At 46.9% G+C, this 57,671-nt stretch carries 55 protein-coding genes, 2 pseudogenes and 1 riboswitch (2 of these 58 running past the window's edge); of the genes and pseudogenes, 25 read left to right on the top strand and 32 right to left on the bottom strand.

Features of this window, described 5'->3' with window-relative positions; genetic code table 11:
* Together BFW96_RS07300 and BFW96_RS07295 are read left to right on the top strand one after the other, a co-directional pair.
* Positions 1-820, top strand: the 3' portion of a protein-coding gene (locus tag BFW96_RS07300) for a monooxygenase (RefSeq protein WP_083252822.1). The gene continues 680 nt to the left of window position 1, outside the view; only the last 820 of its 1,500 coding nucleotides appear in the window; its start codon lies beyond the left edge, outside the window; the stop codon is at positions 818-820.
* A 76-nt stretch (positions 821-896) separates the two neighbouring features.
* Positions 897-1,424: a MarR family transcriptional regulator gene (locus BFW96_RS07295; RefSeq protein ID WP_069839061.1), complete on the top strand. Its 528-nt coding sequence runs from the start codon at positions 897-899 to the stop codon at positions 1,422-1,424.
* Positions 1,425-1,450: 26 nt separating this feature from the next.
* On the opposite strand, the gene BFW96_RS07290 is transcribed toward BFW96_RS07295, so the two are convergent.
* The 3 genes from BFW96_RS07290 to BFW96_RS07280 all read right to left on the bottom strand — a co-directional run bounded on the left by BFW96_RS07290 (position 1,451) and on the right by BFW96_RS07280 (position 4,136).
* Complete coding sequence (locus BFW96_RS07290) at positions 1,451-1,678, bottom strand: hypothetical protein (RefSeq protein WP_069149321.1); 228 nt, start codon at positions 1,676-1,678, stop codon at positions 1,451-1,453.
* Positions 1,679-2,827, bottom strand: a complete 1,149-nt coding sequence (locus tag BFW96_RS07285) for an AbrB family transcriptional regulator (RefSeq protein ID WP_069839060.1) — start codon at positions 2,825-2,827, stop codon at positions 1,679-1,681.
* Between the two features lie 106 nt (positions 2,828-2,933).
* A complete protein-coding gene (locus BFW96_RS07280; RefSeq protein WP_069839059.1) occupies positions 2,934-4,136 on the bottom strand; it encodes an MDR family MFS transporter in 1,203 nt (400 codons plus the stop codon).
* Positions 4,137-4,249: 113 nt separating this feature from the next.
* Here BFW96_RS07280 and BFW96_RS07275 point away from each other — a divergent pair, with 113 nt between their 5' ends.
* On the top strand, positions 4,250-5,977 hold the full coding sequence (locus BFW96_RS07275; protein WP_069839058.1) for an SgrR family transcriptional regulator: 1,728 nt from the start codon (positions 4,250-4,252) through the stop codon (positions 5,975-5,977).
* Between the two features lie 35 nt (positions 5,978-6,012).
* Here BFW96_RS07275 and BFW96_RS07270 read toward each other — a convergent pair whose 3' ends face one another.
* Entirely contained in the window at positions 6,013-6,342 is a 330-nt protein-coding gene (locus tag BFW96_RS07270; RefSeq protein WP_069839057.1) for a four-helix bundle copper-binding protein, read from the bottom strand.
* 118 nt (positions 6,343-6,460) lie between these two features.
* Complete coding sequence (locus tag BFW96_RS07265) at positions 6,461-6,898, bottom strand: ferritin family protein (protein WP_040083516.1); 438 nt, start codon at positions 6,896-6,898, stop codon at positions 6,461-6,463.
* Between the two features lie 183 nt (positions 6,899-7,081).
* On the opposite strand from BFW96_RS07265, the gene addB reads away from it, so the two are divergent.
* The 5 genes from addB (at position 7,082) to hlpB (ending at position 19,225) form a co-directional block, all read left to right on the top strand.
* Positions 7,082-10,582 carry a helicase-exonuclease AddAB subunit AddB gene (gene addB / locus BFW96_RS07260; protein ID WP_069839056.1) on the top strand — a complete coding sequence of 1,167 codons (3,501 nt, stop codon included), beginning with the start codon at positions 7,082-7,084 and terminating at the stop codon, positions 10,580-10,582.
* A complete protein-coding gene (gene addA / locus BFW96_RS07255; protein ID WP_069839055.1) occupies positions 10,569-14,273 on the top strand; it encodes a helicase-exonuclease AddAB subunit AddA in 3,705 nt (1,234 codons plus the stop codon). The genes addB and addA overlap by 14 nt, the downstream gene beginning before the upstream one ends.
* A gap of 71 nt (positions 14,274-14,344) precedes the next feature.
* Positions 14,345-15,520 (top strand): exonuclease subunit SbcD, encoded by a 1,176-nt coding sequence (sbcD, locus tag BFW96_RS07250; protein ID WP_069839054.1) that lies wholly within the window; start codon positions 14,345-14,347, stop codon positions 15,518-15,520.
* A complete protein-coding gene (sbcC, locus tag BFW96_RS07245; RefSeq protein WP_069839053.1) occupies positions 15,517-18,909 on the top strand; it encodes an exonuclease subunit SbcC in 3,393 nt (1,130 codons plus the stop codon). The genes sbcD and sbcC overlap by 4 nt, the downstream gene beginning before the upstream one ends.
* A 13-nt stretch (positions 18,910-18,922) precedes the next feature.
* Entirely contained in the window at positions 18,923-19,225 is a 303-nt protein-coding gene (gene hlpB / locus BFW96_RS07240) for an HNH nuclease-like protein HlpB (RefSeq protein ID WP_014663462.1), read from the top strand.
* 36 nt (positions 19,226-19,261) lie between these two features.
* On the opposite strand, the gene BFW96_RS07235 is transcribed toward hlpB, so the two are convergent.
* From BFW96_RS07235 to BFW96_RS07195, 8 genes are all read right to left on the bottom strand, one after another.
* Positions 19,262-19,480 (bottom strand): spore germination protein, encoded by a 219-nt coding sequence (locus BFW96_RS07235; protein ID WP_003233096.1) that lies wholly within the window; start codon positions 19,478-19,480, stop codon positions 19,262-19,264.
* A gap of 31 nt (positions 19,481-19,511) precedes the next feature.
* On the bottom strand, positions 19,512-19,913 hold the full coding sequence (locus BFW96_RS07230; protein WP_069839052.1) for a spore germination protein GerPE: 402 nt from the start codon (positions 19,911-19,913) through the stop codon (positions 19,512-19,514).
* Complete coding sequence (gene gerPD, locus BFW96_RS07225) at positions 19,913-20,089, bottom strand: spore germination protein GerPD (protein ID WP_003233093.1); 177 nt, start codon at positions 20,087-20,089, stop codon at positions 19,913-19,915. The genes BFW96_RS07230 and gerPD overlap by 1 nt, the downstream gene beginning before the upstream one ends.
* A complete protein-coding gene (gerPC, locus tag BFW96_RS07220) occupies positions 20,086-20,703 on the bottom strand; it encodes a spore germination protein GerPC (protein ID WP_040083509.1) in 618 nt (205 codons plus the stop codon). Before gerPC ends, gerPD begins: the two co-directional genes overlap by 4 nt.
* A gap of 22 nt (positions 20,704-20,725) precedes the next feature.
* Positions 20,726-20,959 carry a spore germination protein GerPB gene (gerPB, locus tag BFW96_RS07215; RefSeq protein WP_014663465.1) on the bottom strand — a complete coding sequence of 78 codons (234 nt, stop codon included), beginning with the start codon at positions 20,957-20,959 and terminating at the stop codon, positions 20,726-20,728.
* 14 nt (positions 20,960-20,973) lie between these two features.
* Positions 20,974-21,195: a spore germination protein gene (locus BFW96_RS07210; protein ID WP_003233088.1), complete on the bottom strand. Its 222-nt coding sequence runs from the start codon at positions 21,193-21,195 to the stop codon at positions 20,974-20,976.
* Positions 21,196-21,597: 402 nt separating this feature from the next.
* Complete coding sequence (locus BFW96_RS07200) at positions 21,598-21,768, bottom strand: aspartyl-phosphate phosphatase Spo0E family protein (RefSeq protein ID WP_014663466.1); 171 nt, start codon at positions 21,766-21,768, stop codon at positions 21,598-21,600.
* Between the two features lie 144 nt (positions 21,769-21,912).
* Complete coding sequence (locus BFW96_RS07195; protein WP_069839051.1) at positions 21,913-22,836, bottom strand: CotH kinase family protein; 924 nt, start codon at positions 22,834-22,836, stop codon at positions 21,913-21,915.
* 154 nt (positions 22,837-22,990) lie between these two features.
* Here BFW96_RS07195 and BFW96_RS07190 point away from each other — a divergent pair, with 154 nt between their 5' ends.
* The 3 genes from BFW96_RS07190 to wprA all read left to right on the top strand — a co-directional run bounded on the left by BFW96_RS07190 (position 22,991) and on the right by wprA (position 27,220).
* Positions 22,991-23,896, top strand: coding sequence for a fumarylacetoacetate hydrolase family protein (locus BFW96_RS07190; RefSeq protein WP_040083505.1), 906 nt, complete (start codon positions 22,991-22,993; stop codon positions 23,894-23,896).
* Positions 23,897-24,011: 115 nt separating this feature from the next.
* On the top strand, positions 24,012-24,368 hold the full coding sequence (locus BFW96_RS07185) for a YisL family protein (RefSeq protein ID WP_014663470.1): 357 nt from the start codon (positions 24,012-24,014) through the stop codon (positions 24,366-24,368).
* A 167-nt stretch (positions 24,369-24,535) separates the two neighbouring features.
* The gene (wprA, locus tag BFW96_RS07180) at positions 24,536-27,220 is read left to right on the top strand and encodes a cell wall-associated protease WprA (RefSeq protein WP_069839050.1); all 2,685 of its coding nucleotides are present in this window, start codon (positions 24,536-24,538) and stop codon (positions 27,218-27,220) included.
* Between the two features lie 31 nt (positions 27,221-27,251).
* Here wprA and BFW96_RS07175 read toward each other — a convergent pair whose 3' ends face one another.
* The gene (locus BFW96_RS07175; protein ID WP_080487964.1) at positions 27,252-27,833 is read right to left on the bottom strand and encodes a DUF2777 domain-containing protein; all 582 of its coding nucleotides are present in this window, start codon (positions 27,831-27,833) and stop codon (positions 27,252-27,254) included.
* A 145-nt stretch (positions 27,834-27,978) separates the two neighbouring features.
* Here BFW96_RS07175 and asnB point away from each other — a divergent pair, with 145 nt between their 5' ends.
* Entirely contained in the window at positions 27,979-29,823 is a 1,845-nt protein-coding gene (asnB, locus tag BFW96_RS07170; protein ID WP_069839048.1) for an asparagine synthase (glutamine-hydrolyzing), read from the top strand.
* A gap of 81 nt (positions 29,824-29,904) precedes the next feature.
* A pseudogene (locus BFW96_RS07165) lies at positions 29,905-30,734 on the top strand (phytoene/squalene synthase family protein).
* 29 nt (positions 30,735-30,763) lie between these two features.
* Here BFW96_RS07165 and BFW96_RS07160 read toward each other — a convergent pair.
* Positions 30,764-32,131: an MATE family efflux transporter gene (locus tag BFW96_RS07160; RefSeq protein ID WP_069839046.1), complete on the bottom strand. Its 1,368-nt coding sequence runs from the start codon at positions 32,129-32,131 to the stop codon at positions 30,764-30,766.
* Positions 32,132-32,254: 123 nt separating this feature from the next.
* Here BFW96_RS07160 and BFW96_RS07155 point away from each other — a divergent pair, with 123 nt between their 5' ends.
* The 3 genes from BFW96_RS07155 to iolX all read left to right on the top strand — a co-directional run bounded on the left by BFW96_RS07155 (position 32,255) and on the right by iolX (position 35,369).
* Positions 32,255-33,118, top strand: a complete 864-nt coding sequence (locus tag BFW96_RS07155) for an AraC family transcriptional regulator (protein WP_069149336.1) — start codon at positions 32,255-32,257, stop codon at positions 33,116-33,118.
* 17 nt (positions 33,119-33,135) lie between these two features.
* On the top strand, positions 33,136-34,149 hold the full coding sequence (gene degA, locus BFW96_RS07150; protein ID WP_069839045.1) for a transcriptional regulator DegA: 1,014 nt from the start codon (positions 33,136-33,138) through the stop codon (positions 34,147-34,149).
* 191 nt (positions 34,150-34,340) lie between these two features.
* Positions 34,341-35,369, top strand: a complete 1,029-nt coding sequence (gene iolX / locus BFW96_RS07145; RefSeq protein WP_069839044.1) for a scyllo-inositol 2-dehydrogenase — start codon at positions 34,341-34,343, stop codon at positions 35,367-35,369.
* 49 nt (positions 35,370-35,418) lie between these two features.
* Here iolX and BFW96_RS07140 read toward each other — a convergent pair whose 3' ends face one another.
* Complete coding sequence (locus BFW96_RS07140; protein WP_069150761.1) at positions 35,419-35,928, bottom strand: DinB family protein; 510 nt, start codon at positions 35,926-35,928, stop codon at positions 35,419-35,421.
* 50 nt (positions 35,929-35,978) lie between these two features.
* Positions 35,979-36,628: pseudogene (locus tag BFW96_RS07135) on the bottom strand (LysE family transporter).
* Between the two features lie 79 nt (positions 36,629-36,707).
* On the opposite strand from BFW96_RS07135, the gene BFW96_RS07130 reads away from it, so the two are divergent.
* A complete protein-coding gene (locus tag BFW96_RS07130; protein WP_083252821.1) occupies positions 36,708-38,162 on the top strand; it encodes an aminotransferase-like domain-containing protein in 1,455 nt (484 codons plus the stop codon).
* A 7-nt stretch (positions 38,163-38,169) separates the two neighbouring features.
* Here the strand turns inward: BFW96_RS07130 and BFW96_RS07125 are convergent, their stop codons facing one another.
* Positions 38,170-38,808 carry a pentapeptide repeat-containing protein gene (locus tag BFW96_RS07125; RefSeq protein ID WP_014663482.1) on the bottom strand — a complete coding sequence of 213 codons (639 nt, stop codon included), beginning with the start codon at positions 38,806-38,808 and terminating at the stop codon, positions 38,170-38,172.
* 204 nt (positions 38,809-39,012) lie between these two features.
* Here BFW96_RS07125 and BFW96_RS07120 point away from each other — a divergent pair, with 204 nt between their 5' ends.
* Positions 39,013-39,819, top strand: a complete 807-nt coding sequence (locus BFW96_RS07120) for an alpha/beta fold hydrolase (protein ID WP_069149341.1) — start codon at positions 39,013-39,015, stop codon at positions 39,817-39,819.
* A gap of 26 nt (positions 39,820-39,845) precedes the next feature.
* On the opposite strand, the gene cysC is transcribed toward BFW96_RS07120, so the two are convergent.
* The 3 genes from cysC to BFW96_RS07105 all read right to left on the bottom strand — a co-directional run bounded on the left by cysC (position 39,846) and on the right by BFW96_RS07105 (position 42,434).
* Positions 39,846-40,445 (bottom strand): adenylyl-sulfate kinase, encoded by a 600-nt coding sequence (gene cysC / locus BFW96_RS07115; protein WP_040083486.1) that lies wholly within the window; start codon positions 40,443-40,445, stop codon positions 39,846-39,848.
* On the bottom strand, positions 40,442-41,611 hold the full coding sequence (sat, locus tag BFW96_RS07110) for a sulfate adenylyltransferase (RefSeq protein WP_069839041.1): 1,170 nt from the start codon (positions 41,609-41,611) through the stop codon (positions 40,442-40,444). Before sat ends, cysC begins: the two co-directional genes overlap by 4 nt.
* 112 nt (positions 41,612-41,723) lie before the next feature.
* The gene (locus BFW96_RS07105; protein WP_083252820.1) at positions 41,724-42,434 is read right to left on the bottom strand and encodes a phosphoadenylyl-sulfate reductase; all 711 of its coding nucleotides are present in this window, start codon (positions 42,432-42,434) and stop codon (positions 41,724-41,726) included.
* A gap of 185 nt (positions 42,435-42,619) precedes the next feature.
* Between BFW96_RS07105 and BFW96_RS07100 the strand changes: the two genes are divergently transcribed.
* Together BFW96_RS07100 and BFW96_RS07095 are read left to right on the top strand one after the other, a co-directional pair.
* On the top strand, positions 42,620-43,306 hold the full coding sequence (locus BFW96_RS07100; protein ID WP_069839040.1) for a 2-phosphosulfolactate phosphatase: 687 nt from the start codon (positions 42,620-42,622) through the stop codon (positions 43,304-43,306).
* Positions 43,303-44,061 carry a phosphosulfolactate synthase gene (locus tag BFW96_RS07095; RefSeq protein ID WP_014663488.1) on the top strand — a complete coding sequence of 253 codons (759 nt, stop codon included), beginning with the start codon at positions 43,303-43,305 and terminating at the stop codon, positions 44,059-44,061. Before BFW96_RS07100 ends, BFW96_RS07095 begins: the two co-directional genes overlap by 4 nt.
* 44 nt (positions 44,062-44,105) lie before the next feature.
* On the opposite strand, the gene BFW96_RS07090 is transcribed toward BFW96_RS07095, so the two are convergent.
* From BFW96_RS07090 to BFW96_RS07060, 7 genes are all read right to left on the bottom strand, one after another.
* Positions 44,106-44,735, bottom strand: a complete 630-nt coding sequence (locus BFW96_RS07090; RefSeq protein ID WP_009966972.1) for a YitT family protein — start codon at positions 44,733-44,735, stop codon at positions 44,106-44,108.
* 95 nt (positions 44,736-44,830) lie between these two features.
* A complete protein-coding gene (locus BFW96_RS07085; RefSeq protein WP_069839039.1) occupies positions 44,831-45,946 on the bottom strand; it encodes a mandelate racemase/muconate lactonizing enzyme family protein in 1,116 nt (371 codons plus the stop codon).
* 8 nt (positions 45,947-45,954) lie between these two features.
* The gene (locus tag BFW96_RS07080) at positions 45,955-47,223 is read right to left on the bottom strand and encodes an MFS transporter (RefSeq protein WP_069839038.1); all 1,269 of its coding nucleotides are present in this window, start codon (positions 47,221-47,223) and stop codon (positions 45,955-45,957) included.
* A gap of 111 nt (positions 47,224-47,334) precedes the next feature.
* Positions 47,335-48,183, bottom strand: a complete 849-nt coding sequence (locus BFW96_RS07075) for a GNAT family N-acetyltransferase (protein ID WP_069839037.1) — start codon at positions 48,181-48,183, stop codon at positions 47,335-47,337.
* Between the two features lie 4 nt (positions 48,184-48,187).
* The gene (locus tag BFW96_RS07070; protein WP_069839036.1) at positions 48,188-48,637 is read right to left on the bottom strand and encodes a GNAT family N-acetyltransferase; all 450 of its coding nucleotides are present in this window, start codon (positions 48,635-48,637) and stop codon (positions 48,188-48,190) included.
* Positions 48,638-48,726: 89 nt separating this feature from the next.
* Positions 48,727-50,565 carry a bifunctional homocysteine S-methyltransferase/methylenetetrahydrofolate reductase gene (locus tag BFW96_RS07065; RefSeq protein WP_069839035.1) on the bottom strand — a complete coding sequence of 613 codons (1,839 nt, stop codon included), beginning with the start codon at positions 50,563-50,565 and terminating at the stop codon, positions 48,727-48,729.
* Between the two features lie 89 nt (positions 50,566-50,654).
* A riboswitch (SAM riboswitch) is annotated at positions 50,655-50,772 on the bottom strand.
* Positions 50,773-50,878: 106 nt separating this feature from the next.
* The gene (locus tag BFW96_RS07060) at positions 50,879-51,370 is read right to left on the bottom strand and encodes a YajQ family cyclic di-GMP-binding protein (RefSeq protein ID WP_014663495.1); all 492 of its coding nucleotides are present in this window, start codon (positions 51,368-51,370) and stop codon (positions 50,879-50,881) included.
* A gap of 146 nt (positions 51,371-51,516) precedes the next feature.
* Here BFW96_RS07060 and BFW96_RS07055 point away from each other — a divergent pair, with 146 nt between their 5' ends.
* Positions 51,517-52,365 carry a CvfB family protein gene (locus BFW96_RS07055; RefSeq protein ID WP_069839034.1) on the top strand — a complete coding sequence of 283 codons (849 nt, stop codon included), beginning with the start codon at positions 51,517-51,519 and terminating at the stop codon, positions 52,363-52,365.
* Positions 52,366-52,417: 52 nt separating this feature from the next.
* On the opposite strand, the gene BFW96_RS07050 is transcribed toward BFW96_RS07055, so the two are convergent.
* The 3 genes from BFW96_RS07050 to BFW96_RS07040 are packed head-to-tail and all read right to left on the bottom strand — an operon-like array spanning position 52,418 to position 54,449.
* Positions 52,418-53,002 carry a sporulation delaying protein family toxin gene (locus tag BFW96_RS07050; RefSeq protein WP_069839033.1) on the bottom strand — a complete coding sequence of 195 codons (585 nt, stop codon included), beginning with the start codon at positions 53,000-53,002 and terminating at the stop codon, positions 52,418-52,420.
* Positions 52,999-53,928, bottom strand: coding sequence for a sporulation-delaying protein SdpB family protein (locus BFW96_RS07045; protein ID WP_069839032.1), 930 nt, complete (start codon positions 53,926-53,928; stop codon positions 52,999-53,001). Before BFW96_RS07045 ends, BFW96_RS07050 begins: the two co-directional genes overlap by 4 nt.
* Positions 53,913-54,449 carry an SdpA family antimicrobial peptide system protein gene (locus BFW96_RS07040; RefSeq protein ID WP_040083475.1) on the bottom strand — a complete coding sequence of 179 codons (537 nt, stop codon included), beginning with the start codon at positions 54,447-54,449 and terminating at the stop codon, positions 53,913-53,915. Before BFW96_RS07040 ends, BFW96_RS07045 begins: the two co-directional genes overlap by 16 nt.
* A gap of 177 nt (positions 54,450-54,626) precedes the next feature.
* Here BFW96_RS07040 and BFW96_RS07035 point away from each other — a divergent pair, with 177 nt between their 5' ends.
* From BFW96_RS07035 to nprB, 4 genes are all read left to right on the top strand, one after another.
* A complete protein-coding gene (locus BFW96_RS07035) occupies positions 54,627-54,974 on the top strand; it encodes a PadR family transcriptional regulator (protein WP_003245674.1) in 348 nt (115 codons plus the stop codon).
* The gene (locus BFW96_RS07030; protein WP_069839031.1) at positions 54,971-55,558 is read left to right on the top strand and encodes an HAAS signaling domain-containing protein; all 588 of its coding nucleotides are present in this window, start codon (positions 54,971-54,973) and stop codon (positions 55,556-55,558) included. Before BFW96_RS07035 ends, BFW96_RS07030 begins: the two co-directional genes overlap by 4 nt.
* Positions 55,559-55,576: 18 nt before the next feature.
* Complete coding sequence (locus BFW96_RS07025; protein WP_003233021.1) at positions 55,577-55,870, top strand: DUF3784 domain-containing protein; 294 nt, start codon at positions 55,577-55,579, stop codon at positions 55,868-55,870.
* A 136-nt stretch (positions 55,871-56,006) separates the two neighbouring features.
* Positions 56,007-57,623: a neutral protease NprB gene (gene nprB / locus BFW96_RS07020; protein ID WP_069839030.1), complete on the top strand. Its 1,617-nt coding sequence runs from the start codon at positions 56,007-56,009 to the stop codon at positions 57,621-57,623.
* Between the two features lie 46 nt (positions 57,624-57,669).
* On the opposite strand, the gene BFW96_RS07015 is transcribed toward nprB, so the two are convergent.
* Positions 57,670-57,671, bottom strand: a 2-nt sliver of a protein-coding gene (locus BFW96_RS07015; protein WP_014663501.1) for a DegV family protein. 850 nt of this gene lie beyond the right edge of the window; only 2 of the gene's 852 nt are visible here; its start codon lies off the right edge, out of view; the stop codon is cut by the window's right edge — 2 of its three bases fall inside, at positions 57,670-57,671.

The following is a 57,671-nucleotide window of genomic DNA, read 5'->3' as shown; positions in this document are numbered from 1 at the left end:
AACGCCGAAAGATGTGCCGGTGACTGAGGAAGAGCTGAAAGCTGACCTTCTGCGAATTTGCGGGACTGACTTCGGTATAACCGACCCTTCGTGGATGTCGCGGTTCGGAAACGCCGCGCGCCAAGCAAAACGGTATCGGAACGGCAGAATCTTTCTAGCAGGTGATGCCGCACATATTCATTTTCCAGCGGGCGGGCAAGGATTGAATGTCGGCCTTCAGGATGCGATGAACCTTGGGTGGAAGCTTGCAGCGGCGATCAAGGGCTCTGCGCCTTCATGGCTTTTGGACAGCTACCATGACGAGCGGCACCCGGCAGCTGAAGGGCTCTTGAGGAACACGGAGGCACAGACAAGGCTGATCGATTTTACTCAAGCAGGCCTCCATTTGCGGGGGATGATGTCGGAGCTGCTGGCCTTCCCTGATGTGAATCGATATGTAGCGGGGCAAATTTCTGCGCTCGATGTCAGATATGAAGCTGATCTCATCATGCCGCCGCATCGTTTGAACGGGGCAAGGCTCCCTGATATGGAGCTAATTCTTTCCGACGCCAGTTCGGAAGGGCTGTACAGCCTTCTCCGAAACGGGACATTCGTTTTGCTGTCGTTGATGCAGGAAGCTGATGATCATATCAATGTGAAAGGCTTACGAACGGTAAACGCCTCGCTTGCAGAACCGAATGAAAAGTTGCGGGATGTGCATACCATATTGATTCGTCCTGATGGACATGTAGCCTGGGCGGTAGATGCATCAGCGCCCGATTGTGCCGAGGTGATTCAAAAAGGGATCAGCCGCTGGTTTTCCGTCCCCAGCCGAGTATAATTCAATTCGATTGTTTCATCTGTAACAAAACGGTATGATAGAAGAAACAATCGAATGAAAAAGGATGGAAAACCCGATGAACACAGATCATACGAAACGCAATCTTTTTGAATTGTATGCGGAGCTCATTCATCAGCAGGAGAAATGGGAGGTGCTTATTAAAGCTTTTTTATCCGACGAATTGAGGAAGCTGGATGTAGAGCACGAGAGTAAATCTCAATTGACGATGACAGAAATTCATGTTCTGTCCTGTGTCGGGGACAATGAACCAATCAATGTCACGTCGATAGCAGAAAAAATGAATACGACAAAAGCGACTGTATCACGCATCAGCACAAAATTGCTCGGCGCAGGCTTCCTGCACAGAACACAGCTCAGCGATAATAAAAAGGAGGTCTACTTCCGATTGACGCCTGCTGGAAAAAAGCTGCACAATTTGCACAAATATTATCATCAGAAGGCTGAACAGCGTTTTCTGTCATTTTTTGACCGCTATACCGAGGAGGAAATTCTTTTTGCGGAACGGCTGTTTCGTGATCTGGTGACAAAATGGTATCCGACGTCAGAAGAAATTGAAGGAGGCCTTCCCGGCATTTTTAAATAAAAAACACGCACTGCGGTGCGTGTTTTTTACGTTTTTTCTTTCTTTTTCAGGATGATGAGGTAAATCAAATTTCCTCCGACTAAAATCGTAAGCGGCAGTCCGGGGGAGCCGGTTGCCACCAAATTATAAATCAGCCAGATTCCTAAGCATATGCCATAATATAAGTGCATTGCCTTCTCTGGATTGTCGCGCAGCAAAAGAGTCACTCCTTCCCCATCTGCTATAAGTGTATCATGGAAGGATTTTGTTTCCAATTATGCATTGCTGCTGATCGAGCCCTCTTTTCCTTTTTTTTCACCATGGAGATGGTGAAGCAGACGATAAAACGGCGGCAGCAGGGCAATGACAAGGATGACGCGGATGACCTGAACCGCAACGACAAAGGTGGAATCAGCATGTAATGTAACTGACGTCGTCGCCATCTCTGCAATCCCGCCGGGCGCAAATGCCAGAACAGAGGTGATGAGCGAGATTCCTGTCAGTTCGGATACGATCACGGCGCTCAAAAACATAGCTGCGATTAAACCGACGGACGAGACAAACCCGACGATGATAATGCGGGTGACGCCGGCAAACATGCTTTTGTACATTTTAGAGCCGATCGTTGCCCCGAGAAATACTTGTGATACATGGTTCGCTTGTGACGGCCACCATGCCGTCATGTCGTGCCCTATCGCCGCAGCTCCGCCAACATGTACAATTGCTACACCGAGCATGCTGCCAAGCAGCCATGGAGCCGGAAACTTTAAACATTTCGCCGCTTTACAGGCTCCCCAGGCAGCGAGAATCAGAATGACGGTCCACAAAACGGGAGCGAGCCTAAAATCTGTCGTTGCTGAAGAAAGCCCTGCCGCAGCACTTGTGGAACTGTCTTGTTTTGTATAGATCATGATAACCAAAAACGGAATGGAAAGGACCACGAGCAGCACCCGCATCATTTGCACGAGGCTGACAATGGCGGTGTTGGCGCCGACCTCCTGTGCGATGCTCGGCATGGCGGAAAGCCCGCCGGGAGCTGTGCCGACAAAGCTAGTCATCATATCCGTTTTGCTGAAACGCCAAAGCACATATCCTGACAGCATGGCCAGCAGGATAGACAATATCAGCATAACGCCGACTGAAAACCAATGGTCTTTGAGAACAGAGAGAACGGATAAATTCAGCTTTTGGCCCAATTCGATGCCGAGGATCATCTGCCCGAGGGCGAGCCATCGTCGGTTAATTCCTTTTTGGTCTGGTGCCATCATCAGCCATGCCGGCCGTATCATGGCGAGGCAGCAGGCGACAATCAGCGTTCCGATCATCCATCCAATTGATATTCCGGTTAATGAAAGAATAAACCCCCCGGCTGCACTGATTGCGATAAACCATAGATCTTTGAGGAGATTTTCGTCTTTCTTCAATGTAAACCCTTCTTCCTTTTCGCTAACACTCCAATTGTTCACGTAGTGAATGTATTTATAACTATAGTATATTTTTGTTGATAAAGAAATTATGAATTATTTTCTATTAGTGATTCACTTTTCTTATGACATTATGTTCGAGCTTCTCTATTGTGTAAGTCAGGCATAAACCTGCTGCCAGCAGACACACGGCAAGGGCGTAAAATATCACTTCTCCGCCAAACGATGTCAGGATCAGCCCGCCCGCGAGCGGTCCGATTGAGCGGGATATATCCCAATGCAGACCATAGACAGCATAGAACCGGCCAAGCAAATGAGACGGTGCCAATTTTGAGATGAAGGTCTGGATGTGAGTTAATCCGATGCTTTCGCCAACCGTCATCACCGCTGCCGTCACTAAAAGCATTGTCGGGGATGTTGAGCATGCAAAGCCGGCAGCCGCAAGGGAGTAGCAGATATAAGTAATGAAAAGAATCGTTTTCATTGTAAGCTTTTCAGTCCCTTTGACAAGAGGAACCTGGAGAACAAAGCTGAATAAAGCCTTTGCTGCTGAGTAGATGGTCAGCATGGACAGATAATCAGAAAACATATTTTTGCTGAACAGTCGGTATGTTGTTTCTGTTTGCGCATATAACATGCTGATGGGGAGAGAAAGCAGCAAAAGAAGCAGGACGGGCCTGTATATCGTAAAGCTCGCAGACTCTTCCTGTGTCACCGCTGTGTTTTGCGGCTTTGTCTCAGGAAGTTTCCATGCAGCTGCCAGAAAGTAGATGAACAAGGCTGCGGCATCTAAAGCGAATATCCATTCAGGATTTTGTGTGTACAGGAGCATTCCGAGCAGCGGCCCTGCCGTCAGGCCGGCTGAATAGATCGCGTTGATGACCGCAAATACTTCCGAACGTCTGCTTTCTGGCGTGCTTTCGGCGATTTGGGCGCGGGAAGCGGGAATGTATAACGATCTTCCGATGCCATTCACGACATAAAGAATGGCGAAAACATACGCATGCTCAGCAAATACAAATCCTGTCATTGCAGATGATTGCAGAAGCAATGCGATCAAAATCGCTGTACGCCGCCCAAGCTGGTCCGTCACCCGTCCGGCAGCGAGCGTCAGGAAAAGATCAGCAAATGGCTGAAGGCTGATGATCAGCATTGGCATCATGACATCGCCGTTTAATTGTTCATGCAGATACAGCACCATAAAAGGTCCCATCATTGCACCTGTCAGGCTTGTCAGCATTTCGCCGAAAAAGCGGAGCCAAACGGGAGCGGTATATCTTGATTTAATAGATTGAAAGCTGGTCAGCATGTGATCGCCGCCTTTCGGTGTTTGTTATAGTAGTAGTGTATAGAAGGGGCGGCGACCCAAAAAGTGAAGAAAAGAAGAGATAAAAGTTCCCCTTTTGTCGGGAGGTGCGGGGATTGAAGCTAATTGAGCACTACGTGGCACTTGTACAAACAGGACGGGCTGAGTATGGGCAAATGAACGAAATGACGCTCACTGAGATTGCCGACAGTTTATTTTGTACGGAAAGAAATGCAAAGCTCATTTTACATAAGCTGGAGAACAGCAATTGGATTACCCGGGAAATCGGGGCGGGGCGCGGCCGTAAATCAAAAATCGCGTTTCTTCGGAGGCCTGAGGAACTGCTTCTTCAAACTGCCAAGGAATATACCATGGCTGGAAAGCTTAAAAAGGCAAAGGAGCTGCTTCAGCAGTATCAGTCCGCGTTTCCGGAGCTTCAAAATGAATATGGTATGTGGTTTTCTGAGGTATTTGGTTTTGTGACAGAGTCCGGCCGGGATGGAGAAAAGGATGTTCTCCGGATGTTCATCTCCCCTGAATCTGTCAGCAGTTTTGATCCATGCCAAATATTTTTGCGGTCTGAGGGCCATTTCGTCAAACAGGTATTTGATACGCTTCTCACGTTTGATCCGGATATGCAGGAGCCGAAGCCTCATTTGGTTCATGGATGGGAAGAGGACGGAAAAAAACGGTGGAGATTTTTTCTTCGAAAAGGTGTGTCGTTTCATAATGGGCAGCTGCTGACATCGCGGGACGTTGCGTTTACGTTTCAGCGCTTTTTGGAACTGGCTGACAACCCGTATAAATGGCTGTTGCACGGAGTGAAACAAGTCTTAGAAAAGGGCCCTTATTGTGTGGAGATCATACTCGATAAGCCAAATGAGTTTTTGCCGTATGCTCTTTGTGACGAACGGCTGTCCATATTGTCGGCCGAACAGGGCTGCGGGATCAATGGAACAGGGCCTTTTCGGGTGAATCAGCATCACGGCTGGATGCTTGTGCTTGAAGCCTATGAGCGCTACTTTAAGGGGCGCCCCTATTTGGATCGCGTGGAGTTTGTGTTTTCTGAACAAGCCGGTGAGATGAACGGATTTACCATTCAAGAAAAACAAACATGTCCTGAGCAGCAAACTGTTTTTGATGAGCGGCATGTCCAGTATTTGTCGCTCAATCTGAAAAAGAAGGGGCCTCTTCAGCACCGAAGCTTTAGAAAAGCGCTCCGGCTGTTGATTTCCTCTGAACGGCTCGTTCGTGAAGCGGGAGGGCACCGGAGAATCCCGGTTACGTCGTTTTGGCATCCGAGTTCTTTTGAGTTAGAGGGCGTTACGCCATCTGAATTGTTGAAGAAAAGCGGATACGAGGGCGAAACAATGGTGCTGTATACCTTTTCGGAAACGGATCATCGTGAGGACGCCGAATGGATTCAAAATATGTGCGCCCAACACGGGATCAAGCTTACACTTCGATTCTGTGATGCTGATGATCTGCGACGGCCGGAAGTCGTGCAGATGGCGGATATCATTCATGACAGTGCGACGTTTTATCAAGATACCGAGTTTGGTTTTCTGCATTTGCTGCTGTCGGAGAACAGTTTCTTGTGCCAGCATCTATCTGAAAAGCTGACACAATTCTGCTCGGGAATGATAGAGCGGATGTTTTCCATGCCTGACCGCTGTTCGAGAATGAATATCCTGCGTGACATTGACCATCAGCTTACACAGGAGCTGAATGCAATTCCGCTATATCAAAATGTGCTACAGGTGACATCAAGTAACAATGTAAAAGGCCTGGTGCTTGATGAAGAGGGATGGATTGATTTGTACTCCGTGTGGCTGTCCAAATAAAAAAGAGGGTTCAATCATTGAACCCTCTCCGTCTTTTAAGACGCCGCCATGCTGCGGCATTGTTCAGCGCAGGCGAAGCAGGCTTTCGCACATGCTTGGCAATGATCATGATCATGCTTTTCGCATTCAGTGCCGCACGCTTCACAAATATCGGCGCAAAGTGCACAAATTTCTTTCAAAAAGGGGCTGTCCGTTTGCATGGCTTTGATTGCCAGGGCGCAAATATCCGCGCATTCCCTGTCAAGCCGGATGCAGCAGCTGAGATCGTGGTGCGCGCTTTCTTCCAAACATTTTGTAAAACAATGATTGCAAGCCTCCATACAATCAATGCAAGCCTCAATACAAGCTTCTGAATATTGCTCCATGGTTGATTCCCCCTGTATGGCAGTGTATGGTTTTATGTTTCCCGGCTGCATTTGAAAAAAACGGAGGAATGTGTTTTTAGCTGAAGAGATATGTACATATACCCTAAAATGGGTATATCTAACGTTTGGCCAGATAGTATAGGAACCAGACAGCGTGATTTTGTTCATCACGTGCGGCGCGCGTGAAGACGCCTTTCGCTTTTAAGTTTGACGTTTCCTCGGCTGCACGCAAGTAAAAGTCGACGGTTTCTTGTTCATCTTTAAAAGCGGCGTCCAGTCCTCTCGTGAAATGGTCCGGGCACTCCTCCGTTTGTTTCGGCATGATGTGCTTGCCGGTAATCGATCCGTACAGTGTGGAAAATTCACGAAGGTGGCGGATCTCGTCACGTCTGATTTCTTCAATCTGTTTTCTGACTTCATCGCGGTGGGCTAGTTCGGCAAGCCTGCGGTAGCATTGAATTGCACTGAATTCTCCGTTGATGGCCTTCTGCAAATTCCGAATCAAAACAGGATCTTCCCGGTACGGCACCGGATAGGGATAGTAACTGTAATGCAAGAGGATTCAACTCCATTCCTAGGAATTGGGCTTCTGTAAAAGTATATGTTGGGCAAGGAGAGATGTGCGGGGATAATCAGCTTTTTATATGTGAAAAGGCCGTTTTTACCAATAGATCAGATTGGTCATTTTCGTCAACATTCGATAAAATATATAAAGATAAAAAGAGAGGGGTCTTCTAATTTGGGAGCAGAGTTTTTAGTAGGCAGGTCCGGGAGTGGAAAAACGAAGCTGATCATCAACAGCATTCAGGATGAATTGCGCCGGGCTCCATTCGGGAAGCCGATCATTTTTCTAGTCCCGGATCAAATGACGTTTTTAATGGAATATGAGCTTGCTAAAACGCCAGATATGGGCGGGATGATACGCGCTCAAGTGTTCAGCTTTTCACGATTGGCCTGGCGCGTCCTTCAGCATACGGGAGGAATGAGCAGGCCGTTTCTGACGAGCACCGGCGTACAAATGCTCCTGCGGAAGCTCATTGAGGAGCATAAACAGGAGTTCAAAGTCTATCAAAAAGCGAGTGACAAAAACGGGTTTACCGCACAGGTTGAGCGGATGCTGACAGAGTTTAAGCGGTATTGTCTGGAACCGGAGGATATCCGCCGGATGGCGGAAAGCGGAACGGCTTCCGAATATCGCGGAGAACGTGTGTTATCTGAAAAGCTCCATGACTTATCGATTCTGTATCAGCAAATGGAAAAAAGCCTCGCAGATCAATATCTTCACTCTGAGGATTATTTGACATTGCTGGCAGAGCATATCCCGCTTGCGGAAGATGTAAAAGGCGCGCATATCTATGTGGATGGCTTTTATCAGTTTACACCGCAGGAATTCAGGGTGCTGGAGCAGCTTATGGTTCATGCAGAGCATATCACGTTTTCGCTCACAGCGGACAAGCCGTCATATGAGCGGGAGCCGCATGAACTGGAATTGTTCAGAATGACGGGGAAAACCTATTACCGCCTGCATCAGAAGGCGAAGGAACTGAATTTGGACATTACGTATAAAGAGCTGAGCGGGACTGAGCGGCATACGAAGACGCCCGAATTGGCCCATCTGGAGGCGCAGTATGAAGCGCGTCCTGCCGTTCCTTACGCAGAAAAACAAGAAGCACTGACTGTAATGCAGGCCGCGAACAGACGAGCTGAGCTGGAAGGTATTGCCCGGGAAATTCACGCCCTCGTCAGAGAGAAAGGATATCGCTATAAGGATGTAGCAATTCTTGCGCGCCAGCCGGAAGACTACAAGGATATGGTGAAGGAAGTTTTCGCAGATTACGAGATTCCTTATTTCATTGACGGAAAAGCATCTATGCTGAACCATCCGTTAATCGAATTTATCCGCTCAAGCCTTGATGTTCTGAAAGGGAATTGGCGTTATGAAGCGGTGTTTCGCTGTGTGAAAACCGAACTGCTATTCCCGCTCAGTGAACCGAAGGCCAAAGTGAGAGAACAGGTCGATCAGCTCGAAAATTACTGTATCGCTTATGGGATCAAAGGCGACCGCTGGACAAAGGGCGACCGTTTCCAATATAGGCGCTTTGTGTCGCTGGATGATGATTTTGCGCAGACCGATCAGGAAATCGAAATGGAAAACATGTTGAATGACACCCGCGATTGGATTGTTCCGCCGCTTTTTCAGCTTCAAAAACGAATGAAAAAAGCAAAGACGGTACATGAGAAGGCGGAGGCACTCTATTACTATTTAGAAGAGACGGAGGTGCCGATGAAGCTGGATCAGGAAAGGCAGCGTGCTGAGGAAGACGGCAGAATCATTGAAGCGCAGCAGCATCAGCAGGCGTGGGACGCAGTCATTCAGCTGCTTGAGGAGTTTGTTGAAATGATGGGAGATGATGAGATTTCTCTTGATTTGTTTCAGCAAATGATAGAAGCCGGCGCGGAGTCGCTTACATTTTCGCTTATTCCGCCTGCGCTCGACCAGGTATTTGTCGGCAATATGGATTTGTCCAGAATGTATGGCACATCCTGTACCTTTGTGCTCGGGGCAAACGACGGCGTTCTGCCGGCACGCCCTGATGAAAACGGGGTTCTGTCGGATGATGACCGGGAATGGCTGAAAACGATCGGGGTTGAGCTTTCCTCAGGCGGACGGGAGCGTTTGCTTGATGAGCATTTCCTCATCTACATGGCATTTTCAAGTCCGTCTGACCGGCTTTATGTATCGTATCCGATTGCAGATGCGGAAGGAAAAACGCTTTTGCCGTCGATTGTCGTTAAACGGCTGGAAGAACTGTTTCCGCATCATAAGGAGCGCCTGTTGACAAATGAACCTGAGCAGGTCAGCGATGAGGAACAGCTGAAGTATGTTGTCAATCAAAGCGTGGCACAGTCCTTTACTGCGAGTCAGCTCAGATTATGGACCCGGGAATACGACATCAGCGACGTCTGGTGGAGCACGTACAATGTGCTGATGAGTGAGCCGGACAGGCTGCAATCGAAAAAGCTGTTCTCAAGCCTGTTTTTCCGGAATGAAGTAAAGCAGCTTGAACGCAGTGTGTCAAGACAGCTCTATGGTGAACGCATTCAGGGCAGTGTATCGAGAATGGAAACCTTTAACGCATGCCCGTTTTCCCATTTTGCGTCACACGGGCTGCATCTGAAGGAACGGCAATTTTTCAAGCTTGAAGCGCCGGATATCGGCCAGCTGTTTCATTCCAGCTTAAAGCTGATTTCAGACAGGCTGCGTGAGCAAAAGCTGGATTGGCGAGATTTAACGAAAGAGCAGTGCGAGCTGTTTTCTTATGATGCGGTAGAGCGGCTGGCACCGAAACTGCAAAAGGAAATTTTGCTCAGCTCAAACCGGCATTATTATGTAAAGGAAAAACTGCAAAAAATTGTGACGCGTGTGTCTGGTATTTTAAGCGAGCATGCGAAAGCGAGCGGATTCGTACCGATCGGGCTTGAACTGGGCTTTGGAGGAAAAGGGCCGCTTCCGCCGCTGACCTTTCAACTGAAAAATGGCTGTACGATGGAGCTCGTTGGGCGTATTGACCGTGTGGATAAAGCTGAAAGCTCAAAAGGCCTGCTCCTCAGAATTGTCGATTATAAATCAAGCGATAAAGGGCTTGACTTAGCGGAAGTATATTACGGATTGGCGCTGCAAATGCTGACGTACCTTGATTTATCGATTACACATTCAGCTGACTGGCTCGGAATGAGGGCAACGCCTGCAGGAGTGCTGTATTTCCATATTCATGATCCGATGATTCAATCTAATCTCCCGCTCGGGCTTGACGAGATTGAACAGGAGATTTTTAAGAAATTTAAAATGAAGGGCCTGCTCCTCGGCGATCAGGAAGTGGTTCGCCTCATGGATACAACCCTTCAAGAGGGACGGTCAAATATCATCAACGCCGGCTTGAAAAAAGACGGCTCTCTCAGATCAGACTCGGCAGCAGTCGGTGAAAAGGAATTTGATCTTTTGACAAAGCATGTGCGCCGTACCTTCCAAGAAGCAGGCGAACAAATTACCGACGGCCGCGTATCCATTGAGCCGTACAAAATGAAGAACAAGACACCGTGCACATACTGTGCGTTCAAATCAGTGTGCCAATTTGATGAATCACTAGAGGAAAACGAGTATCGCCCATTAAAAGCTGAGAAAGACAAGACGATACTTGAGTGGATAAAAAAGGAGGCGGATGGCAATGAACATTCCTAAACCGGCAGACAGCACATGGACAGATGACCAATGGAATGCCATTGTTTCAACCGGCCAGGATATTCTCGTGGCAGCGGCTGCGGGCTCTGGTAAAACCGCTGTGCTTGTTGAACGAATGATTCGGAAAATCACCGCAGAGGAAAACCCAATTGATGTAGACCGCCTTCTCGTTGTGACATTTACAAACGCCTCAGCGGCAGAGATGAAACACCGAATTGCGGATGCCTTGGAAAAAGAGCTTGTACAACGCCCCGGCTCGCTGTATATCAGACGGCAGCTTTCTCTTTTGAACCGGGCCAGCATTTCGACGCTTCATTCCTTTTGCCTGCAAGTGTTGAAGAAATATTACTACTTGATCGATCTTGATCCGGGTTTTCGGATAGCTGATCAGACGGAAGGCGAGCTGCTTGGGGATGAAGTGCTTGACGAGCTGTTTGAAGACGAATACGCAAAGGGCGAAAAGGCATTTTTTGAGCTTGTTGACCGCTACACGACAGACCGGCACGATCTGGATCTCCAATTTCTCGTTAAACAAGTGTACGAGTATTCCCGATCCCATCCCAACCCGGAGGCGTGGCTGGAAAGCTTTGTTCATTTGTATGATGTATCAGAAAAGAGCGCCATCGAGGAGCTGCCGTTCTATCAATATGTCAAAGAGGATATTGCAATGGTGCTTAACGGGGCGAAGGAAAAGCTCTTGCGCGCGCTTGAGCTGACGAAAGCGCCGGGCGGACCGGCGCCGCGTGCTGACAATTTTCTTGATGATCTTGCGCAGATTGATGAACTGATCGAGCATCAGGACGATTTTAGTGAACTATATCGTCGTGTGCCCGCCGTCTCTTTTAAGCGTGCCAAAGCAGTAAAAGGGGATGAGTTCGATCCGGCGCTCCTTGATGAGGCGACAGATTTGAGAAACGGCGCAAAAAAACTGCTCGAAAAGCTCAAAACCGACTACTTTACGAGAAGTCCTGAACAGCACTTGAAAAGCCTAACCGAGATGAAGCCTGTCATTGAAACGCTCGTACAGCTTGTTATCAGCTATGGAAAACGGTTCGAAGCCGCGAAGCAGGAAAAATCAATCATCGATTTTTCTGATTTGGAGCATTACTGTTTAGCGATTTTGACAGCTCAGAATGACAAAGGTGAATATGAGCCGAGCGAGGCTGCAAGGTTTTATCAGGAGCAGTTTCATGAGGTGCTCGTTGACGAATATCAGGATACCAACCTCGTACAGGAATCGATTCTGCAGCTCGTCACAAGCGGGCCGGAGGAGACTGGCAACCTGTTTATGGTAGGCGATGTCAAACAGTCAATTTATCGATTCAGGCTTGCGGAGCCGCTTCTTTTCCTCTCTAAATACAAACGGTTTACAGAGAGCGGGGAAGGCACGGGACGGAAAATCGACTTGAATAAAAATTTCCGAAGCCGTTCAGATATATTAGACAGCACAAACTTTTTATTTAAACAGCTGATGGGCGGCAAAATCGGTGAGGTCGATTATGACGAGCAGGCTGAGCTGAAGCTTGGTGCGGCGTATCCGGACAATGACGAGACGGAAACGGAGCTGCTGCTGATCGACAACGCAGAAGATACGGATGCAAGCGAGGAAGCAGAAGAGCTTGAAACCGTGCAGTTTGAGGCCAAAGCCATCGCTAAGGAAATTCGCAAGCTGATTTCATCGCCATTTAAGGTGTATGACGGAAAAACGAAAACACATCGCAATATTCAATACCGAGATATTGTGATTTTGCTCCGCTCCATGCCGTGGGCTCCGCAAATCATGGAGGAGCTGAGAGCACAGGGCATACCGGTTTACGCCAATTTAACGTCAGGCTATTTCGAAGCGGTCGAAGTCGCCGTCGCGCTTTCGGTGCTGAAGGTGATCGATAATCCGTATCAGGATATACCGCTTGCCTCTGTGCTGCGTTCACCGATTGTCGGTGCAGATGAAAACGAGCTGTCTTTGATCCGGCTTGAAAATAAAAAAGCGCCGTACTATGAGGCGATGAAAGACTACCTGGCTGCTGGTGACCGGAACGATGAGCTTTATCAAAAGCTGCATACGTTTTACAGACTTCTGCAAAAATGGCGCGTCTTTTCGAAAAACCACTCAGTATCTGAGCTGATTTGGGAAGTGTACCGCGACACGAAATACATGGACTATGTCGGCGGGATGCCGGGCGGAAAACAGCGCCAGGCCAATTTGCGTGTTCTTTATGACAGGGCGCGCCAATATGAATCAACGGCATTTCGCGGCTTGTTTCGTTTCCTGCGGTTTATCGAACGCATGCAGGAGCGGGGCGATGATCTTGGTACGGCGAGAGCGCTCAGCGAGCAGGAGGATGTTGTCCGCTTAATGACGATCCACAGCAGCAAAGGGCTCGAATTTCCAGTCGTGTTTGCAGCGGGTCTCGGCCGGAATTTTAACATGATGGATTTAAATAAATCGTACCTGCTGGACAAGGAGCTCGGATTCGGCACGAAGTATATTCATCCGCAATTGCGCATCAGCTACCCGACGCTGCCTCTCATTGCGATGAAGAAAAAAATGCGCAGGGAGCTGCTGTCAGAGGAATTGCGTGTTCTCTATGTTGCATTAACGAGAGCGAAGGAAAAGCTGTTTCTGATTGGCTCGTGCAAGAATCATCAGAAACTGCTCGCAAAATGGCAGGCATCCGCGTCCCAAACTGAGTGGCTCCTTCCGGAATTTGACCGCTATCAGGCGAAAACGTATTTAGATTTCATCGGACCGGCTCTTGCCAGACATAGAGACTTGGAGGCTTTGGCTGGAAACGGAGCACCAGTACACGCTGATATCTCAGGCCATCCAGCTCGTTTTGCCGTTCAAATGATTCATTCCTATGATTTGCTTGATGATGATGTGGAAGAAAGAATGGAAGAAAAAAGTGAACGTCTGGAAGCGATCCGCCGAGGGAAACCAGTTCCCGGCTCGTTTGCATTTGATGAAAAAGCCCGCGAGCAGCTGAACTGGACCTACCCGCATCAAGAGGTGACACAAATTCGGACAAAGCAGTCGGTTTCTGAGATCAAGAGAAAAAGAGAGTACGAGGATGAATACAGCGGCAGGGCCCCTGTAAAACCGGCTGACGGAAGCATTCTGTACAGACGTCCCGCTTTTATGATGAAAAAAGGCCTGACAGCGGCAGAGAAAGGTACTGCCATGCATACGGTGATGCAGCATATCCCGTTGTCACATGTGCCGTCGATAGAAGAAGCTGAGCAGACGGTTCAAAGGCTTTATGAAAAAGAGCTGCTTACTGAAGAACAAAAAGACGCTATTGATATAGAAGAAATCGTGCAATTTTTCCATACAGAAATCGGGGGACAGCTGATCGGTGCGAAATGGAAATACCGGGAAATACCTTTCAGCTTAGCGCTTCCGGCTAAGGAGATCTATCCTGATGCAGAGGAGACGGATGAGCCGCTTTTAGTGCAGGGCATCATTGACTGTCTCTATGAAACTGAGGACGGATTATATTTATTGGATTATAAGTCGGACCGGATTGAGGACAAATTCCAACACGGATTTGAAGGAGCGGCCCCGATTTTGAAGAAACGATATGATACCCAGATTCAGCTGTACACGAAGGCAGTTGAGCAAATTGCAAAAACAAAGGTAAAGGGATGTGCGCTTTATTTCTTTGACGGAGGGCACATTCTCACATTATAGCGAGATCCGTAAGCTCCGGGATTTCAGACGGAGCGGGTCTCGTTTTCTATATAAAAGAGAGGTGAGAGCATTTGCGGATTTTACATACAGCTGATTGGCATCTTGGAAAAACGCTTGAAGGAAGAAGCAGGCTGAGTGAGCAGGCCGATGTGCTGGATGAACTGAATACGATTGTAAAGGATGAGCAAATTGATGCCATTGTAATGGCGGGAGATGCTTTTGACACCGTGAACCCGCCGGCTTTAGCTGAGCAGCTGTTTTATGAAAGCCTGTCTGCGCTCAGTGACAGAGGAAAGCGCCCGATCGTTGTCATTGCCGGAAACCATGATAATCCTGATCGTTTGTCCGCCGCTTCACCGCTGACACATGAAAACGGCATTTATTTAATCGGTTATCCGACAACAGAGCCGATTCATATTGAAGTGCCTTCAGCAGGGGAGCTTTTGGCGGTTGGAGCGCTGGCGTATCCATCAGAAGCGCGGTTGAATGAAGTGCTATCCGATACGTTTGATGAAAAGCTGCTCCGTGATCATTATGACGTGAAAATCAGGCAGGCGTTTGAACATATGACAAGCCGTTTCCGGAACGATGCAGTGAAGATTGCCGCCAGCCATATTTATGTCGCAGGCGGAAACCAAACCGATTCAGAGCGGCCGATTGAAGTCGGCGGTGCATACACGGTGGCTGCTGAAAGCCTGCCTGCGGATGCCGCTTACGTCGCGCTCGGCCATTTGCATCGCCCGCAAACGATCAAGCGGGCGCGGACGCTTGCGCGTTATTCAGGATCTCCGCTCGCCTACAGCTTTTCTGAAGCAGGCTACGCTAAATCAGTGACGATTGTGGACGCAAAGCCGGGGGAAGACGCCACTTGGCGTGAGGTATTATTATCAAGCGGCAAGCCCCTTGTGAAGTGGAAAGCGGCAAATGGATTAAGTGAGGTGTACAGCTGGCTGGATGAAGGCAGGGATCAGAATGCTTGGATTGACCTGGAAATCCGTGTCACGGACCAGCTGTCACTTGAAGAGATTCACAGGCTGCGGAAGGCGCACCCGGGTTTTATCCATATTAGGCCGGTTTTTGAAGAACAGAACAAAGACCGGGAACGGATCGAGGTTAAACATATCTCAATCGAGGACCGCTTCAAGAAATTTTATGAAAAACAGACTGGCGGCGCGGTGCCGGATGAAGAAATGGTGAAGCTGTTTTTAGAGCTTGCATCAGGCGTTGAAGAGGAGGATGCGAAATGAAGCCGATCGCCTTAAGCATTAAGGGGCTCCACAGTTTTAGAGAGGAGCAGACGATAGATTTTGAAGGCCTATCCGGTGCCGGTGTTTTCGGCATTTTCGGCCCGACAGGAAGCGGCAAATCCTCTATTCTCGACGCAATGACGCTTGCTTTATACGGAAAGGTGGAACGGGCGGCAAATAATACGCACGGAATCTTAAACCACGCCGAAGATACGCTGTCTGTTTCCTTTACCTTTGCGCTTCAGTCGAATCATCAAATCTCATACAAAGTCGAGCGTGTGTTTAAGAGAACGGATGAAATGAAGGTGAAAACGGCACTTTGCCGCTTCATCGAAATCAAGGATGAGCATACGGTGCTGGCTGATAAAGCCAGCGAAGTGAATAAAAGAGTGGAGGAGCTCTTGGGGCTGACGATCGACGATTTTACGAGAGCGGTGGTGCTGCCGCAAGGGAAATTTGCTGAATTCCTGTCTTTAAAAGGGGCAGAGCGCAGGCATATGCTTCAGCGTTTATTTCATTTGGAGCAATACGGTGACAGGCTTGTGAAAAAACTGAGGCGGCAGGCGCAGGAAGCCAACGCAAGAAAAAATGAAATGCTCGCTGAGCAGTCCGGTCTCGGTGAGGCGAGTTCAGAGGCAGTTGAGCAAGCGGAAAAGGCTCTCGAACAAGCCGAAACCAGGCTGGAAGCGATGAGGAAGAGCCGTGATCAGGCGAAAGAGCGATTTACGGAGCATCAGGAGATTTGGAATGTCCAAAAGGAACAATCCGCTTATGAAGAAGAGAAAAAACGTCTCGCGGAAGAACAGCCGCATGTAGACATTATGCAAAAACGCCTGCTGGAAGCAGAAACAGCCGCCGCTCTTAAGCCCTATGCGGACCGGTACGCAGAAGCGATCCAGCATGAAGCGAAAGCTGAAAAGGAACAAACGCTAGCCCGCAAGGATTTAGAAGACCGGAATGCTTTCTTTCAGCAAAAACATGAAGAGTATGAAGCGTGGCGCCAGTATAAAAGCGAAAAAGAGCCTGAGCTTTTAACTAAGCAGGAACAGCTTTCCCGCTTGCAGGAAATCGAAATGAAACTGAGTGAGGCCAAGCAAGAGGAAGAGCGCAAAAAGGCTGAACTCCGGCAGAAAGAAGAGGCTCTTCAATCTGTCATGAGTGAATTGGAGACGGTAACAGACCGCCTGACACGAGGGCAAAACAGACAGACGGAATTGAAGCAGCAGCTCAAATCCCTGCAGGTGACATCCGATGAGCGAAGAAGCTGCCAGCAGGCCGCAGAAATGGCATTGCACATCAGGCAAACTGAAGAGCAAATCAAAAAAGAGAAAAATCGAAGTGACGAATTGAGCCTCGTGCTGCAGAAGATGAATGAAGAGAAGAATACACTTGTTCAAAGGACGGAAGCGGAAGAAAACAACATCATTCAGGCATATGAGGCTGTGCAAACCGTGTACCATTTGGTGTGCGAGGCGGAACACTCATTAACACGTATGACTGAAGAGGCTAGAAAGAATCAACATACGCTTCACCTACAGCGTGAAAAAGCAAGGATGGCACTCCTGACAAAAGAGTTAGCGCAAAAACTGACCGCTGGAAAGCCTTGCCCGGTCTGCGGTTCAACCGATCACGATCCATCCGCGTCAGTACATGAAACATATGAAGCCGACAGCCATCTTGAAGAGGACATCAAACGGACAGATGTGTTATTGACGGAAGCAGCAGCTCTCAGCCAAGAGATTCTTTCAGCCAAAATTACGCTTGAAGAACAGTCCGCGCGCTTTATGGAACAGTGTCCGTTTTTGCAGACCAGTCAAGCGCAGAACCTTGAAGCGGCGGCTTCCTTCGAGAATCAGCCGGTGTATGAAGCATTTGAAACTGCCAAATTTGAATGGAAACGAATCAAGCAGGACATTCTTTCTGTTAAAACACGGATGGCACAAATGATCGGCGCCTATCAGGAGTCTTTAAAAAAGGCCGAGCAGGTTAATGAAAAAATCGGTTTTGAAAAAAGAGAGGCTGACCGTATTGAAAGCATCATCACCGAGCTTCAAACCTCATTGGACAGCCGTCTGAACATGTTCAAAGAAGCATTTCAGGATCAATCTGTGGACGAAGCAGAAAAATGGCAGCAAGCCATTGAAGAAAAGGACCGGGCTGCAGAAGAATGTGAAAAACGAATTGAGAAGAGTATCGCGTTTCTTGCTGAGCATGAAGCACAAAAGGAAAAACTGCGGGAATCGGGGCATCGGCTTGAACGGGAAAAACTGGAGCTTCATTATGCCGCTGAACGCATCAAGAGCGTGATAGCTGATTATGAGAACGAACTTGGAGATTATGCAAAAGGAGATTCCATTCAAGTCAAACTCCGCTCTGTCCAGCAGGATCTAAAGCTGTTAAAGGAAAAAGAACAATTTTTATATGAAGAACTGCAAAGCGCCCAAATGAAGCTCAATCAGGCGAAAAGCCGCGCTTCGGCAAGCGAGCTCACTCTTCAAGAGGCGAAGGGGAGATTGGAAAAAGCAAAAGCTGCTTGGCTTGAGCATGCCAAAAACACCTGCTTTACCCGGACTGAGGAGGTTGAACAAAGTCTCATCCCAGCCGATGAACTTGAAAAGATGAAAACCGGCATAGACCAGTTTATGGATAAACTGAAGCAAAATGCTGCAAACTTAAAACGAGTAGCAGAGATACTTGACGGCAGAGCGATATCAGAGAGCGAATGGAGCGAAACCGTTGCAGCATTACAAAAAGCTGAGGACGCATTTGGCGCTGCTATAGAGGAAAAAGGCGCGGCTGCGAAAGCACTGGCCGTCATTCGCGACCATCATAAACGATTTAAAGAAATTGAAGCGGAACTGAAAAAGTGGCAGACGCATATCGACAGGCTGGACAAGCTGCAAGCTGTGTTTAAAGGCAATACCTTCGTCGAATTTTTAGCTGAGGAGCAGCTTGAAAGCGTTGCGAGGGACGCCTCAGCAAGACTCGGTATGCTGACGAGACAGCGCTATGCCATCGAAGTAGATTCTGAGGGCGGCTTTGTGATGCGGGATAATGCGAACGGAGGCGTAAGACGCCCGGTATCCAGTTTGTCTGGAGGAGAAACCTTCCTCACTTCGCTATCACTTGCTCTTGCGCTGTCTGCCCAGATCCAGCTTCGCGGAGAATACCCGCTCCAGTTCTTTTTCTTAGATGAAGGATTCGGCACACTGGATCAAGATCTGCTTGATACGGTTGTAACGGCCTTGGAAAAACTTCAGTCAGACAATCTGGCTGTCGGTGTCATCAGCCATGTGCAGGAACTGCGTGCCCGGCTTCCGAAAAAACTGATCGTCCATCCGGCTGAACCGAGCGGCCGCGGTACACGGGTATCACTTGAGTTGATGTAAAGGGGGAGCTGGTATGGCAAAGCAGACTGCCGGAATATGTGAGCTGTGCGGCCGGAGCGATGTCCAGCTGACAGAGCACCATCTCACACCGAAAGAAGAAGGCGGAACGTTTTTGCCGACAGCGATGCTCTGTATTCCTTGCCATAAACAAATTCATGCCTTATATACCAATCAAGAGATCGCTGTACGCTTAAACGGAATAGAAAAGCTCAGAAGCGATCCAGAGCTTGCCCGGTTTGTCAAATGGATCAGAAAACAGCCGCCTGAAAAACTGATCAAAACCAAGAAATCAAATGAGCGAAAAAAGAAAAAATGACTAAAAAGCAGCCCTCTCTTTGCAGAGCGGCTGCTTTTATCCGTTTCCAACCATATCCTGATCGTTGACATCGGGGTCTATATAATTTGTCGCGTTGACTGCGTTATTTAATAGAAGGAAATCTCCCGTGTTTCCTGCTCCCGAACCGAGCGCAGATTTTGAAGAGCTTTTCGGAGAAAGGTAAAAGGAATCACCAAAGTTTACGACTCCGCCCGATATGGAATTGATAGCTATAGGCCCGACAATTGCTGGCATAAACGACACCCTTTATCGAAGTCTCTGTTTATTATATGTTCTTGGCGGGCAATTGTGAGCGCGGAGACTGAATCTGTCTGATATGTTTGAGTCTCGCATCACCGCGAATATGCGAAGCTGATCCGGCATGTAAAACAGAAGAGGCTGAGACCCCTTGAATTTTGATGCTGCGAACATAAATAGCCGGCACCTCGTGGCAAAACGCGCTTTGTACACCTGTTTCGGGGAGCGGTTTCACGGCCTGCTGCTGAAAGATCTGATACTCCTTTTTGTTAAATGAGCCTTCATTATGGTAAAACGTGGACAGAGAACGCTGCACAGCAAATACTTTTACACTCATATCGATTTCATTTGTGTCGCCAACTTGAAACACACTTGCGATCCCGAGAGAATTAAACTTAACTAGCCTGATGCGCGATATGCGTTTAAGCATTATTCTGGCGCAAGCGGAGCAAACGGCCCGATAATAAGAGATTCAGGCGGTGTATCAAAAATAGAAGACAGGTAGATGGATTCAGTGTCTCCGATGTGGAAAACGGAGGAACTGGACACACCGTTCATCCGGATGTCCCCGACTTCCAAGCTGCGGTTGATGACTGTAAAGATCATGCTTGCTCATCTCCTTTCATTTCGGATGGAATATGCTCCAGAAAGTGTTCTACAGCGCGGATCACATCACGCTTCACATGCTCAGCGATATGTTCTGCATATTGTGCAGGCGGTGTATGCTCTTCTTTTTTGATATGGGACATATAATAATGGATTCGGCTGTCCATTTGTTTTCTGATGTCTTCAATGATATGGTGTCTGTTTGTATCGTCAAGTCTGCTGTCATATTGGTTTTCAAGCTGCTCCAAAACATCTGGGATTTCCTCGGTTAAGTACATGTCGACATTCTGGCGGATCTGCTGCATGAGCTGAGCGCTCTCTTCCTGCTGCATCATCCCGATTTGCGGTGTCGACTGGCTGACGTCAAAGTTTTGGACGCTGTTCGGATCAGTCGGATTTAAGCCGATATTCAAAGTCCCGTCGAGCCTTTCAATTTTCAGCTGATCAAACTTATATTCCACACGCTCAATGGTGGTGGCCGGCCGCTGTTTCATCGTATTCATTTCAGTTTGAATCTCCTTCAGCTGGCGTTCGAGCTGCTGAATGTGAATCGCCTGCTGCTGAACAAAGGAATTCAAGTTTTGCAAGTAAGAGGAAACAGATTGATCATACATGTTCTTCACCTCTTTCATATGATTAACGGCCAGGAGGCTGGAGCGGGACCAATGAACCTGTGTCGGGTTCCTGCAGCTGGAGCGGTTGCCCTGTGCCTGAAACCGCTGGTGCCGGTTCTACATAGCTGCCCGTATTATACAAATTTGACAGAGACTTGATTGATCCGGCGCTCCCAATTTGCAGAATGGAGGAATTGCTGATTGATTCCAGCCGAAGATAGTTGATTTGAATGGTTTGATTAATATAGAAGTTCATGAGCCTCACTCCTTTTACGCATTGGCTACGATCGGCTGATCAACCGCATCATTGTCATACACATTCGTCGCGTTTTGATAATTCATCACCTTGAGGCTGTCGCCGGTATTAAAGCTGCCAGCGCCGGCAAATGTTCTGACCTGAGCCTGAGGAGAAATCGTAATGCAGTCCCCGATGTGAACGACTCCGCTCGTACCAATCGCATTAATTTTAAACGCTCCGACAATGGCTGGCATACGAGCACATCCTTTGTTGAAAAATTTAAAAAAGACAAGTAAAGTGAAAATACAATTCTGATTTCACTTGGGCTATTCACGATAGCTTATGACAAACGCACATATGTGTGAGAGAAATTTAAAGGGGACATATCGGCTCTTGATGAAAACGCTTTAATTTTTCGAGCCGTTATGTTTTGTGTATAAGTTGAGCGGACATGCGGCTAAGGATGCCGCGATCCGCCTATGGTTATTTTGGTTTGTTTCTTTGGTGTTTTTGCGTGTAGAAATGCTTTTTGGAGTATGTCGTGCTGCGGTATACGATTGTTGGGCGGGCACATTCTCGCCCTGAGGTATATCCCAGAAGTGCTGAGCAAAAAGCGGAGTTGCATGTGGTGTATTCGAATCGTTATCGAAAATGGTTTACATACGGGAGTTTTCAAGATATCCCGAAAACATCATTTCTTCTTTTATCCGGGTATTCAGCAGGATATCCAGCTCTTGGCTGCATTGAATCGTTTCCTTTGAATTCATGCCGTATTTTTGTGCTGTTTCAATTAGTGTGATTCTCATTTCTTCAATTTTACAGTTCATTACGCTATCTCCAATTCTAGATTTTATTTTGATATAAATACAGGATATCGTTAGTATAACCTATTTTGGCTGAAAAGGTTGCCTTTCGTCAATTTGACTAAAAAAGCGACATTTTTTGCTGCGGCTTTTTTGAAGGAGAAAGGACTATAGTCTTGCTAAGTGTGCTTGTAAAAAGTCCTGCCGTTCCTCAATTTCTCTAAGTATGTTTGTCTGCTCCTTTTCGATTTGAAAGGGGATTTTTTTTAGAAAAGGATCATCATCAGCTCTTTGACAAATGTCAAGATGCCATTCGCTGATGAAAGGAGACAATCGTTCAATAGTAAACGACCGGTTCAGCACGTTTTTCATTAATGTGTGATATTGCGAGCGGAAGGCGGGAATGGAAAGAAGCCTTGACGAAAGCGTCTCTCCTTTTGCCAGAAGCGGGTCCTCATCATACCTTCCTTGAAAGGCAAGTGATCTTGTCTCTATCGGAGAAACGTAAATCCGGCTGGATTCATTTAAACAAAATGTGTAATAAAAGCCTTGATTGGTGCAGGCATTGCCAATCAGCCACAAAAAAAACAGCTTGACATCCAGATACAATTTAATGCGTTCGGCCAATTCGTCATCTCCAGCTGTGCGGATCAGTATGAAAAATTCATGCAAGAATGCGGAAGAATCATCGTTAAAAACAGACACTGGAATCCTTGGATCGGCGGTCTTCACTCCGTAACTCGTTCTACCGGCTGGCTGATGGTTCTTGATGTTCAAATAAATGCCTTCAGGCTGGCCATTGATGGTCAGGAAGCTGTACGAGGCAGCGGGAGCAGGTACGCCGATCTGGTCAAAAAAACAATAGGCGAGTCTGCGCCGCATCAGGGACGGATCATCCTGTTCCGCATTCAAAAAGAGTGTCCTTTCACCAAGCAGAGACCTTTCCCAGCTGATTTCATAGGATGCCTTTTCCGCTCTGTCACGCTGTGTGAGAAGAATGGGAGAAACAGACCGGTCTGTTACGAAAAGCCCCTTGGCAGTACCTTTCCTTTTCAGCTGCTCCCGGTGAAAAAATAAATGCACGCTCTCCATATTCTTTCCTCCTTCTCAAAACGACATTTGTATGATATGAACAGCAAGCCCGTCCTGAAACGAAATGAAAACGAATATGAGAAAAAGGGATTTCAGCATTCGACAGAGAATACATGAAGGAGCATTCTGATTTAAAAGATGATGGAGGAATAACATGAAATTTGCGACAGGGGAACTTTACAACCGAATGTTTGTCGGCCTGATCATTGATGATGAGAAAATTATGGATTTGCAAAAGGCTGAAAAAAAACTGTTTGAACTTGAGACGATTCCGGGATCGCTGATTGAATGTATCGCAGAAGGGGATAAATTCGTTGCGCATGCAAGGCAGCTGGCCGAGTGGGCGAAGAAACCGAATGATGAGCTTGGATCATTTATGTATTCATTATCTGAGGTGAAGCTCCATGCACCCATTCCGAAGCCATCAAAAAATATCATCTGCATCGGCAAAAACTACCGGGATCACGCGATTGAAATGGGAAGTGAGGCTGATATTCCGGAGCATCCGATGGTATTTACTAAATCGCCGGTAACGGTTACGGGGCATGGAGATATCGTCAAGGGACATGAAGAGGTCACCTCTCAACTTGATTATGAAGGAGAACTTGCTGTCGTGATCGGAAAAAGCGGGACCCGCATTTCAAAAGAAGACGCATATGAGCATGTTTTCGGATATACGATTGTGAATGATATAACGGCGCGTGATCTGCAAAAAAGGCATAAGCAGTTTTTTATCGGAAAAAGCCTGGATACGACATGTCCGATGGGACCCGTGCTTGTACATAAATCATCGATTCAGGAGCCGGAGCGCCTCAAGGTTGAAACAAGAGTCAACGGTGAGCTGCGCCAATCCGGTTCAGCAAGCGATATGATCTTTTCCATTCCGGAATTAATTGAAACCCTCTCAAAGGGGATGACGCTTGAAGCGGGAGACATCATTGCCACCGGTACCCCGTCTGGTGTCGGCAAGGGGTTTACGCCCCCAAAATTTTTGCGGTCAGGCGACAAAATTGATATTACAATCGACCCGATCGGAACGCTGTCAAACCAAATCGGCTGAATAAAACTGGTGGGCGGACCTGGACCCGCCCGTTTTTTCTGACAATCTTCTTTGTGGCAGAGGACATGTTCATGGTACTATAAGTGGGGTAATTTATCTGATAGGGGGAACATATATGACACACCTACATATTACAACATGGGTAGTGGCGCTGATTCTGCTTTTCGTCAGCTACTCGCTGTATTCTTCAGGAAGTGCGAAGGGCGCAAAAATCACTCATATGATTCTGCGGTTATTCTATATCCTTATTATTCTCACAGGAGCTGAGCTGTTTGTCCGCTTTGCCAACTGGAACGGGGAATATGCCGGCAAAATGATTCTGGGCATTATCACCATCGGACTGATGGAAATGCTCCTCATCCGCAAGAAAAAAGAAAAATCAACAGGAGGCCTGTGGATCGGCTTTGTCATTGTTCTTGTGCTGACAGTGCTGCTTGGTCTGCATTTGCCAATCGGTTTTCAATTATTTTAATCGAAAATCCCGTGAACCCGGCTCTTTGATAGAGTTGGGTTTTTTTATAATCATCCCCTTATATACCAAATCATTTAAAATAACCTTAAAATTCCCTGTAAGCGGTATCTCGTCCTATGAAATTATGATACCTTCAAGGAGATTCATTATTTTGCAGGAGGGATATCATGAAACGTAGAAAATTCAGCTCGTTTGTGGCGGCAGTGCTTATTTTTGCACTGATTTTCAGCCTGTTTTCTCCGGGAACCAAAGCCGCAGCGGCCGGAGCGATTGATCAGGCGGCTGCTCTGGAAAACGGCAAAGAGCAGACAGGCGCCATGAAGGAGCCGGAACAGGTGAAATGGTACAAAGTGACTCCGGGAAAGACGGATATTCAGAAAAACTCACATATGGCACTGACCGTAAAGAGTGATTCAGTACTGAATGTATCTGTATATTCAAGTAAGGAAAAAGCGCTTAAAGATGAAACGTTTGAGATGTATCGATCTTTCACAGCGGAGGATGGAAAAAGCGAAATCATTTTTCCATACGCGTGGAGCGGCCCTTACTATGTAAAAGTTGAATACCTCGGAGAAGAAGATCCGGAGGACGGCGGAACAGCAAAAGCAGCTGCGGAAGCCAAGTATACGATTGGGTATAAAGGCACCAAAAAACAGCCATCAGATTTAGAAGAGGAAGAAGCTTGTCCGGTTGAAATGAGTGTCGATCAGAAGAAATCTGGAAAAGGCATTCTGGATAAGCTGAGAGCGATTCGGGATGAGCAGCTGAGCCAAACAGCAGAAGGCAAAGAACTGACAAGCCTTTATTACAAAGCAGCACCGTTTATCGTTGCAAAGCTCGCACTCAATAAAACAGCAAGAAATGAAATCTATCAGGATCTTGTGACATTAAAGCCGTTATTTGACGATGTGTCAGAAAACGGAACCTCATCTTCATATAAGGTCACTGAAAAGGATCAAAAAGCCATCAATCGGCTATATGACAAAGCTTTACAGTCGGTACCGTCTTTCCTTAAAGAGGAAATAAAGAAACAGGCGGATCGATTAAATATTAAGCAGCTGCAAGGCAAAACAGCAGGAACAATTTTAACTGAAAACAATATTGCAGCAAAAAGTGAAGTTCAGACAACAAAGGTTATTTTCAAGGTGAAGGATAATAAAAGCCTCTCATCCGTACATAACGAAATGAAGGGCTTTTCTGCAAGCGCGCAATCGAAAAAAGATATTTCTAATGTGAAAAAGGCAAAGAAACTGTTTGACAATCTATATTCATTTGAACTGCCAAAAGATGAGAAACAGAACGGCACATATACGGCAAGCGCCAAACGGGTCAAAAGCGCTGCCACGACATTATCCAAGATGTCTAACGTAGAATTTGCGGAGCCTGTAAAGGAATACAAGAGCCTGGCAAACGATATTCAGTATCCTTACCAATGGCCGCTTAAAAACACTGGTGAAAACGGCGGTGTTAAAAACGCGGATGTAAAATACGAGCCTGCCAGCACATTGCTGTCCAAGCGCAAGCTTAACGATACACTCATTGCAGTAGTAGACACAGGCGTTGACAGCACGCTTGCCGATTTAAAAGGAAAAGTAAGAACCGATCTCGGACGCAATTTTGTCGGACGGAATAACAATGCAATGGATGATCAGGGGCATGGAACGCATGTCGCCGGCATTATCGCCGCCCAAAGCGATAACGGCTACTCAATGACTGGATTGAACGCCAAAGCGAAAATTATCCCTGTCAAAGTGCTTGATTCCACGGGCTCCGGAGATACTGAACAAATCGCACTCGGCATCAAATATGCTGCTGATAAAGGAGCAAAGGTAATTAATTTAAGTTTAGGCGGAGGCTACAGCCGCGTGCTTGAATTTGCTTTGAAATACGCAGCTGACAAAAATGTCTTGATTGCCGCAGCCAGCGGGAATGACGGAGCCAATTCTTTATCTTATCCTGCATCTTCTAAATATGTGATGTCAGTCGGCGCCACAAACCGCATGGATATGACCGCGGATTTTTCTAACTATGGAAAAGGCCTGGACATCTCTGCTCCAGGGTCTGATATCCCGAGCTTAGTGCCGAACGGAAATGTCACATATATGAGCGGAACATCCATGGCGACGCCATATGCTGCCGCTGCTGCGGGACTGCTGTTTGCTCAAAATCCTAAGCTGAAGAGAACAGAAGTAGAGGATATGTTGAAAAAGACTGCAGATGATATTTCCTTTGAAAGTGTCGATGGCGAAGAAGAAGAGTTATATGACGATTATGGCGATCCGATTGAAATTCCAAAGACACCTGGAGTAGACTGGCACTCAGGCTACGGGCGTCTGAATGTCATGAAGGCTGTCAGCGCAGCTGATTTACAGCTCAAGGTCAACAAGCTGGAAAGCACTCAAACAGCTGTCAGAGGAAACGCAAAGGAAGGCACGCTGATCGAGGTGATGAACGGCAAAAAGAAACTCGGCAGCGCCAAAGCCGGAAAAGACAATGCGTTCAAGGTTAATATCGCGACTCAAAAACAGGATCAAGTACTGTATGTGAAAGCAACAAAAGGCGATGCGAAAACATCGTATAAAGTTGTTGTCGTCAAAGGAAAACCTTCCGGCACACCGAAAGTAAACGCGGTCAAATCGAAGGATACGGCAGTAAAAGGGAAGGCGAACAGCAAAGCGATGATCAGAGTGAAAAACAAATCAAAGAAAGTCATTGCTTCTGCCAAGGCTGATGCAAAAGGAGCGTTTTCGGTGAAAATAAAAAAACAAAAAGCCGGAACAGTGCTGTACGTCACGGCTGCGGATACAGATAAAAAAGAAAGCAAGGAAGCAAAAGTTGTCGTAGAAAAGTAACCAAAAAGCGGTGCTCGATGCACCGCTTTTTTTATTTGCGTCCCCGTTGGACTGCTGAATACATGATGGATCGCTTTCCGTTTGAAGCCGTCCATTCAAACCGGTCTCCTGTCCCTTCGCTGCTGTAGTGATGCTGCATCGCGCATTGGGCGGTATCATTTGAAAAGTGATAAAAGGACACACCCTGCTCCTCCGAAGTATTTGAAAAGACTCCTTTATTATAAGAAAAGACGCAATCGAATACCGATAAGCCGAAGCTGTGCAAGTGCTGCAGAAATGCGAGAAAGGTTTCGTCGTCAAGCGAATCCAAAAGCGCCATAAGCGGCCGCTTGACTGATTTCTCATAGCGGATGCGTTCTCCACCGGCAAGGGAGATGTTTTCTTCACCGCATGCCAGAACCAATTGATCCTGAAAGCCGGCTTGCTCCCACTTTCCTTTATGGTGGACCCAGATTTGCCTGTGTTGGAGAGTGTCCGCCGAAAGTATATCACCTTCTCCGTTTTCGATTAAACAGATGCCGTCTTCGATGAGGATGGTGCCGTATTCCCATTTTCGTTCCTCTGTATATATCAATTGTTTCCGTTTCATGCATGCTGTCTCCTTTTTCTTCATTCCTCTCTTTTCTTTCCAATTCAAGCCTGTCCCATACAACTCTTTTATGGACAAATCAACTATCTGCCTATAGATGCATAAACTTACTAAGGTGCTGAAAGAAACGAAATTGTTACGATAGAAACGGGATTGGAGCTGATATCACATGTGTGGAATTACGGGTTGGGTCGATTTTAAAAAGCAGCTCGTCCAGGAAAAACAAACGATGAACAGAATGACAGACACTCTTTCCAAACGAGGGCCTGATGATTCTAACGTTTGGGGAGAGCACCATGTTTTATTCGGACATAAAAGACTTGCTGTTGTTGATATTGAAGGCGGACGCCAGCCGATGGCGTGCACCTATAAAGGCGATACGTACACCATTATTTACAATGGCGAGCTGTATAACACGGAAGATTTGCGCAAAGAATTGCGGGCTCGGGGCCATCAATTCGAGCGCACATCAGATACCGAGGTGCTTCTTCACAGCTACATTGAATGGCAGGAAGACTGTGTCGACCATCTCAATGGCATATTCGCTTTTGCTGTGTGGGATGAAAAGCGCAATCTGCTGTTTGCCGCAAGAGACCGTCTCGGCGTAAAGCCGTTTTTTTACACGAAGGAAGGCTCTTCATTTCTCTTCGGGTCAGAAATCAAAGCGATCCTCGCACACCCTGATATAAAAGCGCGGGTGGACAGAACGGGACTTTCTGAAATTTTCGGGCTTGGACCGTCCAGAACCCCGGGCACTGGCGTATTTAAAGGCATAAAAGAAATCCGCCCGGCTCACGCGCTGACGTTTTCCAAAGACGGGCTTACGATTTGGCGTTATTGGAATGTTGAAAGCGAAAGACATACGGACAGTTTTGGTGACACGGTTGCCAATGTCAGATCATTGTTTCAAGACGCGGTGACGCGGCAGCTTGTGTCGGATGTGCCGGTTTGTACGTTCCTATCAGGCGGTTTGGACTCAAGCGCGATTACAGCGATTGCGGCGGGCCATTTTGAAAAGGAAGGAAAAGCACCGCTTCATACTTATTCAATTGATTACGAAGAGAACGATAAATTTTTTCAAGCAAGCGCTTTTCAGCCGAATGATGACGGGCCATGGATTGAAAAAATGACAGAGGCTTTCGGCACAACGCACCACAAATGTGTCATCAGCCAAAAGGATCTCGTTGATCACTTGGAGGAAGCTGTACTGGTCAAAGACTTGCCGGGAATGGCGGATGTTGACTCATCCCTGTTGTGGTTTTGCCGGGAAATCAAAAAGGACTTTGTCGTCAGCCTGTCGGGAGAGTGCGCGGATGAGATTTTCGGCGGGTATCCGTGGTTTCATATGGCTGACGTCGAGTCAGGCTTTCCATGGATGAGATCGACAGAGGAGCGGATCAAGCTGCTTTCTGACTCATGGCAGAAAAAATTGAATCTGAAAGAATACGTAAATGCCAAATACGAAGAAACCTTGGCGGAAACGCCATTATTAGATGGAGAAACGGGTGTGGATAAAGCAAGAAGACAGCTGTTCTATTTAAATATGCTTTGGTTTATGACGAACCTTTTGGATCGGAAGGATCGCATGAGCATGGGGGCGAGCCTGGAAGTGCGGGTGCCGTTCGCCGATCACCGGCTCGTGGAATATGTTTGGAATATCCCATGGGAAATGAAAATGCATGACAACCGAGAAAAAGGCATTTTGCGCAAAGCGCTTGAGGGCATTTTGCCTGATGACATTTTGTATCGCAAAAAAAGCCCGTATCCGAAAACGCACCACCCCGAATATACAAAAGGCGTCAGCGAATGGCTGAAAACGATCAGAAGCCAAAAGGACTCCGTGCTCCATACCTTGCTGGACAGAAAACAATTAGATCAGCTTTTAGAAACGGAAGGTTCCTCCTTCAAGGTTCCGTGGTTCGGGCAGCTTATGAAAGGGCCTCAGCTGATCGCCCATCTAGCCCAAATTCATACATGGTTTGAAGCGTATCGCATTGATATTGATGAAGGATAAAGAAAAAGCCGATTCTGCTAAAAGGAATCGGCTTTTTCTTCATATACAATTGTGAGAAAACATAATAGACTTGAAGAAGCAGTGATACATAGGAGTGAAAAGAAATGAAAGAGATAAAAGAAGCCTATCTTGAATGCGGCCAGATTGTCAGCGCCCGCGAACCAGCCTGCTACAAAGCATTTTCGTTTCTTCCACTGAAGCAAAGGCAGGCAGCTTGGGCGGTTGTGGCGTTTTGCCATACGGCAGCCAATGCGGATGGGAAGGCGTTATCTGCCATTGAAGCTGAGGCGGAAGATATTTTTTCCGGGACGTATAACGGGAATCACTTTTTGTGGAAGGCTTTTGGTCATGCGTACCAAACCTTTACTCTGGACAGCGAGCCATTCCGTGAGTTTATGGCCGCACAGAAAGCGGAAGATAAACCGTTCGAAAATCTTGATGAACTGCTCATGCACGCATACCAGACGGGCGGCGCAGGCGGATTGATGCTGCTCCCGATCATGACGCGCCGGCATCGGGAACAGTTGACACATGCAGCCGGTTCACTCTTTTTAGCGATTCAGCTGATTCGGATTCTGAGAGATATCGGCACTGGCCAACAGCAAAAAAACCGCATCCCCCGGCAGGTGATGCAGCAATTTGGATATACAGAGGACGACCTTCAAAATGGCGTCGTGAATAAGGCGTTTACTATGACATGGGAGTATATCGCTTTTGAAGCGGAAGCCTATCTTGAGGAGTGTCTGGATGCATTGCCGCTATTTCCGCAGTATTCACAAAAAACGGTGAAAGCCGCTCTTCATTTGTACCGGGCTGTTTTAGAAAAAATCCGGGCGGAGCAGTATGATGTATTTCAACATCAATACGCCCTCACAGAGAATGAAGTGAAGCGGATTCTGTCTGACATATAAAAAAACACCCGGCCTTATTGAGCCGGGTGTTACGCCATACCTTTTTGAATCCAGATGCGGGAGCGCCATCTTCTGTACATTAAGATTCCGCGAACCCATTCGTCCGCAATAAAGGAAATCCAAACGCCGGCAAGACCGAAACCGAGATGGATGCCGAATAGATAAGCAAGCGGGAGACCGATGCCCCACATTGAAATCATTGCCATGTAAACCGGGAATTTCGCATCCCCCGCGGCACGCAGGGAGTTAATGATAATGACATTAAACGAGCGGCCCGGTTCAAGGATAATCGTCATGGCAATCAAAAGGCTCGCAGTCGCAATAATGTCAGGGCTTTGTGTAAAGATGCCGATCAGGTCTTTTGAAAAGATCGTCATTAAAACTGAGGTAGCCGCAGCAATTCCGAGTGCCCAATATAAGCTTTTCATGCAGCGCTCATAAGCGGCATCAAATTGTTTGCCGCCAATATAACGGCCGATTAAAATTTGCGTACCCTGGCTGATCGCAGTGCCGAACAGCAAAATAAACATCGTAATATTTTGCGTATACACTTTTGTTGTCAACGCCTGCGCGCCCATGATCGCGATAAAATACGTGACAATCATTTGCGACAGGTTGTATGACAGCTGTTCTCCCGCAGAAGGGATGCCGATTTTCAGCAGCTTGCGCAAATGCTCTTTATGCATATGAAACACTTTTTTCAGCGACATCTTCAGCTGAATGCGTTTGTTGACAATCACAATCATCGCGATTAATCCGATGACGCGGGCGATAGATGTAGACAGCGCCACACCGGCAACGCCGAGAACAGGAAAGCCGAACAAACCAAAAATCACCACACAGTTTCCGGCAATGTTTAAAATGTTCATGCCGATAGTGACAAACATTGTATCTTTTGTGTAGCCGTAGCTTTTTAAGACCGCGCTGAATGTCATGATTAAAGCCTGAATAAAGGACAGACCTCCGACAACTTGTAAAAAGACTTTCGCATCAGGCATCAGCTCGTTTGATAATCCCATCATATGAAGCAGAGGAACCGCCGCGAAAAAAATGATGGCACTGATCGCAAGGCTGATGAAGAAGTTGGCGCCGATTGACACATAAGCGACTTCCATGGCTTCTTTCTTTTGCCGCGAGCCTAAAAATTGTGAAATCACAACGGTCGTTCCTGTGGCGATAAAGCTGAACATCACGATAATTAAATTCAAAATCTGGTTGCTGACGCCGACTGCTGCCACGCTGTTATCCGAGTATTGGCTGAGCATCAGTGTATCGGCATTACCCATAAACATATATAATGAGACCTCAATAAAGATCGGCCAAGTAAGCGAAAATAATGAGAACGTTTTGTCAGCGGGTTTTTTCAAAGCAGTTGATTTGAAGACAGCTTGTTTCATTGTGTCTAACCCCTTTCGTAAATAAAATCAACGTTTTAAAGTGTACCTCCATTTCCTTATAATAAAAAGGGAGAGAAACGATACTTCTTGTAAAAATCCGACTTAAAAAGGAGGATGATTCAAATGCCTCGCATCCTGTTTACTGTCCCGCCTTTTCCGGTATTTATAGCGGCCGGAGAAGGGGTTTTTAAAAAGGGAGAAACCCATGTGAAACGTGTATTCTCCGTGTTTGATCTGATATATGTCAAAGACGGAACGTTATATATTACGGAAAATGAGAAATCATTCTCCATTGAAGGCGGCGAGTACATTCTGCTTTCTCCCGGTCTCGAACACTATGGAACGAAGGGCAGTGATGAAGCAACCTCCTACTATTGGCTTCACTTCGATGAACACCGTTATGAATTTACAGCTAAGGGAGGCAGCAATTGGTCTGAGCTTCAGCAGGAAAAAGGGAGCTTCGAAGAGCCGGCCCGCTACGGATTGGCTTTGCCGAGAAAAGGCAAGGTGCAGCGCCCGCAGTTTATGGCGCAGCAGTTTGAAAGACTGATTGATTACTCCGCGGAAAACTCCGATTTGCCGCTTAGAAAGCAAATCTTATTTGAGGAGCTGATGCTGCATCTGCAAAAAGAAGCGTTCCAAATACCGTCTGCGAAAGAGCGGGTAGCCTGGGAGGCGGCCCGGTATTTACAGGAGCATTATAAGGAAAAGACGACAATCAAGGATCTGTCACTCGCCCTTCACTATCATCAGGATTATGTGAGCCGCTGCATGCAGCAGGTGCTCGGCGTAACGCCGGCACAATACACGAACCGGGTGAGAATGACAGAAGCGAAGCGTCTTTTATCCTCTACAAATGATAAAATGGGCGTTATTGCAGAAACCGTTGGAATGGAAGATCCGACATACTTTTCGAAACTCTTTAAGCAGATAGAAGGGATTTCACCAATTGAATACCGGAAAATTGTCAGCCGTAAAGTTCAATAACCAAACGAGGGATGAACATGAAAACAACAATCTACGATGTGGCAAGGGCGGCGGGTGTCTCGATTACAACCGTGTCGCGTGTGATTAACCATACGGGGAGAATCAGCGACAAAACGCGGCAGAAGGTCATGAATGTCATGAATGAAATGGCATACATGCCCAATGTCCACGCCGCGGCGTTAACGGGAAAACGAACGAATATGATCGCTCTCGTAGCGCCTGATATTTCAAATCCGTTTTACGGCGAACTTGCCAAAAGCATTGAGGAAAGAGCGGATGAGCTTGGTTTTCAAATGATGATTTGCAGCACCGATTACGATCCGGAAAAAGAAACGAAATATTTTTCTGTGCTGAAGCAGAAAAAGGTGGACGGCATTATTTTTGCAACAGGGATTGAAAACCATGACAGTATGTCTGCTTTGGAGGAAATCGCCAATGAACAGATTCCGCTTGCCATGATTTCTCAGGATAAACCGCTGCTTCCGATGGATATTGTCGTCATGGATGATGTTCGCGGCGGGTACGAGGCTGCCAAGCATCTTCTGTCACTCGGCCACACGAACATCGCCTGTATTATCGGAGACGGGTCAACAACAGGTGAAAAAAATAGAATCAAAGGCTTCCGCCAGGCGTTGGAGGAAGCGGGCGTGCCCATTGATGAGTCACTGATCATCCCGACTCGATTTTCCTTGGAAAGCGGCAAGGAAGAAGCGGGTAAATTGCTCGACAGAAACGCTCCGACGGCTATTTTTGCCTTCAATGACGTATTGGCCTGCGCCGCCATACAAGCTGCAAGAATAAGAGGCATAAAAGTGCCGGACGACCTTTCTATCATTGGTTTTGATAACACGATACTCGCAGAAATGGCGGCTCCGCCCCTGACGACCGTAGCCCAGCCGATAAAAGATATGGGGCGAAGCGTCATTGAACTGCTGGCAGAAGCAATAGAGGGAAAACGAAAGACGAAACATAAAATAGTGCTCCCGCCTGAACTTGTAATCAGACATTCTACATCACCGCCTAACACATAGGCCCGCTAATGAGCGGGTTTTTTGATTTAAAAAACATATTGCGTGTCAACAAAAGGCAGTGTAAAATGAAACCATCTTTTGAGAAAGCGCTTGCGCAAAAATGAAAGCGGAGTTGCCGCTGTTTTTTTAGCTGTTAAGAGAAAGCGCTTTCTCCAAGCGATCCTGAAATGAGACAAAGGAGAGGATGGGGAGTGGAACATCAAGTAAGATGCACAGTATTGGGATTAGGAAGGCTCGGTTATTATCATGCGAAAAATCTCGTTACCAGTGTACCAGGGGCAAAGCTGGTCTGTGTCAGTGATCCGTTGAAAGGGAGAGCGGAGCAGGTTGCCAGAGAATTCGGTATCGAAAAATGGTCAGAGGACCCATATGAGGTGTTAGAAGATCCCGGTATTGATGCTGTCATTATCGTAACGCCGACAAGCACACATGGTGATATGATCATCAAAGCAGCCGAGAACGGCAAACAGATCTTCGTTGAAAAACCGCTGACATTAAGCCTTGAGGAATCTAGAGCAGTTTCTGAAAAAGTGCAGGAGACAGGTGTCATTTGCCAAGTCGGCTTTATGAGACGGTTCGATCCCGCATACGCAGATGCCAAGCGGCGGATTGACGCAGGTGAAATCGGCAAACCTATCTATTATAAAGGCTTTACGCGCGATCAAGGCGCGCCACCCGCAGAGTTTATCAAACACAGCGGTGGGATTTTTATTGACTGCTCCATTCATGACTATGATATTGCCCGTTATTTGATAGGGGCGGAAATCACTTCTGTTTCAGGGCACGGCAGGATTCTGAACAATCCGTTTATGGAGCAGTACGGCGATGTGGATCAGGCGCTGACGTATATTGAATTTGACTCCGGCGCAGCGGGGGACGTCGAGGCAAGCAGAACCTCTCCATACGGACATGACATCCGGGCGGAGGTGATCGGGACAGAGGGCAGTATTTTCATAGGAACATTGAGAAATCAACATGTGACCATCCTATCGGCTAAAGGGAGCAGTTTTGATATCATTCCAGACTTTCAAACTCGTTTTCATGAAGCCTACTGCTTGGAGCTTCAGCATTTTGCCGAGTGTGTCCGGGATCGAAAAACGCCGATTGTGACAGATATCGATGCGACAATCAATTTAGAAGTGGGCATCGCGGCGACCAATTCCTATAAGAGCGGCAGGCCCGTACAGCTTGATGTGAAGCGCGCTTATACAGGTATGTAAAAGCTAATATGTTGCATTTGAGGCTTTCCACAAAAAAAGCAAGGACATTTTAGCCCTTGCTTTCTCTTTTCTCATATAAATAGTACATATAATCAGTAGGTATGCCTGAATGGCCCAGCTGTCTCAGCATGGCGGTTACGTTCCCTCTGTGGTAAGTGCCGTGATTGACGACATGCAGGATGGTGTCTGCATAGGTTGATTCCAGTGTACCTAGTTTCGGATGCTGCATTGTGAAGGTCTGTTCTAAGTCCGTCTGGCGGCTGAAGAAATCATGATACTGTGACTCCAGCTCGGCAGCGTGCTGTTTAATCGCTGCCATATTACCTTGCGCGGACTCTAATTTACCTGCGCTTTCTATAATCTCTTGGTAGGTCACTCCCGAAAGAACATTCAGCCAAATGTAGTCAGCCCTGCACATATGAAGCAGCACGTCGCTGACAGAAGGAAATACGCTCTTTACTTCTTGATAGGCAGTTTCCTCCGGCAGGTTTTCGATATGGGTAAATATTTTCTTGTTTGCCCAAGAATGATAGTCATAAAACTGTTTTGCATCAGTCATCAGCATTGCCCCCTTTTCTAAGAAATTCGTTTTTTTCATCTGTTTCTCCTTCAATTGCAAAAGAGTGATACCCCAAAATATCCTGCCGCTGCCCACATGACCGCTGCAGAGCATTTGTTTACGATCACCATTAGCCTGCCGCTCGTATCCATTGTTTGAAACAGCCTGCCCGCTATTGCAAGACTGCTAAACCAAATCCAAGATACAGCGAGGCAGGCGGCCATAAAGAGCCATTTCTCAAGCCCCGAATATTGAAGAGAACTCGTGCCGATGACACCGATCGTGTCCAGAATGGCATGCGGGTTTAAAAGTGAAGCAGCGGCCGCAAACATGGCTTGCTTTTTTGCTGTAAACGTATGTTTTTCATCTTGGCTTGTTTTTGGACGGCTGTGCCAAGTTACCCAGCCCATATAAAGCAAAAATAAAAATCCGCCGGCCATCATTACTGCCTTAAACATGGGCAGCTGCTGCACAATGACAGATACGCCCGCAACAGCTAATACAATGAGCAGGGTGTCGCAGACTGAAGCACTGATGACGGCGGGGAGTGCTCGCCAAACATGCTTTTGCCACGCGCCTTGCTGAAAAATAAATACATTCTGCACTCCCAGCGGCAAAATTAAGCCAAACGCGAGCACAATTCCGTGAATGATTGCATTCATGCTGATAAAAGCTCCCTTCACATCTTTTTTTCAATCATAAAAGAGATGTTTACCAAAGTCTCCAGCCATTTGGTTGGGTTTAGACCCAGCCAAATGTATAATGTGAAAAAAGGGGGCATGACCTTGTCGCAATGGAAGCCAAGCCGAAAGTCAGATGTTCCGCTGCATCGGCAGATTGAACAATATATGAAAGACAAGATTCTTCACGGAGAGTGGGCTGTAGGGACGAAAATCCCTGCGCAGAGAACGCTGGCCGACATGTTTCAAGTCAACCGCAGCACAGTCACAGCAGCTATAGATGAACTCACGTCTCAAGGCTTGTTAGAGGGAAGAAGAGGCGGCGGTACGAAGGTTGTAAACAGTACTTGGAGCGTGCTGGCGGCTGAGCCTCCGCTTGATTGGAGCGATTACGTCCGTTCAGGAATTCATCACCCTAATTCTTCTATCATTCAGGAAATTAATCAAAACGAACCAAGAGCGGATATCATCAGATTAGGCACAGGAGAGCTTTCACCGGATCTGCTGCCTGCTGATACAATGCGCCGGATGTTTCAGAAGATCAATCCGCAGGCTCTGTCTTTAGGATACGAGCAGCCGAAAGGAAACCGTCAGCTGCGGGAGGCGGTGGCGGAGCATTTAAAAGGCAAGCAGATCCATGTCAGTCCGTCAGCGATTTTAATTGTGTCAGGCGCGCTTCAGGCGCTCCAGCTTATTTCAATCGGGCTTCTAAAACGGGGTTCTGTCATTTTGACGGAAAAGCCGTCCTACCTACAATCTTTGCATGTGTTTCAATCATCGGGTATGCGGCTTCGCGGCGTGCCGATGGATAAAGAAGGGGTCAAGGCGGGGCTTGTTTCTTCTTATCGAAAACAATATGGGGGACAGCTGCTTTACACGATTCCGTCGTTTCAAAATCCGACAGGCACAGTCATGTCAGAGCAGCGGAGGAAAGAGATCATCAGCCTGTCAAAAAAAGAGCAGCTGCCCATCATTGAGGATGATGCGTACGGTGATTTATGGTTCGAAGAAAAACCGCCGCAGCCGTTGAAAGCAATGGATCACGAGGGCCATATTCTGTACCTGGGCACGTTTTCAAAAACGGTTAGTCCCGGTCTGCGAATCGGCTGGATTGCCGGTCCGGAACCGGTTATTGAAAGGCTGTCGGACATTAAAATGCAGACAGACTACGGTTCAAGCGGACTGTCCCAGTGGGCGGCTGCCGAGTGGCTGTCGCAGGGGTATTATGAAGAGCATCTGACTTGGGTGCGAAGGGTGCTTAAACAAAGGAGAGACGCCGCCGTTCATTTTCTCGAGCGATATGCGGGGGACATTGCCTCGTGGCGGATTCCTGCCGGCGGCTTTTATATTTGGGTGACATTTCATAAAAACCTGCCTGTCAGCCGTTTCTTTTATGAACTGCTGAAACGGCAAGTGCTTGTGAATCCCGGTTCCATTTATGACGGCGAAGACCGAAACAGCATCAGGCTGTCATATTCCTATGCATCTCTTGGGAATTTGGAAACTGGCATTAAGGCGGCAGCCGAAACAGCCCGCCGCCTGATGATGTCCTAAGCTTTTGTTATACGATCACAGCTCCCAGCGCCCTGGCGAAAGCAATCGCGTGCTCAGGTGCGATTTTGCAGCCTTTCAATTTGTCGAGGGAGACATGAAGCTGTTCAAAACGGCACGTGCTGATGTCCATGTTTTGAAGGGACGTGCCGGAAAAGCTGGCGCCTTCCAATTCGCACCTGTCAAAGTGTGTCTGCTGGAGCACCGTATTGCTGCACTCACTTTGCATAAGAGCACAGTGATCAAATCGAACTTGTTTCATATTTGAATACGAAAATGAGCTGAAATGTCCGTGGCATTCCTCGAATGAAACATTCCGCAGCGTTGCTTCCGCCACATTCATTCCAACCATTTTTGACTGCTTAATAGAAGTTCTGTGAATGACAGCTCCGCTGAAATCGGCGTTTGATAAATCACATTTTTCAAAGATTACATCGGTCAGTTCAATATGCCGAAAAGACACATCGATAAACACGACATTTCTAAAGATCGTTTTTTCCACACAAAGTCTTTCGATATCTTCGCCGAAGATTGTACAATCTTCAAACAAATGCATGCTGATTACATCATCCTGCGTCACGGCATCATGAAAATCTGCGGTTTGCAGGTTTTCCGGTATATTCGGTTTTTGAATTGTAATTTTATTCATGTGATGACATCCTTTGCTGCCCGAAAAACAGAGGCTTCCGGGTTCAATTTAGTAGATCGTTAAGGAATTTGATACATATAGTAAATCGTAAAGAGCCTTTCTTGGTACAGCAGCCCGGTTGTTTTGTAAGCATAAATGGAAAGCTTCCTGTACGTCAAGGCGTTTACAGGCCGGGAAAGCCAAAGGGAACAGGAGGAATGCGGAATGGGACATTACGTCAAAACCGAGGAGCATGTGACACTGTTTGTAGAGGATATCGGGCATGGAAGGCCGATCATCTTTTTGCACGGGTGGCCGTTGAATCATAAGATGTTTGAATATCAAATGAATGAGCTTCCGAAAAGAGGCTTCCGTTTTATCGGCATTGATTTACGGGGATATGGACTATCTGACCGCCCTTGGGAAGGCTACGATTATGACACGATGGCCGATGATGTGAAAGCAGTCATTTATACGCTGCAGCTTGAGAATGCGGTTCTTGCCGGTTTTTCAATGGGCGGAGCCATTGCAGTCCGTTATATGGCAAGGCATGAAGGAGCGGATGTTGATAAGCTGATTTTACTGTCAGCAGCGGCACCCGCGTTCACAAAACGCCCGGGTTATCCGTACGGCATGAGGAAGCAGGATATTGACGATATGATTGAACTGTTCAAAACGGATCGGCCCAAAACACTGGCGGATTTAGGGAAACAGTTTTTTGAGAAAAAAGTGTCCCCAGAGCTTAGACAGTGGTTTCTCAATCTGATGCTGGAGGCCTCCTCCTACGGGACGATCCACTCGGGCATTGCATTAAGAGATGAGGATCTCAGAAAGGAACTTGCTGCAATCAAGGTGCCGACGCTGATCCTGCACGGGAGAAAAGATAAAATTGCGCCGTTTGATTTTGCGAAAGAATTGAAGCGCGGCATCAAACAGTCGGAATTGGTTCCGTTTGCAAACAGCGGGCACGGAGCATTTTATGAGGAAAAAGAGAAGATCAACAGTTTGATTGCGCAGTTCTCCAACTCATAATAAAAAACCCGATATTCATCGGGTTTTTATATGATCCCTCTGTTTTGCAGTTCGTTAATGATGAGATCAGCTCCATCGGAAATAGAGATCTGGTCCGACTCAATGATAAAATCGGGTGAAATGGGCGCTTCATACGGAGAATCGATCCCGGTGAAATGTTTGATCTCTCCGTTTCGCGCTTTTTTATAAAGTCCTTTTGGATCGCGCTGTTCACAAACATGCAGCGGGCACTTTACATAAATTTCGAAGAACTCACCTTTTGGAAAGAGCGCTCTAACCATGTCCCGGTCTTCTCTGAATGGAGAGATAAAAGCCGTTAAAATCATTTGCCCGCTGTCGACAAATAGCTTCGCCACTTCTCCGATCCGGCGGATGTTTTCAATCCTGTCACCAGTCTGAAATCCAAGATCTTTGTTTAAGCCGTGGCGGATATTATCACCGTCAAGCACATAGCTCTGAATGCCCCTGCGGTAAAGCTTTTCATCGACTGCATTGGCCAGCACCGATTTTCCGGAGCCTGATAAGCCGGTAAACCAGAGGACGCAGCTTTTGTGTCCGTTTAAGGACTGTCTGTCAGACTTTGAGATGGCAGCGGGATGCCAAATGATGTTCGGATTGTGTGTCATTTTAATTCCCCGCTGTTTTGCTGGATGGCAACTGGCTGTTGATGAAGTCCCTTGATCAACACGGCTGCGACCTCAGGTCGGCTGAACTCTTTAGGCGGCTTTTTGCCTTGGCGGAGAAGCTCTCTCACTTTTGTGCCTGATAAGTGGATGTGGTCTCTTGAGCTGTGCGGACATGTTTTGGAGGTGCCCATGTTTCCGCATTTTCGGCAATAAAAGCTGTGCTCGAAAAACAGCGGCTTGATGCCAAGCTCCTCCTCTGTGAATGATTGAAAAATATCTTGTGCGTCGTATGTCCCGTAGTAGCTGCCGACCCCTGCGTGATCACGGCCTACAATAAAATGGGTGCAGCCGTAATTTTTTCGGACGAGCGCATGGAAAATCGCTTCCCGCGGACCTGCATAACGCATGGCGGCAGGGAAAACCGATAACATGACACGATCCTTTGGATAATAGTGATCAAGCAAAACCTGGTAGCTCTCCATTCTGATATCGCTCGGGATATCGTCTGACTTTGTTTCGCCGACAAGCGGGTGAAGCAGCAGACCGTCGACCGTTTCTAACGCTGTTTTTTGTATATATTCATGTGCTCTGTGAACAGGGTTCCTGGTTTGAAAGCCGACAATCGTTTGCCAGCCGAGTTTTTGAAAGGCCGCTCTTGTTTCTGCGGGCGCTGCATAAAACTGCTCGAAAGGTTTGTCAGGCAGGCGGCTGACCGTGATAGGCCCCCCGATATAATAATCCGGGCGCGCCAGCAATTTTTTTACGCCTGGGTGGGCAGGATCGGTTGTTTTAAAAACAGACAGTGCTTCCAGTGTTTTATCAGGCCGGTATATATCGGTGACTGTGATCATGCCGTAGGTAACGCTGTCTTTCACAAGCTTGACGTGATCTCCGGCAGACAGCTGTTTTGCTGTTTCTTCTCCGACAGGCAGCGTAATCGGCAGGCTCCACGGCAAGCCGTTTGCCAGCCTCATTTCTTTCACAACACGATGATAATTCTTTTCTCCCAAAAAACCTGTTAACGGGCTGTAGCCGCCGATCGCAATAAGCTCCAGGTCGCTCAGTGCAAGCTGATCCAGCTCCGCTTCGCACGTGCACCCTTCAAAACGGCATGCGGGATCACAGCGGTTGATTAATACCCCTCCATGGGGCTCGTTTCCATTCAACGTGTTCAACCTCCATTTATACGTTTCCTTGTTTTCTTTTCTGCACTTCAATGAAGCTTTACATCAGTGCCTTAACATCATTTCGATTCTCACAGCAAGAACCTGCCATCGGCTATTCCTGATGCAGGCCGCATTCTGTTTTCTCCCGTCCGGCCCATCTTCCAGCCCTCTCATCGTTCGGGTCCGAGGAAGGCAATGTACACATTTCACAGCCTATGCTCGGATAATGTTGATCGTGCAGTTTGTTGTAAGGCAAATTGTGCAGGCGGATGTACGTCCAAACGTCATCCCATGTCCAGTGGATGAGCGGGCAAATTTTGATGAGCTTAAACTTCTGGTCCAGGTTTACGTATTGGATATGCTTTCTCGTTGGCGACTGCTCCCGGCGCAGCCCTGAAATCCAAGCTGTCATGCCGGAAAGGTGCTTTTTGAGCGGTTCGATTTTCCGCAATTGGCAGCAGAGGTTCGGATTATGCTTCCACAGCTCTCCGCCGTACTTCGTCTCCTGTTCTGCCAGGCTCAGCTCGGGCTTGAGCAGCTGGATTGTAAATCCCGGATATCGCTCTTTGACAGCCTCGATCAGCTCATATGTTTCTTGAAAATGAAGCCCTGTATCCAAAAAGATGATGTGTGCGTTTTTGTTGATTTTTGATATTAAGTCGAGAAGCACCATCCCTTCTGCGCCAAAGCTGCAGGCGTACACAATCTTTTCCCCGTACGTTCGGTAAGCCCATTTCAACACATCGAGCTCATCGATCAATTGATCCGTTACCTGTTTGGACAGCATGTCGTTCCAAGTGTCATACGTGATGGTTTCGTTCAACGTTTTCCCCCCGTTTGCATCTGCTTTTTTATCTATTGATCGAGTTATAGGCAGACTATTCATTTTTTGCATAAAGGTTCAGGGTTTTTAGGTGCCGCGCCCGCCTAAAATGAGGAGCGGAACCATTAAGAGCCCGGCTGAATATGCTTTTAAGCAAAATGGTTTTATGCCCAAGGAGAGGTATTATGCCGATTTCCATTTATCAGGGGCATCATCATTCGCTTGCCCCGGCGGATATTAACATCGTCATTGATGTCATCAGAGCCTTTACGGTCGCCCATTATGCGTTTATCGGCGGGGCGAAAGAGATTTTGTTGGTCCGGACGGCTGATGAAGCCTTTGCGCTGAAAGGCACCTATCCGGATTATGTATTGACGGGAGAGGAAAAGGGGGTCGGTATCAGCGGATTTGATTTAGATAATTCTCCTAAGCGCATGGCTGGGCAGGATATGGCGGATAAGCGTCTGATCCAGAAAACAACTAATGGCGTCACAGCGGCGTTGGGGGCGCTGAATGCAAAGCATCTGTTCGTAACTGGATTTTCCAATGCCAAAACAACGGCACAGCATGTAAAAAAGCTCGCCGCAAACGATTGTGTCATAAACATTGTGGCTTCCCACCCATTCGGTGATGACGATATGGCGTGTGCGGAGTATATCAAAGGCATCATTGAAGGGACAAATGCGGTAACGACTGAGGAGGCGATTCAAAGAATAAAAGGCTCTTCTGTTGCAGAGAAATTTTTTGACCGCCGCCAGCCATTATTTGATTCGGAGGACATCGCTTACTGTGCAAAAGAACTGACGGGCGATTTTGTGATGAAAGTGAAACAAGATGGAGAAGTTCCAACGATAGAGAGGGTCATAATATGAATGATTTTTCACTAGAATTGCCAGTGAGAACAAATAAGCCGAGAGAAACCGGGCAGTCCATTTTAATTGATAACGGCTATCCCTTGCAATTTTTCAAAGATGCGATAGCTGGAGCGTCCGACTATATTGATTTTGTGAAATTCGGCTGGGGCACATCATTACTTACGAAAGATCTTGAAGAAAAAATCAGCACGCTAAAAGAGCATGACATTTCATTTTTCTTTGGCGGCACACTGTTCGAAAAGTATGTAAGCCAGAAAAAAGTGAATGAATTTCATCGGTACTGCACCTATTTCGGCTGTGAATATATTGAGATTTCAAACGGTACGCTCCCGATGACAAATAAAGAGAAAGCGGCTTACATTGCCGATTTTTCTGATGAATTTCTTGTGCTCAGTGAGGTGGGCAGCAAGGATGCGGAATTAGCAAGCCGGCAAAGCTCTGAGGAATGGCTTGAATATATTGTTGAGGATTTGGAAGCGGGCGCGGAAAAAGTGATTACAGAAGCCAGAGAAAGCGGGACGGGAGGGATCTGTTCCAGCAGCGGCGATGTCAGGTTTCAAATTGTTGACGACATCATTTCTTCGGATATTGATATCAACAGGCTGATTTTTGAAGCGCCTAACAAAACGCTTCAGCAAGGGTTTATTCAAAAAATCGGGCCGAATGTGAATCTGGCCAATATACCATTTCATGATGCCATCGCGTTGGAGACGCTGCGTTTAGGTCTAAGATCCGATACCTTTTTTCTGTAAAACAGCGGCTGCGGGGCTCTCGTCGTGAAGAGAGCCTCTGCCTATTATTTTTTATGGCGGTACATAGGCGTGAGATAGGGAAGAGAGGTCAGGCGGATGTTGTAGATGAAGTCGATGACTCTTGTCGATATCACCTGGCATATGAGGGCTTGAATGACGATGCCCCAGTCAATAATAGACGCGGTGACCATAAAAATGATGCAATTCATGATGAGCAGAATCGTTCCGGGATTCCCGCCGCGGTAGATAGAAATCATTAGAGCAAGGGCTCCGAATCCTCCGTTCGAAATTTTATATTTGTATAAAAGTCCGATGCCGAGTCCCAATAGCACTGCGCCGCTTGCCAGATCAAGCCACAGGTTTGATGTGATATCCGGAAAAACCGCATCAAAGATCAATACCGAGACAGAGGTGACGGTGATAGAAGCGAGGGTGCCGGTGAATGTCCTCATCTCCAGCCACTTTAAAGCAGTAAAAAGCATTGATACATTCACAGCCCACACTGAAAAGCCGTGGGGAATTTGAAACAGATAATGCAATAGCACCGCAATACCTGCTGCACCGCCTGTCGGAATATCATGCGGAAATAAAAATAAGGACATGCCGAGTCCCTGTAGTACGCCGCCTACGACAATCATAAACGTGAGTTTTGCTTTCATCAGCAGTTCAGCCATTAAGTCATTTGCTCCTTTATGAAAAGACTTGTCCGCTGTTTTCATTTTATGAGGCTGTCCATGATTTATGTCTCAAAATGAAGAAATGGCCCAGCTTAATAGGCTGAGCCATCCCACTTGCAGCGATTGATGATTTCCATATTGATCTCTGTTCCAATGCCTTTTCCTTTCGGGATGTGGACCATTCCTTTTGAAGGCTGCAGGCTGACGAGATCTGTAAAAGGATTCTCCATGACGTCCCACTCGATCGGTTCAATTTGATCGTTCTTCATTTTAGACCATGGGGGCAGGCAGGCTTGTGCAAATAAAGCATAGAGCCGTGAAAGTGATCCATCATATGCATGGGCGGATGCTCTGACGCCAAAATAACGGGCGAGCTGGAGGCAGTCCCGAAACTCATCGATTCCGTTGACATGCATGACATCAGGCTGAATGATATCCAAACAGCGCTGTGAAAGGAGAGGCGCAAATTGCGCCGCGCCTTTCATGTTTTCTCCACCGGCAACAGGAACAGATAAACGGCTGCGAAGCAAAGCGTAATCCTGCGGCTGATCAAAGGGCAAAGGCTCCTCAAGCCAGCCAATGTTCTCCCATTCGGAGAAATAGCGCTCCCATTTAAACGCCGCAGCGGCATCATAGCTTTGATTTGCGTCCAGAATCATCGTAATGGAGCTGCCTGCTGTATACTGCAGCGCATTGATGTGCCGGATATCCTCCTTGAAGGAGGTCCCGCCGATTTTGACTTTGATTTGCTCAAACCCTTTTTTTAACTGGGCTTCAACGTTGGAGACCGAGCGGCTGATCCATTGCGGGGAGTCTGAGTACGATTGAAAAGAGGCGTACACAGGAATCTCTTCTCTGAATCGCCCGCCCCATAATTCGCAAACTGAACAATCCGCAGCTTTGGCCGCAATCTCTGTCAGCGCCATGCTTACAGCGGAGGCCGCCCGCTGGTGCCATTTCTGAATCGTGCGCACTAATGAAAGGCGGCTGCCGGCCTGTTTTCCTAAAAGAAACGGGATGATCCGTTTCGTAAAACCGACATGGAGAGCAGGGAGCCAATCAACACATTCTCCCCAGCCGTCTATCCCGCTTTCGGTGATAATCCTGATCAGATAACAAGTCCGATATCGTTTAAGCCCGTTGGCGTCTCCGTATGGCTTGTTTAATCGGTGCAAGAGCGGAAAGGTTTCAATGCGTACAATCTTCAAACCGTGTGCTACCTTTCCTCAGCGGGCTGCAGCCGATTGCCAGCCATTTTAGGGTCTTCTTTCTCTTTTGTTTCTTCATTATTTTGCTTCACATGGATTAACATCATCACAAGAATGCCGACAACGAGAGTCAATCCCGCAATGCTTAAAAACATGCCGGGTCTGGACCATTGCATCAGGCGGCCGAAAATCGGAGGGCCGATTGCTACCCCTAAGAAGCGTACAGATCCGTATAGCGAGGTGACAAATCCTCGTCTTTCTTTGCCGACAGCACCGGTAATGAAACTGTTCACACAAGGAAGAACAAGACCTGAGCCGATACTGCTCAGCACGAGAACACTGATAAAGAGGACAAGATTTTCAATGAATGACAGTGCCGCGTAAGATACGGTCATGAACGCCAATCCGAGTACGATCAGTTTTTTCATTAACGATTGCTTTTGCCCAATTTTGCTTCCTGTTGTATAAGACGTCACACACATAACCAAAAGCGGAATCGCTAAAATCAAGCCTTTTTTCACGCCGTCGGTGTCGTATGTTTTTTCAAGAACATCTGAGAGGTAAAACAGGATGCCGAATAAAGTAAACAAACAGGTCGCACCGGCTAAATAAGCGGTAAACAGCCATCTGCCTTCATGTTTAAAAACACTTAACAGCCCTTTCGCATATTTTCCGATAGGTGGCGGTTCTTTTTCCTTTTTCTTCTCTTTAATAAAAATCCAAGTCAGCACGATTGAAATGATACAAAACACAGGGAAGGCAAAAAACGCGCCATACCAGACAAGCAGGGCGATAAGCGAGCCGATGATCGGTGAAAGCACTTTCCCCATGCCGTTTGAAGCTTCAACAAGGCCCAGCACCTTGCTCTCCTGGGCGCCTTTAAACAGATCTCCCGTCAGTGCCATGGCAATTGGGCCTGTTCCGGCTGCCCCGATTCCCTGAAGCGCTCGTCCTGCCATGACCCAAGGAAAGGCATTGTCAAAAAAACCTGCCGCAAACCCGGCTAACAAACCGCCGGCACCATACAAAATTAAGCAGGGAATAATGATGATTTTCCTTGAGAATCGGTCTGCGAGATAACCGACGATCGGAATCGCAAATGCTGCAATCAAGGAAAATACTGTGATCACCAGACTGACTTGAAATTGTGATAAATGAAGTTCAGATTTCATTTTTGGCAAAATCGGAATAAGCATCGAGTTTCCGAGGGTTAATATTAAAGGGATTGAACCGATTGCTACAATCGTCATTCCGTTATTTTGTTTTGATGATTCCATCTCAGAGCACACTCCTTTTCTTCTGCTTAGAATGTCCCTGATGGCTTCGTTTATTCAGTAATCAGACAGCAAAAAAACCGAACAGAAGATACCTGTTCGGGAAAAAGAGGGCTAGCCGAGAGCCTGTGAAATCAAAGCATATAAGTGTCCATTTTGAATAGGCGCTTTTTTCTGATAGAACAAAAGCGGAGGTTCATCATCTTTATGAAATCCCATTTCTATCAGGCTGTCATGCAGAGACGTGTGTTCACCCGGTATATCGATTCGCATCGGGCCTTGTTTTCCGGCCGCCAGCCTGCTGATTATTTGTGCAGCAACGTCTGGTGATGGAGCGATAATGGGGCCGAATTTCAAATGGGCCGGTGTTTGTACAGATAGTCCGTACCCAATGAACTGCCCGTCATGATTTCTGGCGATGACACATTCGCATGAAGTGGAAATAAGCTGCTGCAAAAGGCTTGATCGATCTCCGCCAAAGGCGGCCAGATCCGCCGTGGCTATGTCTTGAAAGTCTTGTTCTCTAAAGAGTGACAGTTCAGCGTCAAGCTGTTTTGTATAAGGTTGAAAACTGTGACAGCTGTACTTTCGCACTGTTCCTGCCGTATGAAAGCCTGCTTTTGCATAAAGCCGCAAACCTTCTTTTGTGGCGCAAAGCCTGATGGCGGTGTTTTCATCCGCTTGGGCGATACAGGCGTTTACCATACGCCTGCCGAGACCAAGCCGTTTATATTCCTTGTCAACGATAACAAGGCCGATAGAAGCAAGACGGCCAAACGAAAACAAGCCGATGCAGGAAATCATCTCACCGCTGACATTTTGATAACCGAAAAAGCGTCCCTGCTGAACAAGCAGTTTCAGCTCTTGTTCGCCATAATCCGGCCACCCGGCTTGCCCGCAAAGCCGCAATAAGCCGGAAACGTGTTCTTCATGAAGCTCAATCAGTTCATCCACTACGTCCATAAGATCACCTGCTTGTTCTAATTGTTTTGTACATGACAATATGATTGCCAATGCCGGGAATGTCAAATGGTTCGCCAAGTTCCTTCCAGCCAAGCTTGGCATAGTAGCCCTTGACATGGTGCCTTGCGTTGCACCATACCGCCTGAACGCCGCTCTCCGCCAGTTTGTGCTCCGCGTGTTTGATCAGCGTGCTTCCAGCTTTCTGATCGCGATATCCCTCGAGCGTTGCCATGCCTCTCAGCCGATACGCAGGGGTTTCCGTTAATAAAGGCTGACTTTGCGGGGAAAAAGAAGCGATGCTGATCAGCGTTCCTTCATAAAACGCGCCGAGATGAAAGGAGCCTTCTGCGTGATCCTCTTTATATTTGCATTGTTCGATGGATTGATGGGGACGCAGAATGCGATGCCGGATTTCATATGTATCTTCCGCGGAAATGGTTTTGACTTCGAGCATAATGTTCCTCCTCATGATTGTTTTTCTATATCGTAACACGAATCTCGTTGAAAAAGACTGCCCGATTCGATCAGGCAGTCTTTTGGAAATTAATGCAAAAAGATATTTTGGCGCTGCTCATCTTTTTGCTGAATATATGACGTCAGCTCAGCGGTTAAGTCAGATCTGAGGAAAGGCGTTATCAAGTAGATGCCGTTAAACAGCTCGCATGCTGTATCCAGCAGGGAGCGTGCAATCGCAAGGCCTTCCGCTTTTTGCTTTTCTTTATCTTCACCGGCACGGGCCATTTTTTCGCGAATCGTATCAGACAGCTTAATGCCGGGAATTTCATTGTGGATGAATTCGGCATTCCGGCTGCTTGTCAGCGGCATGATGCCGATGTAGATCGGCGTCTTCAGATGTTTTGTTTCGTTATGGATATCAACAAGCTGCTGCTCGGAATAGACAGGCTGAGAAACAAAATAATCCGCGCCGCAATCTATTTTTTTCTCCAGCCGTTTTACCGCTTTATCCAGATGGCGGACGTTAGGGTTAAATGCGGCGGCGACTGAGAAATTTGTTTTCTTGCCGAGCGGTTTTCCAGACAGAGACAGACCTTCATTGAATTGTTTGATCAGCCTGATTAAATCAAAGGATGTTAAATCATACACAGACGTTGCACCAGGAAAATCCCCGATTTTAGAAGGGTCACCTGTAATAGCAAGCACGTCATTCAGCCCTAACGTATCAAGGCCCATTAAATGTGACTGCAAGCCGATAATGTTACGGTCGCGGCACGTAATATGGACAAGGGAACGCATATCGAGCCGCTGCTTGACAAGGGCGCCGCAGGCAACATTGCTGATCCGCGGGGTCGCCAGAGAATTGTCGGCGAGTGTCAGGGCATCGATTCCCGCTTCTTTTAATTCAGCGGCCGCCGATAGAAATTTGTCAAAGCTCAGTTTTTTCGGCGGATCCAGTTCTACGATAATAGAGCGTTTTTTCGCCGCGATCTCATCCAGGCCGGGCTCGGTTCGCTCGTGATGAACAGAAATGAATTCTTTCGCACGGGTTTTGACTTCTTTTTCCGTAATCGGAGCCAGCCCGCCAACCGCTTCCGCCATCGCCCGGATATGATTTGGCGTTGTGCCGCAGCAGCCGCCAATAATCCGCGCACCTTGCTTACGGAATTCTGACGCGCTGTTTTGAAAATACGTGTCGTCTGTTTCATAGACGAGCCGTCCCTCTTCAAGCGAAGGAAGGCTGCTGTTTGGATAAACGGATAAGAACACGTCATCAAAAATTGGCACTTCGCTGAGCGCTTCAATCATGTGATAAGGGCCGAGGCGGCAGTTAATGCCAACAATATCAGCTCCGAGATCCGCAATCGAGCGCAATGCGTCAGAAAGCGGCGTTCCGTCCTGTAATACGCCTTGCTCGTGCATGGATACATTGAGCATAATCGGAAGATCAGTCTCTTTCCGCGCGATTTTCAGCACTTCACGAGCTTCTTCCAAATCATAATACGTTTCTAACAGCAAGCCATCCGGCTCTTCATGCAGCAGCAGGTACAGCTGCTCACGGAAGCTGCGCTTAATATCGTCAAGGCTGTACGCATTTTTATTAAATGTGCGTATGCCGCCCATCGTTCCAAGCACGTATGCATCACCTGCTGAAGCCCGCGCGATCTTTACGGCCTCCTGATTCATTTTTTTGATGTCATCCTCAAGACCGTGTCTGGATAATTTAATATAGTTGGCCCCGTACGTATTCGTTTGAATAATGTTGGCTCCAGCTTCAACGTACGCTTTATGTATGCGCTGAATTTCCTCCGGCTTTGAAATATTGAGCTCCTCAAAACACCTGTCAATGCCATAGGAGTAGAGGAGCGTCCCCATGGCGCCGTCACCGATTAACACCTGTCTTTGCAAATCTTCTAAAAGTCCCATTGTCTGCCTCCTTTATTCACATCAGCAAGGAAAAAAGAGAAATAAAAAAAGTCCTCTTAAGAAGAAGACTTTGTCAGTGATTTTGTCTCTTCTTATCTTCCAAGCTGTTCGAGCTTGCTGGATTTAGCACCTTGGTCATGGCTGATCGCCATTACACCGGTTGCTGAAGCTTCGTCGGGCCAGTCCCTCTGCTTCTCTTGATAAGAACGGATATGAAATTTTCGTGTCAGGAAGTGCCGTAAGATACCTGGCGTTTTTCCCTTTCTCCAAATTTACCGAAAATAAAGACAATAATCAATAGGAATCAGAAAATTTATCTGAAATTTATAAATTGAACGTCAATTGGCAGATCTGCTCCACTCACAGCTGAAATAATCTGCTGCAGGTCATCTTTGTTTTTTCCGGTGACGCGCACTTGATCATCCTGCACCTGAGATTTTACTTTCAGTCCGGAGTTTTTGATGATCGTATTGATTTTTTTTGCGTTGTCCTTGTCAATGCCTTGAACAAGCTTTGCACGCTGGCGTACCGTTCCGCCTGACGCGTTTTCCACCTTGCCGTAATCAATGTTTTTTGTCGGTACATTTCGTTTAATCAATTTGCTGACCAGCACATCTTTCAGCTGGCTTAATTTGAATTCGTCATCAGAAACGAGGACCAGCTCCTCTTTATCTAAAGAAATGTCGCTTTTGCTTCCTTTAAAGTCATATCGGGTACTGATTTCCTTCAGTGCAATTTGGATTGCGTTTTGCACTTCAGGCAATTCCACCTTTGATACAATATCAAATGAACTTTCTTTTGCCATATGAAAACCTCCATAACATTTAACTTATGTGTTGATTATAGTAGAATAAAGAGAAACTTCCAACAGAACAAAGAATCAATTTGGGATGATTGGAAAAAATGTTAACAAAATCCGCATAAAATAAGCGGAACAGGAAGGACGATAGCATGAGACCAGGGCAGCAATTAACCTTGAGTATAGATCACCAAACCGACTTCGGTTACTTTTTAACCGATGGGGAAGATACGATTCTCTTACATAACAGTGAAATGACTGAGGATATCGAGGACAGAGACGAGGTAGAAGTCTTTATATACGTCGACCAGCAGGAAAGGCTTGCGGCCACGATGAAAATTCCGGTCATCAGCGCGGATGAGTATGGCTGGGTTGAAGTGGTGGATAAAGTGGAAGACATGGGCGTTTTCGTTGATGTCGGCTTATCGAAGGACGCGCTAGTCGCAACTGAGCATTTGCCGCCGTACGAAGATGTCTGGCCGCAAAAAGGGGACAAGCTTTACTGTATGCTGAAGGTGACGAACCGGGGGCGCATGTTTGCGAAACCAGCGCCGGAAGATATCATCAGCGAACTGTTTACCGACGCTTCAGAAGATCTGATGAATAAAGAGCTGACAGGTACGGTGTACAGGCTGATCGCATCGGGATCATTCGTGATTACGGATGACGGGATCCGCTGTTTTATTCACCCGTCAGAAAGAAAAGAGGAGCCTAGACTCGGTTCAAGAGTCACAGGGCGGGTGATTCAAGTGAAAGAAGACGGTTCGGTCAACTTGTCGCTGCTTCCAAGAAAACAGGATGCAATGTCTGTTGATGCCGAGTACATTCTAACGTACATGAGAACGAGAAACGGCGCCATGCCGTACAGTGACAAAAGCGAGCCTGACGATATCAGAGAACGTTTTAACATGAGCAAAGCCGCCTTTAAACGCGCGCTTGGCCATTTAATGAAAAACGGAAAAGTGTATCAGGAAGATGGATGGACATACGAGAAAAAATAGTATGAAAACGGCTCGCCTGCAGCAGAACTGCGGAGCGAGCCGTTTTTTATGTCTAGTTTAATTCATCAACAAGCGTTCTGATTGCCATTTCGCGATCAACATTGTCTGAAATCGCAATCGGCGTAATATCGATGGCGAGAATGATCAGTATCAGGGCACCGGCTGCAGCAACATAAGAAACATAATAGAAATAGTTAGCGGTATCAACAGTGTTGACAAGCTCGGCCTGAACTCTGGATGTATCATCCTTGGAAGCGGCGATTTCCTTTGCAGCTTCTACTTTTTCTTCAACGATTTGACCTGCTTTTTTCAGCAGTTCATCCACTTTCAATGCATCTTTGCTGTAAACAGCTTTTTTCAGGTTGTCAAAAAAGTCAGCATCCTCTTTTCTAATATCAGCGACAACCTGATTGGCAAAAGCCTTTGCCTGTTTTGTGTTGAGTTTGTCTGTCATCGCTTTATTAAAGACCTCTGGCAGCTGTTTGCCAACTTCCCCTTGGGCAAACACAAACCCTTTAAAAATTTCCTCACCTGAATACTCAAGCTGCTTTGCCTGTGCCACACTTTCTTGCTGTTTCACCAAAAACACAGTCGTCACCAATACAACCGACAAAAATACTAGAAACGCCTTCTTCAAACTGAAACCTCTCCCTTCTTTTGTTTTTTATTCCACAACAGTCTGCGAATATATGTAAAGTGAATCGTGGAATCGATAGGTGTGAGATACAATATCAAAATGCCGGCCATGATAAGCGAGAAACTGATCAGACCCAGCATGACTGCAAAAATCTCATGCATAAAAACAGCGATAATCAAAATAAATCTCCAATGCTTCTTCGGCGCAAACAGCGCCGCAAAGATGACGATTTGAACCAGCAGCGTCCCCCATGTCGGAATCACCACGAACGGGCTTGTTACAATTGGCTTCGTTAACGCCTGAAAAAAGCCGTTGAAGCCGATGGTTTTTTCCTGGGAGAAATAATAGACGGCTGTTCCGTCCACCCATTCCTGCTGAGACAGCTTAGCGACGGTAGAGTGAAAATAAAGCACCGCCACTTGAATTCTGATCACAAAATACGAAATAAAAGCTGTTATTTTTCCAAGTGTTCTTTTGCCCTCTAGAGGCCTTGTGCTCCAATGCCATTTTCTCGGATCGGTCAGCGTGATGGGAAGCAATAAAAAGGTCATGACAGCTGCTGCCTGCTCGCCTCCGTCGATGACGATCAGCGATGACTGCAGGCTGTAACTGACATACCAATGCAGAACCCCGGTGATTCTGGGGCGCCAGCCAATGACAACAAGCACCAGAATGGCAATGCAGACCCATCTGAGAAGATTTAACATCATATAGTTATTTTCGCCGAGGCAAAAGAGACTGAGATTCATTTTACAAGCAGGATAACTGCTGATTCCGCTGGCTGGCTTCATGATGAGGCTCGGGTGATTGATGAGCAGCGTCAGCAGGCTGGATAGCGCAATGATGCTTCGCGCGAGGCCGTATACATTCGTCCACGGGTTTCTATCGTCCCAACTGGTGATGGTCTTTTTTATGTTTTCGAGCATGAGATCACAACCTTGACTATGCTTTTTACCTGATAAGACGAAGGGGTGTATTTAGAATAGCTCCAAGGTACAATATCCTCTTTCGTCAAATAGTAGCTGCCGCAAAGCAGCGGGCGGGGAGCGGGTGTTTTTAATTGCACGGTTTTTGCTTTGCTTTTGCATGCGCCGAGGTTCTTTTCTTTGCATGCTGTCCACTGTTCCTTGCCGACTTGGCTGTAGATCACGCCCATTTCAACGCCTTGTGACCGCCCATACCGATACAGGCCGAATAGGTTATCAGCCCTCATATTGGGCCATCTGACCTTGGCGCTGGCATCTTCAGCCTCATATAAGCCGATCGAAGTATCGCGCGGATTTTTGCTGAAAAAGCCCCAGCCCTGAGGAAGGATGCTGGACATGAGAAATTTGGAGTCCTTTGTCAGCGGGATCGGGGTTGTCCCTAAGCTGCCAATAATAGAAAACAGAAATATCGAACCCCAAAGGACTGAAAAAATGATAAAAAATGATATCGATTTCTGCATTCGACTGCTCCTTTTAACCTGAAGAATCGTTTTCACACTTTTCATAATATAAAAACATTTATGTAATAAAAAGGTTAAAAAGTATGAGAAATTCCATTTTTGTCAAAAGAAAAAACAGGACATTTTACACTGCTATATATGATTGATATATAGTGGTTTTTTCGATATATTGAAACCATGAAAACGAATCAAGTGAATGACCGCTGGATAGTTCAATTTCGAAAAGGGATTTTTGAGCTGGCCATCCTTTCCCTTCTGCGATCTAAACCGATGTACGGTTATGAGCTGACGTCATCCTTAAAAACCACCTCGGCGCTCGCTATTTCTGAGGGAGCGATTTATCCGATTCTGAAACGAATGACCGAGAAGGGATGGATCGAATTTTTTTGGGAAGATTCACTGGACGGCCCGAAAAGAAAGTATTACAAAATGACGCAAAAAGGAGAAGAAATGTTAAAAGAACGGCTGGAAAAATACCTGGAAACCCATCAAGCCTTACTGTCTTTATCGGGGGATTTGCTATGAATGCCCAGCATATCATTGACCGGTACATGGAGGAACTAAATGCAGAGCTGGCGAATATGCCTGATGTAGAGAGAGAAAACGCTATCGACGAATTAAAGGGGCATATCACCGCTTTCGTTCAAGACAGAATCAAAGCCGGCCATAGTGAAGAGGAACTGCAGGAAGCTATTGAATCTGAATTTTCTCATCCGAAGGAGCTTGCCGAAGTGATGATGGGTGATGGGAAAGAGCTGAATAGGAGGAGGTCTTTATTGGGCAAAAGCTGGCTTTCGGTTCTTCTCATTGTCGCGATTATCGCCCTGCCGCTGCTGCCGCCCGATTTCAGACATCTGCCGCTGGCTGTTTATTTAGCGGTGCTCGCCGGATATGTATGGAAGCGGAAAAAATTGATGATGTTTGCCGGCGTCAGAAAAAACAAAATGCGCTCTCAAAAGGAGATTGTCACGATTTCGCGAGTCGGTGCGGCTTATCTGCTGTTTTTAGCAGTGCTGCTTCTTTTGAGCCCGTTCCTCAAGGCGTTTGTCGTCCTGCTGCTGATTGCAGTAAGCTGCGCCGCTTTTTTTCTTTTTCTTAACATCAAGTAATGTGTAGGAGGCTGTAAGATGGAAATCAGCATCAATTATCTATTAATCGTCATCGCGCTCTTATTCTTTGTGGTTGCCTATTTTGTCGGGATCAAAAAACAAACCTGGATGCTGGCCGGATTTAACGAGGCGCGCATACGGGATAAAGATCGGCTGGCCAGAATAGCAGGCTACTTTTTCCTGAATTCCGGTTTGTTTATTTTGCTGAATAGTTTTATCTCATTTCAAGGCCAGGAGCAGCTCATACCACCGCTTATACTGGCATATGGCGCAGGGGTTATAATTTATGTCAATAAAAAATTAGTAGAGTAGAGAAAGAGGGGCAGAGCGAAATATCTCTGCCCTTCTTTTTTTGGGAAAATAAGAACGAAGCACCACATACAAGTTTTTGTATTTTTGATAGGATGAAGAAAAATGATAGATTCCAAAATAGGAAGGATGTGGTGTTTTGCGTAATCTGACTAAGACATCTCTATTACTGGCCGGCTTATGCACGGCGGCCCAAATGGTTTTTGTAACACATGCCTCAGCTGATCAAAGCATCAAATACGACCATACGTATCAAACCCCTTCATACATCATCGAAAAGCCATCACAGAAGCCGGTACAAAACACAACTCAGAAAGAATCGTTATTTTCCTATCTTGATAAACATCAATCGCATTTTAAGCTCAAAGGGAATGCGAACAGCCATTTTCGTATTTCGAAAACCATAAAGGATCCAAAAACAAAACAAACGTTTTTTAAATTAACGGAGGTTTACAAAGGAATTCCGATTTACGGCTTTGAACAAGCGGTCGCGATGAAGGATAACAAACAAGTGACAAGTTTCTTTGGAAAGGTGCACCCGCAAATCAAGGACGTCTCTGTCACACCGTCTATTTCTGAGAAAAAAGCAATACGTACAGCGCAGCGTGAGCTCGAGGCTGCCATTGGGAAAATCAAATATCTTGATGGGGAGCCAAAGGGCGAATTATATATCTATCCACACGACGGGAAATTCGATCTTGCCTATCTTGTGAGACTCTCGACATCTGAACCTGAGCCTGGCTATTGGCATTATGTCATCGATGCCAAAAACGGAAAGGTCATCAAGTCTTTTAATGCCATTCATGAAGCGGCAGGTACAGGAATCGGCGTGTCAGGCGATGAAAAAAGCTTTGACGTCACAGAACAGAATGGGCGCTTTTATTTGGCCGACGAAACAAGGGGAAAAGGGATCAATACGTTTGACGCGGAGAACCTGAACGAAACCTTGTTTACGCTTTTGTCTCAACTGATCGGATATACGGGCAAAGAAATAGTCAGTGGCACTTCCGTATTTAATGAACCTGCGGCTGTAGACGCGCATGCAAATGCGCAAGCCGTTTACGATTATTACAGCAAGACATTTGGCCGTGATTCTTTTGATCAAAACGGAGCAAGGATTACGTCTACCGTGCATGTCGGCAAACAATGGAACAATGCAGCGTGGAACGGCGTCCAGATGGTGTACGGTGATGGAGACGGTTCAAAATTTAAGCCGCTGTCAGGATCGCTCGACATTGTCGCGCATGAAATCACACACGCAGTCACACAGTATTCCGCCGGTCTTTTATATCAAGGAGAACCCGGTGCATTAAATGAGTCCATTTCCGATATTATGGGCGCAATGGCTGACCGTGATGATTGGGAAATCGGCGAGGATGTCTATACTCCGGATATTGCAGGAGATTCATTGCGGTCGTTAGAGGACCCATCTAAGCAGGGAAATCCAGATCATTACTCGAACCGCTACACAGGAACAGAGGATTATGGCGGAGTCCATATCAATTCGTCCATCCACAATAAAGCAGCTTACCTTCTGGCAGAAGGAGGCGTGCACCACAATGTGCAGGTTGAAGGGATAGGGCGTGAAGCATGTGAACAAATTTACTATCGGGCTTTAACATATTATGTAACGGCATCTACAGATTTTAGCATGATGAAGCAAGCGGCGATTGAAGCCGCCAATGATTTATACGGTGAAGGATCGAAGCAATCAGCTTCAGTCGAAAAAGCGTATGAGGCTGTCGGCATTTTATAAGCAAACAAAAACAGTCAGGGCACAGAGTCTGACTGTTTTTGTTTGCTC

Origin of the sequence: Bacillus sp. F56, assembly GCF_001748205.1 — a bacterium.
GTDB classification, from domain to species: domain Bacteria; phylum Bacillota; class Bacilli; order Bacillales; family Bacillaceae; genus Bacillus; species Bacillus stercoris.
This window is presented reverse-complemented; position numbering and strand designations above follow the sequence as displayed.

Excerpts from the sequence above, each read along its gene's own strand:
- BFW96_RS07295 (WP_069839061.1), top strand. The coding sequence starts at position 897 with ATGAACACAGATCATACGAAACGCAATCTTTTTGAATTGTATGCGGAG.
- BFW96_RS07280 (WP_069839059.1), bottom strand. The coding sequence starts at position 4,136 with ATGCTGACCAGCTTTCAATCTATTAAATCAAGATATACCGCTCCCGTT.
- BFW96_RS07270 (WP_069839057.1), bottom strand. The coding sequence starts at position 6,342 with ATGGAGCAATATTCAGAAGCTTGTATTGAGGCTTGCATTGATTGTATG.
- addA (WP_069839055.1), top strand. The coding sequence starts at position 10,569 with ATGAACATTCCTAAACCGGCAGACAGCACATGGACAGATGACCAATGG.
- sbcC (WP_069839053.1), top strand. The coding sequence starts at position 15,517 with ATGAAGCCGATCGCCTTAAGCATTAAGGGGCTCCACAGTTTTAGAGAG.
- hlpB (WP_014663462.1), top strand. The coding sequence starts at position 18,923 with ATGGCAAAGCAGACTGCCGGAATATGTGAGCTGTGCGGCCGGAGCGAT.
- BFW96_RS07235 (WP_003233096.1), bottom strand. The coding sequence starts at position 19,480 with ATGCCAGCAATTGTCGGGCCTATAGCTATCAATTCCATATCGGGCGGA.
- BFW96_RS07230 (WP_069839052.1), bottom strand. The coding sequence starts at position 19,913 with ATGCTTAAACGCATATCGCGCATCAGGCTAGTTAAGTTTAATTCTCTC.
- gerPD (WP_003233093.1), bottom strand. The coding sequence starts at position 20,089 with ATGATCTTTACAGTCATCAACCGCAGCTTGGAAGTCGGGGACATCCGG.
- gerPC (WP_040083509.1), bottom strand. The coding sequence starts at position 20,703 with ATGTATGATCAATCTGTTTCCTCTTACTTGCAAAACTTGAATTCCTTT.
- gerPB (WP_014663465.1), bottom strand. The coding sequence starts at position 20,959 with ATGAACTTCTATATTAATCAAACCATTCAAATCAACTATCTTCGGCTG.
- BFW96_RS07210 (WP_003233088.1), bottom strand. The coding sequence starts at position 21,195 with ATGCCAGCCATTGTCGGAGCGTTTAAAATTAATGCGATTGGTACGAGC.
- BFW96_RS07200 (WP_014663466.1), bottom strand. The coding sequence starts at position 21,768 with ATGAACTGTAAAATTGAAGAAATGAGAATCACACTAATTGAAACAGCA.
- BFW96_RS07195 (WP_069839051.1), bottom strand. The coding sequence starts at position 22,836 with ATGGAGAGCGTGCATTTATTTTTTCACCGGGAGCAGCTGAAAAGGAAA.
- BFW96_RS07190 (WP_040083505.1), top strand. The coding sequence starts at position 22,991 with ATGAAATTTGCGACAGGGGAACTTTACAACCGAATGTTTGTCGGCCTG.
- BFW96_RS07185 (WP_014663470.1), top strand. The coding sequence starts at position 24,012 with ATGACACACCTACATATTACAACATGGGTAGTGGCGCTGATTCTGCTT.
- wprA (WP_069839050.1), top strand. The coding sequence starts at position 24,536 with ATGAAACGTAGAAAATTCAGCTCGTTTGTGGCGGCAGTGCTTATTTTT.
- BFW96_RS07175 (WP_080487964.1), bottom strand. The coding sequence starts at position 27,833 with ATGAAGAAAAAGGAGACAGCATGCATGAAACGGAAACAATTGATATAT.
- asnB (WP_069839048.1), top strand. The coding sequence starts at position 27,979 with ATGTGTGGAATTACGGGTTGGGTCGATTTTAAAAAGCAGCTCGTCCAG.
- BFW96_RS07160 (WP_069839046.1), bottom strand. The coding sequence starts at position 32,131 with ATGAAACAAGCTGTCTTCAAATCAACTGCTTTGAAAAAACCCGCTGAC.
- BFW96_RS07155 (WP_069149336.1), top strand. The coding sequence starts at position 32,255 with ATGCCTCGCATCCTGTTTACTGTCCCGCCTTTTCCGGTATTTATAGCG.
- degA (WP_069839045.1), top strand. The coding sequence starts at position 33,136 with ATGAAAACAACAATCTACGATGTGGCAAGGGCGGCGGGTGTCTCGATT.
- BFW96_RS07140 (WP_069150761.1), bottom strand. The coding sequence starts at position 35,928 with ATGACTGATGCAAAACAGTTTTATGACTATCATTCTTGGGCAAACAAG.
- BFW96_RS07130 (WP_083252821.1), top strand. The coding sequence starts at position 36,708 with ATGACCTTGTCGCAATGGAAGCCAAGCCGAAAGTCAGATGTTCCGCTG.
- BFW96_RS07125 (WP_014663482.1), bottom strand. The coding sequence starts at position 38,808 with ATGAATAAAATTACAATTCAAAAACCGAATATACCGGAAAACCTGCAA.
- BFW96_RS07120 (WP_069149341.1), top strand. The coding sequence starts at position 39,013 with ATGGGACATTACGTCAAAACCGAGGAGCATGTGACACTGTTTGTAGAG.
- cysC (WP_040083486.1), bottom strand. The coding sequence starts at position 40,445 with ATGACACACAATCCGAACATCATTTGGCATCCCGCTGCCATCTCAAAG.
- BFW96_RS07100 (WP_069839040.1), top strand. The coding sequence starts at position 42,620 with ATGCCGATTTCCATTTATCAGGGGCATCATCATTCGCTTGCCCCGGCG.
- BFW96_RS07095 (WP_014663488.1), top strand. The coding sequence starts at position 43,303 with ATGAATGATTTTTCACTAGAATTGCCAGTGAGAACAAATAAGCCGAGA.
- BFW96_RS07090 (WP_009966972.1), bottom strand. The coding sequence starts at position 44,735 with ATGGCTGAACTGCTGATGAAAGCAAAACTCACGTTTATGATTGTCGTA.
- BFW96_RS07080 (WP_069839038.1), bottom strand. The coding sequence starts at position 47,223 with ATGGAATCATCAAAACAAAATAACGGAATGACGATTGTAGCAATCGGT.
- BFW96_RS07075 (WP_069839037.1), bottom strand. The coding sequence starts at position 48,183 with ATGGACGTAGTGGATGAACTGATTGAGCTTCATGAAGAACACGTTTCC.
- BFW96_RS07070 (WP_069839036.1), bottom strand. The coding sequence starts at position 48,637 with ATGCTCGAAGTCAAAACCATTTCCGCGGAAGATACATATGAAATCCGG.
- BFW96_RS07065 (WP_069839035.1), bottom strand. The coding sequence starts at position 50,565 with ATGGGACTTTTAGAAGATTTGCAAAGACAGGTGTTAATCGGTGACGGC.
- BFW96_RS07060 (WP_014663495.1), bottom strand. The coding sequence starts at position 51,370 with ATGGCAAAAGAAAGTTCATTTGATATTGTATCAAAGGTGGAATTGCCT.
- BFW96_RS07055 (WP_069839034.1), top strand. The coding sequence starts at position 51,517 with ATGAGACCAGGGCAGCAATTAACCTTGAGTATAGATCACCAAACCGAC.
- BFW96_RS07045 (WP_069839032.1), bottom strand. The coding sequence starts at position 53,928 with ATGCTCGAAAACATAAAAAAGACCATCACCAGTTGGGACGATAGAAAC.
- BFW96_RS07040 (WP_040083475.1), bottom strand. The coding sequence starts at position 54,449 with ATGCAGAAATCGATATCATTTTTTATCATTTTTTCAGTCCTTTGGGGT.
- BFW96_RS07035 (WP_003245674.1), top strand. The coding sequence starts at position 54,627 with ATGAAAACGAATCAAGTGAATGACCGCTGGATAGTTCAATTTCGAAAA.
- BFW96_RS07030 (WP_069839031.1), top strand. The coding sequence starts at position 54,971 with ATGAATGCCCAGCATATCATTGACCGGTACATGGAGGAACTAAATGCA.
- BFW96_RS07025 (WP_003233021.1), top strand. The coding sequence starts at position 55,577 with ATGGAAATCAGCATCAATTATCTATTAATCGTCATCGCGCTCTTATTC.